This is a genomic window from Marinobacter sp. (genome assembly GCF_048266785.1).
In the GTDB taxonomy this organism is placed as follows: domain Bacteria; phylum Pseudomonadota; class Gammaproteobacteria; order Pseudomonadales; family Oleiphilaceae; genus Marinobacter.
In genome coordinates, this window is record NZ_JBLWYX010000008.1 from 56,788 (window position 1) to 113,274 (window position 56,487).

52 protein-coding genes, 1 other RNA gene and 1 pseudogene (2 of these 54 cut by a window edge) are annotated in these 56,487 nt (G+C 55.2%); 16 read left to right on the plus strand and 38 right to left on the minus strand.

The window, feature by feature from the left end:
- Window positions 1–627, minus strand: partial view of an efflux RND transporter periplasmic adaptor subunit gene (locus ACN0V1_RS12600; RefSeq protein ID WP_417545326.1) — the 5' portion only. It extends 489 nt beyond the left edge of the window; only the first 627 of its 1,116 coding nucleotides appear in the window; the start codon lies at window positions 625–627; its stop codon lies off the left edge, out of view.
- Between the two features lie 253 nt (window positions 628–880).
- Here ACN0V1_RS12600 and ACN0V1_RS12605 point away from each other — a divergent pair, with 253 nt between their 5' ends.
- Window positions 881–1,378 (plus strand): molecular chaperone DnaJ, encoded by a 498-nt coding sequence (locus ACN0V1_RS12605; protein ID WP_417545327.1) that lies wholly within the window; start codon window positions 881–883, stop codon window positions 1,376–1,378.
- Between the two features lie 3 nt (window positions 1,379–1,381).
- On the opposite strand, the gene ACN0V1_RS12610 is transcribed toward ACN0V1_RS12605, so the two are convergent.
- A complete protein-coding gene (locus tag ACN0V1_RS12610; protein ID WP_417545328.1) occupies window positions 1,382–2,170 on the minus strand; it encodes a secretin in 789 nt (262 codons plus the stop codon).
- Window positions 2,171–2,533: 363 nt separating this feature from the next.
- Here ACN0V1_RS12610 and ACN0V1_RS12615 point away from each other — a divergent pair, with 363 nt between their 5' ends.
- A complete protein-coding gene (locus ACN0V1_RS12615; protein ID WP_417545329.1) occupies window positions 2,534–3,586 on the plus strand; it encodes a 3-deoxy-7-phosphoheptulonate synthase in 1,053 nt (350 codons plus the stop codon).
- Here the strand turns inward: ACN0V1_RS12615 and ACN0V1_RS12620 are convergent.
- Window positions 3,531–4,202, minus strand: coding sequence for a LysE family transporter (locus ACN0V1_RS12620; protein ID WP_417545330.1), 672 nt, complete (start codon window positions 4,200–4,202; stop codon window positions 3,531–3,533). The two genes, ACN0V1_RS12615 and ACN0V1_RS12620, sit on opposite strands and share 56 nt — an antisense overlap.
- A 238-nt stretch (window positions 4,203–4,440) precedes the next feature.
- On the opposite strand from ACN0V1_RS12620, the gene ACN0V1_RS12625 reads away from it, so the two are divergent.
- Window positions 4,441–5,883, plus strand: coding sequence for a dihydrolipoyl dehydrogenase (locus ACN0V1_RS12625; protein ID WP_417545331.1), 1,443 nt, complete (start codon window positions 4,441–4,443; stop codon window positions 5,881–5,883).
- Between the two features lie 121 nt (window positions 5,884–6,004).
- The gene (locus ACN0V1_RS12630) at window positions 6,005–6,478 is read left to right on the plus strand and encodes a Dps family protein (protein ID WP_417545332.1); all 474 of its coding nucleotides are present in this window, start codon (window positions 6,005–6,007) and stop codon (window positions 6,476–6,478) included.
- Window positions 6,479–6,543: 65 nt separating this feature from the next.
- Here the strand turns inward: ACN0V1_RS12630 and ACN0V1_RS12635 are convergent, their stop codons facing one another.
- From ACN0V1_RS12635 to ACN0V1_RS12660, 6 genes are all read right to left on the minus strand, one after another.
- Window positions 6,544–7,668 (minus strand): NAD(P)/FAD-dependent oxidoreductase, encoded by a 1,125-nt coding sequence (locus ACN0V1_RS12635; protein WP_417545333.1) that lies wholly within the window; start codon window positions 7,666–7,668, stop codon window positions 6,544–6,546.
- A gap of 11 nt (window positions 7,669–7,679) precedes the next feature.
- On the minus strand, window positions 7,680–9,005 hold the full coding sequence (locus ACN0V1_RS12640) for a class I SAM-dependent methyltransferase (RefSeq protein WP_417545334.1): 1,326 nt from the start codon (window positions 9,003–9,005) through the stop codon (window positions 7,680–7,682).
- A gap of 241 nt (window positions 9,006–9,246) precedes the next feature.
- Complete coding sequence (locus ACN0V1_RS12645; RefSeq protein WP_417545335.1) at window positions 9,247–10,542, minus strand: TRAP transporter large permease; 1,296 nt, start codon at window positions 10,540–10,542, stop codon at window positions 9,247–9,249.
- Window positions 10,539–11,084 (minus strand): TRAP transporter small permease subunit, encoded by a 546-nt coding sequence (locus tag ACN0V1_RS12650; RefSeq protein ID WP_417545336.1) that lies wholly within the window; start codon window positions 11,082–11,084, stop codon window positions 10,539–10,541. Before ACN0V1_RS12650 ends, ACN0V1_RS12645 begins: the two co-directional genes overlap by 4 nt.
- Window positions 11,085–11,185: 101 nt before the next feature.
- On the minus strand, window positions 11,186–12,262 hold the full coding sequence (locus ACN0V1_RS12655; RefSeq protein ID WP_417545337.1) for a TRAP transporter substrate-binding protein: 1,077 nt from the start codon (window positions 12,260–12,262) through the stop codon (window positions 11,186–11,188).
- A gap of 185 nt (window positions 12,263–12,447) precedes the next feature.
- Window positions 12,448–13,515 carry an acyltransferase family protein gene (locus tag ACN0V1_RS12660; protein WP_417545338.1) on the minus strand — a complete coding sequence of 356 codons (1,068 nt, stop codon included), beginning with the start codon at window positions 13,513–13,515 and terminating at the stop codon, window positions 12,448–12,450.
- A gap of 128 nt (window positions 13,516–13,643) precedes the next feature.
- On the opposite strand from ACN0V1_RS12660, the gene ACN0V1_RS12665 reads away from it, so the two are divergent.
- Window positions 13,644–14,711, plus strand: a complete 1,068-nt coding sequence (locus ACN0V1_RS12665) for a beta-N-acetylglucosaminidase domain-containing protein (protein WP_417545339.1) — start codon at window positions 13,644–13,646, stop codon at window positions 14,709–14,711.
- Window positions 14,712–14,747: 36 nt separating this feature from the next.
- On the opposite strand, the gene ACN0V1_RS12670 is transcribed toward ACN0V1_RS12665, so the two are convergent.
- A complete protein-coding gene (locus ACN0V1_RS12670) occupies window positions 14,748–15,458 on the minus strand; it encodes an SIMPL domain-containing protein (RefSeq protein ID WP_417545340.1) in 711 nt (236 codons plus the stop codon).
- Window positions 15,455–16,411: a ChaN family lipoprotein gene (locus tag ACN0V1_RS12675; protein WP_417545341.1), complete on the minus strand. Its 957-nt coding sequence runs from the start codon at window positions 16,409–16,411 to the stop codon at window positions 15,455–15,457. Before ACN0V1_RS12675 ends, ACN0V1_RS12670 begins: the two co-directional genes overlap by 4 nt.
- Before the next feature lie 125 nt (window positions 16,412–16,536).
- On the opposite strand from ACN0V1_RS12675, the gene dauA reads away from it, so the two are divergent.
- Window positions 16,537–18,306: a C4-dicarboxylic acid transporter DauA gene (gene dauA, locus ACN0V1_RS12680; RefSeq protein ID WP_417545342.1), complete on the plus strand. Its 1,770-nt coding sequence runs from the start codon at window positions 16,537–16,539 to the stop codon at window positions 18,304–18,306.
- Between the two features lie 14 nt (window positions 18,307–18,320).
- The gene (locus tag ACN0V1_RS12685) at window positions 18,321–20,267 is read left to right on the plus strand and encodes a CASTOR/POLLUX-related putative ion channel (protein ID WP_417545434.1); all 1,947 of its coding nucleotides are present in this window, start codon (window positions 18,321–18,323) and stop codon (window positions 20,265–20,267) included.
- Window positions 20,268–20,297: 30 nt separating this feature from the next.
- Here ACN0V1_RS12685 and ACN0V1_RS12690 read toward each other — a convergent pair.
- Window positions 20,298–20,743, minus strand: a pseudogene (locus ACN0V1_RS12690) (DUF1538 family protein).
- A gap of 282 nt (window positions 20,744–21,025) precedes the next feature.
- On the opposite strand from ACN0V1_RS12690, the gene ACN0V1_RS12695 reads away from it, so the two are divergent.
- The gene (locus tag ACN0V1_RS12695; RefSeq protein WP_417545343.1) at window positions 21,026–22,615 is read left to right on the plus strand and encodes an isocitrate lyase; all 1,590 of its coding nucleotides are present in this window, start codon (window positions 21,026–21,028) and stop codon (window positions 22,613–22,615) included.
- A gap of 337 nt (window positions 22,616–22,952) precedes the next feature.
- Window positions 22,953–24,293 carry a transporter gene (locus ACN0V1_RS12700; RefSeq protein ID WP_417545344.1) on the plus strand — a complete coding sequence of 447 codons (1,341 nt, stop codon included), beginning with the start codon at window positions 22,953–22,955 and terminating at the stop codon, window positions 24,291–24,293.
- A gap of 81 nt (window positions 24,294–24,374) precedes the next feature.
- On the opposite strand, the gene ACN0V1_RS12705 is transcribed toward ACN0V1_RS12700, so the two are convergent.
- The 4 genes from ACN0V1_RS12705 to ACN0V1_RS12720 all read right to left on the minus strand — a co-directional run bounded on the left by ACN0V1_RS12705 (window position 24,375) and on the right by ACN0V1_RS12720 (window position 28,087).
- The gene (locus ACN0V1_RS12705) at window positions 24,375–25,151 is read right to left on the minus strand and encodes a hypothetical protein (RefSeq protein WP_417545345.1); all 777 of its coding nucleotides are present in this window, start codon (window positions 25,149–25,151) and stop codon (window positions 24,375–24,377) included.
- The gene (locus tag ACN0V1_RS12710; protein ID WP_417545346.1) at window positions 25,148–25,855 is read right to left on the minus strand and encodes a C39 family peptidase; all 708 of its coding nucleotides are present in this window, start codon (window positions 25,853–25,855) and stop codon (window positions 25,148–25,150) included. Before ACN0V1_RS12710 ends, ACN0V1_RS12705 begins: the two co-directional genes overlap by 4 nt.
- A gap of 95 nt (window positions 25,856–25,950) precedes the next feature.
- Window positions 25,951–26,319: a hypothetical protein gene (locus ACN0V1_RS12715; protein WP_417545347.1), complete on the minus strand. Its 369-nt coding sequence runs from the start codon at window positions 26,317–26,319 to the stop codon at window positions 25,951–25,953.
- Window positions 26,320–26,398: 79 nt separating this feature from the next.
- Window positions 26,399–28,087 carry a hypothetical protein gene (locus tag ACN0V1_RS12720; RefSeq protein ID WP_417545348.1) on the minus strand — a complete coding sequence of 563 codons (1,689 nt, stop codon included), beginning with the start codon at window positions 28,085–28,087 and terminating at the stop codon, window positions 26,399–26,401.
- Between the two features lie 1,210 nt (window positions 28,088–29,297).
- On the opposite strand from ACN0V1_RS12720, the gene ACN0V1_RS12725 reads away from it, so the two are divergent.
- Both ACN0V1_RS12725 and senA read left to right on the plus strand, forming a co-directional pair.
- Window positions 29,298–31,163, plus strand: a complete 1,866-nt coding sequence (locus ACN0V1_RS12725; protein ID WP_417545349.1) for an SLC13 family permease — start codon at window positions 29,298–29,300, stop codon at window positions 31,161–31,163.
- A gap of 34 nt (window positions 31,164–31,197) precedes the next feature.
- The gene (senA, locus tag ACN0V1_RS12730; RefSeq protein WP_417545350.1) at window positions 31,198–32,565 is read left to right on the plus strand and encodes a selenoneine synthase SenA; all 1,368 of its coding nucleotides are present in this window, start codon (window positions 31,198–31,200) and stop codon (window positions 32,563–32,565) included.
- 2 nt (window positions 32,566–32,567) lie between these two features.
- Here senA and ACN0V1_RS12735 read toward each other — a convergent pair whose 3' ends face one another.
- The 12 genes from ACN0V1_RS12735 to ACN0V1_RS12790 form a co-directional block, all read right to left on the minus strand.
- A complete protein-coding gene (locus tag ACN0V1_RS12735) occupies window positions 32,568–34,148 on the minus strand; it encodes a cation:proton antiporter (RefSeq protein WP_417545351.1) in 1,581 nt (526 codons plus the stop codon).
- Between the two features lie 101 nt (window positions 34,149–34,249).
- Window positions 34,250–34,570 (minus strand): alpha/beta fold hydrolase, encoded by a 321-nt coding sequence (locus ACN0V1_RS12740; RefSeq protein ID WP_417545352.1) that lies wholly within the window; start codon window positions 34,568–34,570, stop codon window positions 34,250–34,252.
- A gap of 45 nt (window positions 34,571–34,615) precedes the next feature.
- On the minus strand, window positions 34,616–35,902 hold the full coding sequence (gene purD / locus ACN0V1_RS12745) for a phosphoribosylamine--glycine ligase (RefSeq protein ID WP_417545353.1): 1,287 nt from the start codon (window positions 35,900–35,902) through the stop codon (window positions 34,616–34,618).
- 34 nt (window positions 35,903–35,936) lie between these two features.
- Window positions 35,937–37,517: a bifunctional phosphoribosylaminoimidazolecarboxamide formyltransferase/IMP cyclohydrolase gene (purH, locus tag ACN0V1_RS12750; protein WP_417545354.1), complete on the minus strand. Its 1,581-nt coding sequence runs from the start codon at window positions 37,515–37,517 to the stop codon at window positions 35,937–35,939.
- An 85-nt stretch (window positions 37,518–37,602) separates the two neighbouring features.
- Window positions 37,603–37,920, minus strand: coding sequence for a DNA-binding transcriptional regulator Fis (gene fis, locus ACN0V1_RS12755; RefSeq protein ID WP_291946442.1), 318 nt, complete (start codon window positions 37,918–37,920; stop codon window positions 37,603–37,605).
- Window positions 37,917–38,915 carry a tRNA dihydrouridine synthase DusB gene (gene dusB, locus ACN0V1_RS12760; RefSeq protein ID WP_417545355.1) on the minus strand — a complete coding sequence of 333 codons (999 nt, stop codon included), beginning with the start codon at window positions 38,913–38,915 and terminating at the stop codon, window positions 37,917–37,919. Before dusB ends, fis begins: the two co-directional genes overlap by 4 nt.
- Before the next feature lie 224 nt (window positions 38,916–39,139).
- Window positions 39,140–40,438, minus strand: a complete 1,299-nt coding sequence (locus ACN0V1_RS12765) for a DUF3426 domain-containing protein (protein WP_417545356.1) — start codon at window positions 40,436–40,438, stop codon at window positions 39,140–39,142.
- 62 nt (window positions 40,439–40,500) lie between these two features.
- Window positions 40,501–41,397: a 50S ribosomal protein L11 methyltransferase gene (gene prmA, locus ACN0V1_RS12770; protein WP_417545357.1), complete on the minus strand. Its 897-nt coding sequence runs from the start codon at window positions 41,395–41,397 to the stop codon at window positions 40,501–40,503.
- A 28-nt stretch (window positions 41,398–41,425) separates the two neighbouring features.
- On the minus strand, window positions 41,426–42,772 hold the full coding sequence (accC, locus tag ACN0V1_RS12775) for an acetyl-CoA carboxylase biotin carboxylase subunit (protein ID WP_339779643.1): 1,347 nt from the start codon (window positions 42,770–42,772) through the stop codon (window positions 41,426–41,428).
- Window positions 42,773–42,790: 18 nt separating this feature from the next.
- A complete protein-coding gene (gene accB, locus ACN0V1_RS12780; protein ID WP_339779641.1) occupies window positions 42,791–43,252 on the minus strand; it encodes an acetyl-CoA carboxylase biotin carboxyl carrier protein in 462 nt (153 codons plus the stop codon).
- Between the two features lie 27 nt (window positions 43,253–43,279).
- Entirely contained in the window at window positions 43,280–43,720 is a 441-nt protein-coding gene (aroQ, locus tag ACN0V1_RS12785) for a type II 3-dehydroquinate dehydratase (protein ID WP_417545358.1), read from the minus strand.
- A gap of 263 nt (window positions 43,721–43,983) precedes the next feature.
- Window positions 43,984–45,597: a diguanylate cyclase gene (locus ACN0V1_RS12790; protein WP_417545359.1), complete on the minus strand. Its 1,614-nt coding sequence runs from the start codon at window positions 45,595–45,597 to the stop codon at window positions 43,984–43,986.
- A gap of 220 nt (window positions 45,598–45,817) precedes the next feature.
- Here ACN0V1_RS12790 and ACN0V1_RS12795 point away from each other — a divergent pair, with 220 nt between their 5' ends.
- Entirely contained in the window at window positions 45,818–46,870 is a 1,053-nt protein-coding gene (locus ACN0V1_RS12795; protein ID WP_417545360.1) for a DUF2333 family protein, read from the plus strand.
- Window positions 46,871–46,942: 72 nt separating this feature from the next.
- Here ACN0V1_RS12795 and ppa read toward each other — a convergent pair whose 3' ends face one another.
- The 3 genes from ppa to rpiA form a co-directional block, all read right to left on the minus strand.
- Complete coding sequence (ppa, locus tag ACN0V1_RS12800) at window positions 46,943–47,470, minus strand: inorganic diphosphatase (protein WP_417545361.1); 528 nt, start codon at window positions 47,468–47,470, stop codon at window positions 46,943–46,945.
- Window positions 47,471–47,734: 264 nt separating this feature from the next.
- Window positions 47,735–48,874 (minus strand): acyl-CoA dehydrogenase family protein, encoded by a 1,140-nt coding sequence (locus ACN0V1_RS12805; RefSeq protein WP_417545362.1) that lies wholly within the window; start codon window positions 48,872–48,874, stop codon window positions 47,735–47,737.
- A gap of 22 nt (window positions 48,875–48,896) precedes the next feature.
- On the minus strand, window positions 48,897–49,577 hold the full coding sequence (gene rpiA / locus ACN0V1_RS12810) for a ribose-5-phosphate isomerase RpiA (RefSeq protein WP_417545363.1): 681 nt from the start codon (window positions 49,575–49,577) through the stop codon (window positions 48,897–48,899).
- A gap of 135 nt (window positions 49,578–49,712) precedes the next feature.
- Between rpiA and ilvA the strand changes: the two genes are divergently transcribed.
- Entirely contained in the window at window positions 49,713–51,248 is a 1,536-nt protein-coding gene (gene ilvA / locus ACN0V1_RS12815; RefSeq protein WP_417545364.1) for a threonine ammonia-lyase, biosynthetic, read from the plus strand.
- 209 nt (window positions 51,249–51,457) lie between these two features.
- Window positions 51,458–51,631 (plus strand): hypothetical protein, encoded by a 174-nt coding sequence (locus ACN0V1_RS12820; RefSeq protein ID WP_417545365.1) that lies wholly within the window; start codon window positions 51,458–51,460, stop codon window positions 51,629–51,631.
- Window positions 51,632–51,644: 13 nt separating this feature from the next.
- Here the strand turns inward: ACN0V1_RS12820 and ACN0V1_RS12825 are convergent, their stop codons facing one another.
- From ACN0V1_RS12825 to ACN0V1_RS12850, 6 genes are all read right to left on the minus strand, one after another.
- Window positions 51,645–52,277: a 5-formyltetrahydrofolate cyclo-ligase gene (locus tag ACN0V1_RS12825; RefSeq protein WP_417545366.1), complete on the minus strand. Its 633-nt coding sequence runs from the start codon at window positions 52,275–52,277 to the stop codon at window positions 51,645–51,647.
- Between the two features lie 4 nt (window positions 52,278–52,281).
- Window positions 52,282–52,461: non-coding RNA, 6S RNA (gene ssrS / locus ACN0V1_RS12830), on the minus strand.
- A gap of 60 nt (window positions 52,462–52,521) precedes the next feature.
- Window positions 52,522–52,818, minus strand: coding sequence for a cell division protein ZapA (locus ACN0V1_RS12835; protein ID WP_417545367.1), 297 nt, complete (start codon window positions 52,816–52,818; stop codon window positions 52,522–52,524).
- Window positions 52,818–53,024 (minus strand): TIGR02449 family protein, encoded by a 207-nt coding sequence (locus ACN0V1_RS12840; RefSeq protein WP_417545368.1) that lies wholly within the window; start codon window positions 53,022–53,024, stop codon window positions 52,818–52,820. Before ACN0V1_RS12840 ends, ACN0V1_RS12835 begins: the two co-directional genes overlap by 1 nt.
- 124 nt (window positions 53,025–53,148) lie before the next feature.
- Window positions 53,149–54,423, minus strand: coding sequence for an ABC transporter permease (locus ACN0V1_RS12845; RefSeq protein ID WP_417545369.1), 1,275 nt, complete (start codon window positions 54,421–54,423; stop codon window positions 53,149–53,151).
- Entirely contained in the window at window positions 54,420–55,136 is a 717-nt protein-coding gene (locus ACN0V1_RS12850; protein ID WP_417545370.1) for an ABC transporter ATP-binding protein, read from the minus strand. Before ACN0V1_RS12850 ends, ACN0V1_RS12845 begins: the two co-directional genes overlap by 4 nt.
- Window positions 55,137–55,223: 87 nt before the next feature.
- Here ACN0V1_RS12850 and ACN0V1_RS12855 point away from each other — a divergent pair, with 87 nt between their 5' ends.
- Window positions 55,224–55,742 (plus strand): DUF3299 domain-containing protein, encoded by a 519-nt coding sequence (locus ACN0V1_RS12855; RefSeq protein ID WP_417545371.1) that lies wholly within the window; start codon window positions 55,224–55,226, stop codon window positions 55,740–55,742.
- 2 nt (window positions 55,743–55,744) lie between these two features.
- Here the strand turns inward: ACN0V1_RS12855 and ACN0V1_RS12860 are convergent, their stop codons facing one another.
- On the minus strand, window positions 55,745–56,287 hold the full coding sequence (locus ACN0V1_RS12860; RefSeq protein ID WP_417545372.1) for a ZrgA family zinc uptake protein: 543 nt from the start codon (window positions 56,285–56,287) through the stop codon (window positions 55,745–55,747).
- Window positions 56,288–56,425: 138 nt separating this feature from the next.
- On the opposite strand from ACN0V1_RS12860, the gene ACN0V1_RS12865 reads away from it, so the two are divergent.
- Window positions 56,426–56,487, plus strand: the start of a protein-coding gene (locus ACN0V1_RS12865) for a UPF0149 family protein (protein WP_417545373.1). 538 nt of this gene lie beyond the right edge of the window; the window shows 62 of its 600 coding nt (coding positions 1–62); its start codon is at window positions 56,426–56,428; the stop codon falls past the right edge of the window.

A 56,487-nucleotide genomic window follows, 5' to 3' on the forward strand; every position in this document is an offset into this window, starting at 1 on the left:
CTCGGACAGGGTGTAGTCCACATAAATCGGGTTGAGCATGTTGATTTCAACAATCGGCGTGCCTGTGGCAATGTATTCCCCCTGATCCACCATGCGAATCCCGAGGGTGCCATCGAACGGTGCGCGGATCACTTTCTTGCTAAGCTGAGCGTCTGCTTCATTAACGCGGGCACGTGCGGCGTCGAAATTCGCCTTGGATTCGTCGTATTGGGACTGGGAAACAGCTCGCCGTGGCAGCAGGTCAGAGATACGTTTGAACTCTTGTTCAGCCAGGTGGGCCTCTGCTCGGCGCGTGCGTACAGCGGCTTCATCAATGTCGGTATTAAGGCGAATGAGGATGTCACCCTGCTTGACGAGGTCACCGGATTCGAAGTTAATGTTTTCAATAACGCCAGGAACCTCGTTGGCGACCTCAATGCCGTTGATGGCCTTGATGCTACCCACAGCTTTTATGGAAGGTGTCCAGCTCTCAGTGCGAGCTTCGGTTGCGGATATTTGTGCAGGCGGCTGGGGTTGGGACATTTGTTCTTCCATTTGTCCGAACTGGTAAAACTTGTAGCCAAAGATGCCACCAAGCACCACGCCAAGGAAGATGATTGCGATCAGGAAGCGGGAAGCAGTGCGCATAGTTCAGGTCCTGGAAATCTCTGTCTGGTCCGGGGTTTGCATCGAGTAGTGAAGAAACAGGCTTGCTGTGTTTCCTCGCCGGGGCGGTGCATAACAACAGACTGTATGGATGCGGAAATTATTGATCAACGACAAAGCATAGCATCCTACAAAATTCAGGGTGCAGTTGTCACCGGTTTGTAGGTACTTGTCGCTGGCATTATCGCCAGTTCAGATGCCAGAATTACGATCTTACCTTACTAAAGGATCAACCATGCACTGGATATTGGGAATCGCGTTGACGGTCGCCGTCTTTGTGGTTCTGAAGCAATGGGGCGGATTGTCAGCAAAAAGAAAGAAGGCCGCAACCTGGAAAGTCGTTCTTGTTGTTGGTGGTGCCTTGCTGGTGTTTATGGTCCTGACCGGCCGCGTGCACGTGCTGACAGCGGCTGTGGCGGCACTGATTCCGCTGTTGCGCAGGCTGCCAGAGATTGCCCGGTTTGTGCCTGGGCTGAAGGGCTTTTTTTCTGGTACGGAGGGTGCCAGCCCGGATGGATCAGGCCAGCAGCAACACGGTCAGGTGCACAGCAATGATATGTCTGAGCGCGAGGCCTGCGAGATTCTGGGCGTGACGACAGCGTGTTCCCGGGAAGACATTGTTATGGCTCACCGCCGCCTGATGCAAAAAATGCATCCAGATAGAGGCGGGAGCGATTATCTTGCTGCAAAGATTAACGAGGCCAAAAGCGTATTGCTGCGCAACAGAGCGTGAGCTTCAGTGAATAACGTCGACCTTCACTTCGAAACTCCGGTTGTCTGACCGGCTACTGTTAACGCTGTAGGCGATACCAGACTGCCTGCTGGTGGACTGGGTTGATGTGCTGCCCAGAGACACCCATTGGCCGGGCTCTACCCGGCGAATGGTCACCACCGCTTGGGTTTCATAGCCTTCCAGTTCTGCAGGGTCTGCATCAAAAGACACAATGTTCAACTCCACAGCCCGGTCTGAAATCACCTGCGGGGTGACCACAAACCCACTGCGTGTTTCCACGTGCTCAAAGATGGCTGCAGGGTTTCTGCCTCCGCGCACCGCGAAAGGCAATGTCCGCACCTGGCCGGATGTAATATGAGCGGACTGACCATCCATAACCAACAGGCTTCGCTCCTGTGAGCCACCGGTGCTCGTGACCCTGCGCTCCACGGTTACGCCGAGTTCGTTTCGTGTTGTTGTAATGCCGCCGCCGGAACGTTTGCCGCCGATATCCTTCTGAGACCTGACAGTTATCCGTAGCTGAGCCGGTGCTACGTCCAGAGTTTCAACCAGGGTGCCGATTTCATCCAGCAATTGTTGGTTGCCGCGAACGACGAGCTGTTGCCCGCGGGCGGTGACAGATACTGGCTCGCCCTGATAAAGCTCGCGCACCTGAACGGCCACATCGGCACCGGGTCGATTGTTGAGCTGGTAAGCCCGGGACTCAGCGTGTGCAGAACCCGTGGCGGCGGTGAGTGCCAACACGAGGATGAACAGGAGCAGGGAACGGTAAGGCTGTCGATTCAGTGTCATTTCTGGATCCCATTGTCCCGAAAAGTCCGGTTAGTTTGCTAAAAGTCCGGTTTACGGGTTGCCAAGTTGAAAACCCGGGGGGTATATTGATAAGCATGAAGACGACACAAGCGATCTGTCAATTGAATGTTCTGCAAGCTTTCGGCCAAAAGCCGGTGGCGGCAGTCGCTGCTGTGTTTTTTTGGTGGCTTGGTTATGGCTTTTATTTTAGCCAGTCCCAGGGCCGCCCATAACATCTTCACCAAACGAATAACGAGGATGGCAGCCCGGGGAAAACCAGGCTGCCGTCGGACTCAGAAAGCCCCGACTGGTAGCCCAGCCGGGGCTTTTTAGATTCTGACGCAGGGAAACGGGAACACAGATATGAACATGCCTTTGAAAACAGCCGGAGAGAGCCAGATTCGGAGTGCCGCTGCAACGCACAGGCAGGAAACGGCACTGCCAACGCCGTCTGAATTGCGACAGTGCTTGCCAGTCGACGAACCGCTTGCCCGGCAGGTGGACAGGCACCGGCAAGCGATCCGGAACCTTCTGCACGGCTCGGATGATCGCACTTTGATTGTGGTCGGGCCCTGCTCAATTCATGACGAGGTAGCCGCGCTGGAGTATGGCGAAAAACTCAAGGCACTGGCAGAGGAAGTCAGTGACCGTTTTCTGATTGTCATGCGCGCTTACCTAGAAAAGCCGAGAACCACGATAGGCTGGAAGGGTTTGCTATACGATCCAGAGCGCACAGGAACCGGCGATCTTAACGAAGGCTTGCTGCGCTCACGTCGTTTGCTCCTGAATCTCGCCGAGATGGGGCTACCTCTGGCCACAGAAGCTTTGAGCCCTTTCGCTATGGATTATCTCGGTGACCTGGTGAGCTGGACTGCGATTGGAGCCCGCACAACCGAGTCCCAGATCCACCGTGAAATGGTCAGCGGCTTGCCCATGCCGGCCGGGTTCAAAAATGGCACCGACGGCGGGATCAGCGTTGCGATTAATGCCATGAAGTCGGGAGCGCACCCGCATCATCATCTGGGCGTTTCCAGCAATGGCGCACCGGTTATGGTCAGCACCCGCGGCAATCCGGACACTCATCTTGTGCTACGTGGTGGCCGGGACCTTACCAATTACGACGAGCTGAGCATTCAGCACGCTACGCATAGCCTGTCTGGTTCAGGGTTGTGCGCTGCAATCATGGTAGATTGCAGTCACGATAACGCCTGCAAGCAGGCGGAACGGCAGATCGATGTGGCGCGTGAAGTCATGCGGCAGAAGCGGGCGGGTAGCGCTGGTATTCGTGGTTTGATGCTGGAAAGCTTCCTGGAAGCTGGCCGACAGGACGACGGCGATGACCTGCGGTACGGCTGCTCTATTACCGACCCGTGCCTGGGCTGGGATCAGACAGAGGCTCTGCTCCGCTCACTGTAGAGAGCAGGAGATGGCCTGCTAACAGTAGCAACGCCCCGCCCATCAGTCGATCGAGCCAGTGGCCGAAGCGGTTAAAACCTCTGCGCACGGCGGGCAGGGTGAAAAACACGGCAACCAAAGTGAACCAGAGCCCTGTCGCCAGCGCCATATAAGCGCCGTAGCCGGCCTGGATGGCCACGGGTGTACCCGGGCTGATCACTACCGAAAACAGCGAAACAAAGAACAGTGTAGCCTTCGGGTTAAGAGCATTGGTCAAAAAGCCCAGCCGCAGGGCGGCGAAGCCCGACTGCAGGGTGCCTGTTTTGGTATCCACATAAACGCCAGCTGCCCGGGCTCTCAGGCACTGCACAGCGATCCACGTAAGGTACAGGGCGCCGGTAATCTTGAGTATGGTGAACAGCAGAATGGACTGCTGGATAATCAGACCAATGCCCAGCAGTGAATAGCTCACGTGCACCAGAATGCCTGCGCCAATACCGAATGCTGTGAGCAGTGCGTTTTTCCGACTCTGACACAGTGCCTGCCGGAGCATCACCGCAAAGTCTGGCCCCGGGCTGGCAACCGCCAGAAGGTGTATCAATGCCACAGTGAGAAATTCCGGCCAGTAACTGTTCATATGCACGTTTCTCTTTATTCTTTGTATTTGGGCTTGGTTGTATCGTGTTTAGGTGTAAAGGCCTATGGATAAGAACTCAGAGATTGTCAGAATCTTTGTAAGCCTGTCAGCATAAATCCAACCGCCGGTTTTTTCGCGTACCACATTAAACAATTCCGGCCTCTATACTGGCATATACAGGATTTATCGATTCACCAAGGTTCCCGGCTCTCGGGAATATCGCTCTGGAGACTGTTTTATGGATAAGCGAGAAGTTGATGTAGCCATTATCGGTGCAGGGACGGCAGGAATGGTAGCCTATAATCGTGTGCGAAAAGTCACAGATAAGGTCGTGCTGATTGAAGGCGACCATTACGGTACTACGTGTGCGAGAGTGGGCTGTATGCCAAGCAAACTTCTGCTTGCAGCAGCAGACAGCGCCTGGCAGGTGGCACAGGCAGACCTGTTCGGAGTGTCTGCGGGCAAGATTTCAGTGGACGGTAAGCGAGTCATGGCACGAGTGCGCTCGGAGCGTGACCGGTTTGTCGCTTCGGTTGTTCGCTCGGTGGAAGAGTTTCCCGAAGAGCACCGGATCAAAGGCCATGCCCGCTTCGCCGGCCCCAGTCACCTCATTATCGACAACGAAACTGAGATCCGCGCCCAGCGGATTATTATCGCAACCGGTTCCCGCCCTAATATTCCCGGCTTTCTGAAAGAAGCGAAAGACCGCTTGGTGGTGAATGACGATATATTTGAATGGCAGGATCTGCCGGCGTCGGTAGTGGTTTTCGGACCGGGTGTGATCGGGCTGGAGCTGGGGCAGGCACTCAGCCGTCTTGGTGTTCGCGTAAGAATGTTCGGAGTGGGAGGCGCCGTTGGGCCGATCCAGGACGACAGTATTCGCGAATATGCACTCAAGCGCTTTAACGAAGAGTTTCCGTTGGACCCGGATGGCGACGTAAAGCGGGTTGAGCGAGTGGATGGTGGGGTGGCTGTTACCTTTATCGACGGCAGCGCCGGAGAAAAAACCGAAACATTCGAGTACCTGCTCGCGGCCACCGGGCGCCGGCCCAACGTGGACAACCTGGATATCCAGAATGCCGATATTGAGCTGGATGAAAAAGGCCTGCCTTTGTTCGACCCACACACGTTGCGCTGCGGCCAGACCCATATTTTTATTGCCGGTGATGCCAACAACAATTTGCCGCTGTTGCACGAAGCCGCAGACGAAGGACGGATTGCCGGGAATAATGCGGCGTCTTACCCGGACGTTCGCGTGGGCCTGAGGAGCACGCCCCTTGCAGTTGTGTTTACTGACCCCCAAATAGCCAGTGTGGGTTTGACTATTGATGAGGTGGATAAGCGCTGTGGCGGCCGCTTCGCAGTAGGCGAGGTATCGTTTGAGGATCAGGGCCGTAGCCGGGTGATTGGCAAAAACAGCGGCTTGCTTCGGGTATACGGCGAGCATGGTAGCGGGCTGTTCATGGGTGCCGAGATGTTTGGCCCGGCAGCCGAGCACATAGCCCACCTGTTGGCCTGGTCAGCGCAACGTCGGTTGACGGTCAGTGAAATGCTGGAAATGCCGTTTTATCATCCGGTAATTGAAGAGGGCGTGAGAACGGCACTGAGAGACCTGAACCGAAACCTCAACATAGGGCCGGTTCCCGAGGGTGACTGCACCGACTGTGGCCCTGGCGTATAGGCTTTTCGCCGGAGATTGATCCGCGCTATGACAGGCATGGGAAAACCCAACTTCACGGATACCCGGGGCCTTCGTTATATTGGCTCCAGTTTGGAACTTACAGCCACGAAGGAGGCATACAATGAGTAAGAATTTTATTGGTCTGGATAAGGAAAAAACCGTAGAACTGGCCGATTCTCTTAACGATTTGCTGTCTAACTATCAGATTTTTTACATGAACGTGCGCGGTTATCACTGGAACATCAAGGGCGATAATTTCTTTGAGCTTCATGTGAAATTTGAGGAGTTGTACGACGACCTGCTGCTCAAGATTGATGAAATTGCAGAGCGTGTTCTTACCTTGGGGCACCGCCCTTCGCATGCTTACAGCACTTACATTGAGCGCTCGGAAATCCCTGAGCAGAAAGACGTTGCTGATGGCAAAACAGCCATGAACAACATAGTCGACAGTTTTGCCAAGTTGATTGGCAAGCAGCGGGACTTGCTGCGCCTTGCCGGCGATGCGAGTGATGAGGGTACCGTTGCGCTGATGAGCGATTACATATCCCAGCAGGAAAAAACGGTCTGGATGTATCGCAGTTACCTGGGCCACTAAGCCCTGAAATGTTTATCGGGCGGCCAATTGGCCGCCCTTATTATATCTGAACAAAATGCTGTGCATTAGGTACCTGCTGCCAGAACCGGTACCTCCTGATGCAGAAACCACTTTTCAGTCACCACTTTGCGCGTGAACCAGTGGGACCGCATCAAGGTGCTCGCCAGTGGCATTCTGATCCAGTCCGGTATCTGAAAATTTTCCTCTGTTACGGATCCGCGATGGCCAAATCGCTCCGCTATGGCGTCACCGTATACTTGCAGGGAGGTGGCAGAAAAATCCGCTGCCTGCCGGATCACATCAGCAGCCAGCAAAGCCGATTCAATAGCCGGGCGAATACCTTCTCCGCTTTTGGTATAGGCAAGCCCCGCAGCATCACCAATCAGCAACAGGCCATCGTCTACCAGCGGTCGCCCTGCGTGATCGTAGAGCAAATAGGCATGACCTTTAAAGCGATCGGGCAGATCCTCAGGAATGCGACCGGTGGACTTCATAGTTGCCACAAAGTCCTGTAAATGCGTGCTCAGCTTTTGGTTGTCTTCCCGCCCAAGGCCAACGTTCAGGTAGTTGCCCTTGCGAAAGACCCAGGCATAGCCTTTGAGATCCCGACAAAACCAAAGCTCCGGCGTGTCTCCGCGGGCTTTGCAGGCTCTTGCCTGCTCGTGAGTCATTTCGAACTCTACCTCTTTGGCAGCCACAATGGTTTCATGACCTCCCGGGCCATCGCCAATCTGCCTGGCTACCGGGCAGAAATGGCCACCGGCGCCGACCAGAAAGGGCGCTGACCAGGTATCGTTAACCAGCCAGTTACCGTCTTTCCGTGTGATGTTTTTGACCGGAATGCCGAGTTGCCTGGGGGTGTTTGTGCGGCCCAGCAGGAAGTCATCAAACTCACAGCGCCGGATGCCATAGCTGACCACGCTACCGTGATTATTTTCAACCGCTGCTTGCCCCATCATTCCAATCCGGAAGCGCCTTATGGGTTGAAGGGTGCGGCCATTTCCGTAGTCTGTGAGATCAATCTTCAAGGTTTCCATAACGCTGGGCGTAACCCAGCCTGCACAGGTCTTATCTCGGGGAAAAGTCTGTTTATCGATCAGTAGCGCGCGTTTTCCGCTGCCTTCAAGGGCCTTTGCCAGGGTGGATCCTGCCGGGCCGGCCCCAACGATAATCAGATCGTAAGCTTCCATGTGCAGTAACCTCAGGTGTCGTCGGGCGCGGCGGGAAAGTTGTAGAGATCCTGCCGGGTCGCAGGCAACTGGTTGTTATCGCCGTGGGTAAACACAACCTGGAAAAGCTGCAGTGACCCCGCCCGGAAGGCGGCAATGGAACCAGCAAGATACATGCGCCAAGCTCGGGTAAAGTGCTCGTCGTACATGGTAGAGACTGCCGCTTCCGCTGCATTAAAGCGCTCCATCCAGGCGCTCAGGGTGCGGGCGTAATGGAGCCGGAGATTTTCCACGTCGATAACGGAAAAATCGCCGTGCTCACACAGCGCCATGATTTCTCCAATGCTGGGTGGATAAGCCCCGGGGAATATGCGCTTCTCAATCCAGGCGTTCATCAGCATGGGTCGGTTGCGGCCAATACTGTGAATGAGCGCAATGCCATGCGGATTCAGTGAGCGCTTGATCAGCTGTGACAGCGCGAGGTAATTCTCCTTCCCTACATGCTCCAGCATACCAACCGAGACGAACGCATCGTATTGGCCCTGAATGTTGCGGTAATCGTCCTCAATATAGTCAACCAGGGTATCCAGACCCTGGTTACGGGCTTGCTCGCGGGCGTAAGTGACCTGTTCACGGGAAATATTATAGGCGTGGACCTTTACTCCGTAATTTCGTGCCATGTAACGCGCCAGCCCGCCCCAGCCGCATCCCGCTTCAACCACCGTCATGCCGGGTTCAAGCCGGAGCTTTCTGCACACGTGCTCCAGCTTTGCCAGTTGAGCCTGCTCCAGGCTCAAATCCGGCCGTTCGTAATAGGCGCAGGTGTACTGCATTTCGGCTTGGTCGAGCCAGAGCCGATAGAAATCGTTGCCCAGATCATAATGGTGATGAATGTTTTCCTGTGCTTCCGACGGACCTGTGGAGCGGGGAGCGTGGTTTCGCCAAAGGGCTTCAAGCCATCGTGGCCATTTCTGACGGGCGTGATGAATGGCCCGGTAGAGCGCTTCCATCAGATCGGGCAGATCGCCCTCGATACCCAGGCGACCGGCGCTGTAAAGGTCGCCAAAGGCCAGGTTGGGGTTGGTGACCAGCGTGTAAAGAGCTTTTGGATCAGTGAGGTGCAGGGTAAACCGGGCCGGCTGCTCATGGGGCTCAATCACGTCGTTGTTCCATAGCCGGAAACGAATTGGGGGAGACCCTGCCATGCGCACCAGCTTGGCAACCAGCCAGCGTTCATAGGTATGAGGCGCCCGGCCTACATGAGTGTCCTGCAAGGGCAGGTTCAGGATATGAGATTTGTTGGACTGCACATCAAGCCCGGTGCGCTTGATACTTTTCCGGGCGCTTTTTTGATTCACGGATTCTGCTCCCTTTTTTTACCCTGACATTGCTGTCGAGGCTGGCGTCTGCACGCCAAGGCTGGTCCCGAATACCCGTCTGAGAACTGCCGGTTATCTGTTCAGTATAGAAACTGTTCTGTTTTTGTCAGGTATGTCGGATATCGACGTGAATCAGGTATCGAAAAAGTGCGAAGAAAAGCGGGGTAGAGGAGGGGGAGGAAGACTGCAGCCGGGTCAGGCGACCCGGCTGCAGAACAGCTTAGTAAGAGGAACTCATACCAAACCACTCAGGGAATATCACAATCAGCGCCAGTACGAGTACCTGCAGGAGGATGAAAGGCAATACCCCCTTGTAAATGTCCACCGTTCGCACCTCCGGTGGCGCGACCCCTTTGAGGTAGAACAAAGAGAACCCGAAAGGCGGTGTGAGGAAGCTGGTTTGCAGGTTCATGGCGATAAGAATGGCAAACCAGAGCATGTTGATGCCCAGAGCTTCGGCCACCGGTGCCAGAATAGGCACGATGATGAAAGAGATTTCCACAAAGTCGATGAAGAAGCCCAGTATCATAATCACCAGCATGGCGAGGATAATAAAGCCCCATTTTTCGCCAGGTAACGCCAGCATCCACTCTTCCAGCAGGTAGTCGCCACCGGTGTAGCTGAAGACCATTGAAAAGGCGGTTGCACCGATCAGGATGGCAAACACCATAGCGGTTACTTTGACGGTATCTTTCGACGCTTCCCAAACCATCTGGAATGAGAATTGACGGTAGATGATGGCCAGAACAATAGCGCCGATGCCACCCAGTGCTGAGGATTCTGTGGGTGTCGCAATGCCAGTAAAGATCGAGCCAAGCACAATCACGATCAACGCCAGCGGTGGAATGATCGCCCACAGCGCATTCATGATTTCCTTTTTGCGGGAAATGCTGCTGTCTTCCGGCATGGCCGGAGCGGTCTCGGGCTTGAAGCGGGTCATGATCAGGATATAGGCAATATAGAGCCCGATAAGAACCACGCCCGGCCCGACGGCAGCCTTGAACAGATCACCTACCGGAAGGCCCAGAACGTCGCCCAGAATAATCAGAATGATCGAGGGAGGAACGATCTGCCCCAGCGTGCCTGCAGCGCAGATGGTGCCCGTTGCCAGGCGCTTGTCATACTTGTGGGCAAGCATGACAGGCAGAGAGATCAGGCCCATGGCAACCACACTTGCGCCCACTACACCGGTGGAGGCCGCAAGCAGGGCGCCTACGAGAATGGTAGAGATAGCCAGGCCGCCGGGCAGGCCACCAAAAAGACGGCCCATGGAGGTCAGAAGCTGCTCGGCGAGACGAGTACGTTGCAGAATGACGCCCATGAAAATAAACAGTGGTACCGCCATCAGAACGGTATTCTGCATAACACTCATGATGCGATACGGCATGAAGGCGAACAGATCCATGCCTTCTGCAAATACGCCAAAGAACAATGCAACGCCGCCAAAAGTAAAGGCGACAGGAAAGCCCAGCATCAGCATGAAAAGGGCGGCGAGGAACATAATCATGCCGATCATGCGAGGCCTCCCCCGCTGTTCTCTCCTTCATACTGTTTTTCACCAGACATGACGCGCAGGGCGAAAGTGGCCATATTGAGGCCCGCGATGGCGATAAAAAAGGCAGTGACCGGAATGACGGCTTTAATAAGCCAGCGATGGGGCAGGCCGCCCGGGTCACCACTGCCTTCACCCATGCTGTAGGAGTCGAGCGCGAAATCGTAACCGTAAATGCCAATCAGATAGGCAAACGGCACCACAAACAGCAGGGCGCCTGCCAGGTTTATCCACGCCTTGGCCTTGTTGCTCCAGCGCGTGTAAAACACGTCAACCCGAACATGGCCGTCCGTACGCAGTGCGTAGGGGATACCAAGCAGGAAGACTATCGAATACAGATGCCATTCCATCTCCTGCATACCGATGGAGACTTCGTTGAACGCGTAACGGGCAACAACGTCGTAAAAAACGTTACCGGCCATCAGCAGCATTGCGACACAGGCAACCCAGCCGCAGAGATAGGACAGACGGGCGAGGCCATCATCCAGCTTTATAATCCACTGCATTCACATTCCTCCACCAGATGGTTTGGCGATTCTGCTATTGCTATAAACAACAAAACCGGGATCGCTCTCAGAGCGATCCCGGCTCCATTAAAGCCTGTATCTTACTCGACTGTGCCCATAGTGTTCAGGTATGCGCGTTCAGAAATTTCAGTATAGGCGCGACTCTGTGCGAGGTAGTCTTCTTGTGACTTCACAATCCGGGCCGCCTGTTCGTTGCTTTCAGAGGCTTCTTTCAGAAGCTTTTTGTTGGCATCGTACATGGCCTGGAAGATATCCTGGGGGAACTGCTTGATCTGCACGTTCGGATATTCTTTCTTGATGTTGGCCCAGGCTTCCGCATTGGCGTGCTGTGACATTACCAGCATATCGTAGGACGCGGTGCGCATGGCAACGCGCATGATTTCCTGCAGATCAGCCGGCAGCTTTTCCCAAACCTTCTTGTTCACCAGAAACTGAAGCTCTGTAGCAGGCTCGTGCCATCCGGTGTAGTAATAGTCTGCGATCTGCTGGAAGCCAAGACGAAGATCCAGAGCCGGACCTACCCACTCAACAGCATCAATGGTGTTGCGCTCAAGCGCCGTGTAAAGCTCGCCTGGAGCGATGTTGGTAGGACTCACGCCCACTTCGGCAAAGACTTCGCCGGCGAAGCCCGGAATGCGCATTTTCAGGCCCTGGAGGTCGTCCAGCGATTTGATTTCCTCGCGGAACCAGCCGCCCATCTGAACGCCGGTGTTGCCGCCGGGGAACGACAGCATATTGTGTGGAGCATACACTTCCTGCATCAGCTCCATGCCGCCGCCATGATAAAACCAGGCGTACTGTTCGATGGCGTTCATGCCAAACGGCATGCTGGTGAAGAACAGGGTTTCGGGAACCTTGCCTTTCCAGTAGTAGGACGCGGAGTGGCCCATGTCGTACTGGCCGGCCTTGACCATATCAAACACGCCCAAAGGAGCCTTGTGCTTGTTGGAAGAATCTATGCGGATTTTCAGGCGTCCATTAGACATTTTTTCGACGGATTTGGCGAAGTTCTTGGTGGTATCACCAAAAATCGGAAAGTTCGGCCCCCAGGTCTCTGCCAGCTTTAGGGTAAAAGTGTCCTGAGCCAGTGCCTGCGTAGAGGCGAAGGATGCTGCTACGGCGAGTACCGCTGCAGAAAGAACGGAACGGATCTTCATTGCTCTTGTATCCTTTTGTCATTTTTATGGGTCGAGCGTACGTTCCATGAGGAACGCCATGCAACTGGTTCACATTATCAATTATTTTTAGTCAGCGAAACGAAAAAACGTACCAGATACGACATAGGTCGTAGGCCGTGTCAGAGTTTGTTCATGCCGCTCGAGCGTTAGCAGCGTTATACAGGTCAAGTCTGGTCGATAGATTTCGTTGTTGCCAAGGGTGTCTGAGCGGTCTCAGTCCGGCTGCGCCAGCTTCGGAACCCTCGCAGCGCCGGTTTTTCAATGCTGTAATGAATCAGCGAGGACAGCAAAAACGCAGTGCCGACCGCGAAGCTGACGCCCAGCCACCCCGGCAGGCCTGCGTTATAGCTCCAGGTAATCACGCCATAGCCAATGTTCTGATGCACCAGGTACAGGCTGTATGAAAGGCTGCCCAGCCACAGCATGGGTCGGTTTGCTAGCCAGTTCAGTTGCCCGGCAACAGCCAGAGAAAATACCGTAAAGCAGCCTAGAACGAACAGGCTGTAAGGAAGTTTGTATGCAAAAAGACCGTGACAGACAGCGAGCGTCAGCAGAACTGTGTCACCTACCGACGGACGACCATATCGGTAGATCCTGAAAATCAGCATGCCGCCGATAAACAGAGGGGCGTATTTCACAAACATCAGGTCCTTGACCAAAAATTCCAGGCCGTCTGGAATCTGCTGCCACCAGATTACTCCGGCATAGCTCATCAGCACCCAGGCCCAGAGGGCTATTCGTAACCGTGACCAGTCGCGCAGGCTGTAGAACAACAGCGCCATCCAGCTGTAAAAGGTAACCTCTATCACCAGGCTCCAGTAAGCGCCGTCTACATGTTCAGCGCCAAGGTATTCATGCAGCAGTGTGGCGTTTAATAAGGCGGTTTCAAGGCTGACTGCACGGCTTTCAGGGCCGAGAAGGTGTACAGAAATGAAGGTAAACAAAATGCCGGCCCAGAGCGCCGGGAGCAGTCGCACACCTCGCGCCAGCCCAAACCAGGCGGCATTGCGGGTACGTTCAAGGGTCATGAAAATGACAAAGCCGCTGAGAATGAAAAACAGGTGCACCCCATAGCGACCGAACAACAGCGTGTCTGTCAGCAGTTGCGGTATTTCGAATGAATGGCCGAAGAGTTTGTCGTAATAGGGGAGGTAATGAAAAAGCACGACCCCGAGAGCTGCGAGGCCTCGCAATGCATCAAGACTGCCTAGCCGGGCCAGGGAAGGGTTCATAGCAGTTTCCGTCGATATTTTGCATATAGTAGCCTGCTTTGACAGTCGGCAATACGGATGGGATATACCATTTGCTTGCCGCAGGTATACCATGTGGTAATACACCGGGCTGCCACAGGGAGGGCGCTATGAGCACAACGCTGGGGATTATCGAGGGCTTTTACGGACCAGTATGGAACTGGCAGGAGCGGCAGCAATTGGTGCGTACACTGGCGCCCCATGGCTACGGCTTCTATCTTTACGCGCCCAAAGCCGATGTCTTTCTGCGCCGGCGTTGGCAGGAGCCCTACCCGCCGGAAATGGCATCAGAACTGGCGGAGTTCGGTCGGTTTTGCCGTTTGCAGGGCCTGCGTTTTGGCATCGGGCTGAGCCCTTTCGAGATTTTTAACCGCTTTGATGATGCCGCCCGTTCTGCGCTTGCCACGAAGATTGAGCTGCTTGATCGCATCGGGATTGATGAGCTGGCCATTCTGTTTGACGACATGCGTGCCGATACCCCTGCGCTAGCGGAAACCCAGGCGGAGATCATGCACTGGATCCGCGAGCGCACCCAGGCCCGTTATCTTTCAATCTGCCCAAGTTACTATTCTGACGATCCGGTGCTGGATCGGGTATTTGGCGAGCGTCCCGTGGCTTACCTGGAAACACTTGGCCGCCTGCTCGATCATGATATTCAGGTATTCTGGACGGGCGAGGAAGTCTGTTCCAGAGAGGTCTCTCCAGGCCACCTCAAGCGCGTGGGCGAGCGGCTCGGGCGCAAGCCTGTGCTTTGGGATAACTACCCGGTGAACGACGGTGATCGCATGTCCCGGCATTTGCACTTGCGTGGGTTTACCGGTCGCCCGGCGGCTAACGCAGCCTATCTGTCTGGCCATGGCATCAACCCGGCGCTGCAGCCAACATTGACCTCAATTCCTGCAATAACGCTGGCTGAGTCTTATCGCCAAGGCCCGGAATACCAGTATGGGCAGGCGTTCCACCACGCCGCGAAAGAAGTTCTCGGGAGGGAGTTGGCAGACCAGCTCCACGCAGATCTGCTGGTGTTGCAGGATGCAGGCCTGGGGCGTATCAGCGAGGAAAAACGGCAAAGCCTGATGCGTACCTACGATGCTTATGATCACCCGGCAGCCAGCGAAATCCTGCGCTGGCTGGTGGGGGAGTATCAGGTAACCGACGAGATGGTGCAGACCCAGTAGGCGGGTGCTCTCTATAGGTTGTTACCTTAAGGGCTATTACCTTAAATAATACTCAACGGTTGAAACCACCCGCACGGTCTTCACCGGGTGTTGTTGCTGGGACACTCCCGGTGCCTGGTCCCGGGCAAGTATCTGGAACACACCCTGATTGGCCCGGCGCAGATCGCCCAGCCCGGTTTTCGCATCCTTGGCAAACTGGCTTGCGGCTTCGCGTGCGGAGGCCGTGGCTTCGGCAATCATGCCGGGCTTGATGTCATTCAGACCGTTAAACAGGTAGGTAGGGCCGCCCGGACCATAATCGGAGGAGAGCACTACGCCGGAATCAACCAGCTCGCTTACACCCTGCGCCGCCTGGCGGATTCTTTCAATATCTTCGCTGCGTACCATCAAGGTCTGGCTGATGATGAATTTCTGCTCGCTATTGTTGTCCTGGTAGGGGTTGGCGCGGGTGTCGGTAACGTCCAGTCGCTGAAGCTCGACCGCACTGTCGCTGATAGCCTGCAGCTTCAGGAACGCCATGATGGCATTGCGGCTGTTGCGGGCTTTTTCCTGAGCCTCGCCGAGGCTGGCTCCGGTGGCTACAAAGCGAATCGGCCAGATGGCCAGGTCGGCACCCACTTCCCGTTCCGCCACGCCTTTCACAGTTACGTAGCGATCACCGGTGCGCAGATCGGTCAGGCCGTCACTGATTAGTGAGGCTGAAATAATGGCGCTGAAACCCAGAATAAGGGCAACAATGACTTTCATGGAGAATCTCCCTGGCAGGTATCTTCAGTGGGGCGTCGGAATCTTGCGGACATCGCCTTGTGTTCGCGTTCTTCATCAAGGAACTCTTCCGGCAGGGGCTGAATGAAGTAGAGAAAGTCGCCTTTGTTGCGGTTTTCAGATAATGGCGCGCGCTCTTCATCCGATGGCCACACTACCGGTGAAATAACCGCAACTGAAACCTCCGGCGCCCGTTGCCTGAGCATGGCAACCGTGCCGAGGTGCTCTTCACTGTGGAACGTACCCGTGGTGTGGATAATCTGGTGGCCGCGATGCGCGTCACGGGCAGCGAGTATTCGACTTGCCATGGTGTTATCCCGTAGCAGTTGAGCTTTATAGGTGTTGTTCATGCGCTCGCGCATGGCGTCATCCGCCGCGCCGTGGCTGCTGGAAATAGCGACCGTGAACTTTTCACGGTAGGCCGGAGTGCCCATAAACGCATTGTCCGGCAACTGCGCCTGGTCAGCGGCAGGCAGCCTTTCCAGATAATCCGGCCCCTTCTGACCGACGCATCGCACGATGGCTGCGGGCGCGTTGGCTGCTATTACCGGAAGACCATGCTGGCGGGCAAATTCCACTAGCGGGCGATAGGAAGCGCGGTAGTTGTCCCAGGCGCTGCTGTCTTCAATCATTTCGGTTTCGCCGGTTTTACCGCTCAGGTAGGCATCAATGGCGGGTTGATTGTCGAAAGTGAACTGCTCCATGGACAGAACTTGCAGCGGTTGCTGGCGGTAGAGCGCGGCCTGGATCCGCGATTGCAGCAGATGGGCAGCCTGGTGGCCGTGATATTCACCAATCACGACCACATCGGTCGAAGCGATGCGTTGAACAAGCGATTCCACGCTCAGCTCGGTGCTGTTTTCGGCATCAATCAGGCGCGCTTCATAGAGGGTTTGTGGTCTGGCCGCGGTGCTGCTGTCGCTGGAATGAATCATGGTTGCACACCCGGAAAGGTTGCTAATTAATAAAGCAAGCACGGCAATGAACAACTTTTTCATGGCAAAATTATATATGATGTACGGCCTCGCTACTTGTAAGTATTCCTAGACACGAGGCCATTATGTCCCATCGCGCCCACCTTTTCTCGTTGCGGATTGCCCACGCTTTCCGTGAAGCCTGCATTGATCAGCCCTACAACAGCCGCCGCTTCCTGCGGGATCTCATGGCGGGCGTTACGGTTGGTATTATTGCAATACCGCTGGCTATGGCCTTGGCGATTGCAAGCGGTGTGGCGCCCCAGTACGGCCTGTACACGGCATTTATCGCTGGCTTTATTATCGCTCTGACCGGCGGGAGCCGCTTCAGTGTTTCCGGACCCACTGCGGCTTTTGTTGTAATTCTATATCCCATAGCCCAGAGCTATGGCCTCGGAGGCCTTTTGCTGGCCACTCTGATGTCCGGCGTTCTGCTGATTATCATGGCGCTCATGCGGCTGGGCCGCTTTATCGAATACATTCCGGAATCGGTCACCCTCGGGTTTACCGGCGGTATTGCGGTGGTTATCGCTACTCTGCAGGTAAAAGATTTTTTTGGCTTGTCTGTTGAGACCATGCCAGAGCATTACTGGGACAAGTTGGCCGTGCTGGCACAGAGTTTTCCCGCGCTGGATACAATGAGCGCGCTGGTTGCTGTGGTTACGCTTGCGGTCATGCTGACCTGGCCGCGCCTGAAAACGCCGGTGCCGCCACATCTTCCGGCAGTCGTGATTGGTAGCCTGCTGGCTATCTGGCTCAACGCCAATGGCGCTGGGGTGGAGACCATAGGATCAAGGTTCAGCTATCTGCTGCCGGGTGGTGGCACAGGTGCGGGTATTCCGCCGTTTCTTCCCGAGTTTGCCTGGCCCTGGCAGCAGGCGGATGCCAGTGGTGAGGCCATCGGGATTTCCTGGAGTATGGTGCGCGAACTCTTACCGGCTGCTTTCGCCATCGCCATGCTTGGCGCTATCGAATCTCTGCTCTGTGCCGTGGTGCTTGATGGCATGACTGGAAAACGCCACAGCGCCAACAGCGAACTGATGGGGCAGGGGATCGGTAACATTGTGGTGCCCTTTTTCGGGGGCATTACGGCCACAGCCGCCATAGCCCGGTCTGCTGCAAACTACCGTGCCGGTGCGGAATCGCCAGTTGCAGCCATGATTCATGCCGTAGTGGTTCTGCTTGCGCTGGTATCACTGGCCGGCGTTTTGGCCTACCTGCCCATGCCAGCGATGGCGGCTTTGCTGATCATGGTGGCCTGGAACATGAGCGAAGCGCCTAAAGCGGTCCACCTGCTCAAGACCGCGCCGCGCAGTGATGTGCTGGTTTTTCTGACCTGCTTTTCCCTGACCGTGGCTCTGGACATGGTGATTGCCATTACCACCGGCGTTCTGTTGGCCGCCGTGTTGTTCATGCGTGAAATGGCCGAGATGACCAAAGTCACCGATATCACCGCCGGCAAACGGGTCAGCGAAGAAAATCTGCCGGCGGGCTGGCGAGTGTTCAAAATCAACGGTCCGATGTTTTTTGCGGCCGCCGACCGGATTTTTGGTGAACTTGCGACGCTGTCCCGAAACGTTGACGGGTTCATTCTGTATATGGACGGCGTTACCGTGCTCGATGCTGGCGGCCTGTCGTCGCTTAATAAACTGATTGCTACTTGCCAGAGCGACGGCACCCGTATTGTTATTGCAGATCTGCAGTCCCAGCCTCAGCGTACGCTGGCGCGTGGCGGCCTGGGGCCGATTGAAGGGGTGCTGCAGTTTACGCCGTCACTGCGGGAAGCTCTGGCGTTGCCTTTGTCATCCCTGGCTCCGCAGAGCTCAATACTTTCAGCGCCCACCGGATCAAACTGATGAAAAAACCCGCCATTCTGCCTTTTCGCGTAGTTGATCGTGTGAAGTTTATTGTTGAGCGCCAGCTGGTAAAAGGCGCCGGGTTCCAGCTGCTGGTGGTAGGTGTTTTTATCGGCCTGATTTCACTCATCGGTGGCCTGCTGGTGGTGCCTCAGGGTGGTGAATTTGATGATCCCGGGTCTGCTGTCTGGTGGGCGTTTCTGCGTCTGACGGATCCCGGCTATCTGGGTGATGATGTGGGCACCTGGCAGCGCTTTGTCTCAACGCTCCTGACCATCAGCGGTTATGTGGTGTTTATGGGCACACTGGTGGCCATTCTTACCCGCTGGTTGATTGCCAAAATGGCGGAACTTGAGCGGGGGCTGACGCCCGTCACCCTGAAAAAACATGTGGTTGTGCTGGGTTGGACCAGTCAGACGCTGCCACTGCTTTCCGAACTGCTGGGCTCACCCGGCCGTATGCGCCGATTTCTGGAAAAACACGACACCCAGAGATTAAACCTGGTGGTGTTGTCGGAAGAGGCATCGGCGAAACAGGTCCATGAGCTCCGCAATGAACCTGGCATTGGGCGCCGCGCCCGGCAGATTATCTTGCGCTCCGGTTCCGCCATTCAACCGGATGCCTTGCACCGGGTCGCCTGTCTTGATGCAGCGGCGGTGATTGTGCCCAGTGCGTTATACGAAGCGGGAAGCTTGATAACCTCGGATGTGGAAACCGTTAAAGCCCTGCTGTCGATCGTGGCTCAGGCCAGGCAATACCAGGCGTCTTTGCCCTTTGTGGTCGCCGAGATCCAGGATATCCGTAAGCTTCCAGTGGTTGAACGGGCCTACCCAGGGCCTGTTGAAGTGATTGCCGGCAACGCGACTATCAGTCGTTTGATGGTGCAGAACGTGCTGCATCCGGGATTGTCTGAGGTCTATAACGAATTGCTGGCCGCTGATGAGGGCAGCGAGATCTTCGTGCGCGGTGGAGAAACTGCTGAGGGTCTGACCTTGGGAGAACTCGCGACCCAAAGACCTCATGCGATCGTTCTCGGCTTACTTCACCCTGTCGCCGGCAGTGGCTGGAAAGTAAATTTGCTGGCCCCGACAGACACCATCGTTCGCCACGAAGATCGGGTGGTTTTGCTTGCCAGCGATTACCTCCACACTGGGGCAGATCCGAAAGCGGAGCCGCTGAAAGGGGTTGATCGAGGGAGCGTGCAGGCGTCAGAGCGCAAGGCGCAAGGCACTAATCGAGTACTGGTGCTGGGCTGGAATCGCCGGATACCCAGTTTGTCGGCTGAATTTTGTAGTTACGGCGGTCGCAATTTTGAGCTGGACATGGTGTCTGCCCTGCCGTTGGAAGAGCGGCAGCGGGAGATTGCCCGGTACGGCGTTGATCTGGAAAAGATTAACGGCCGCTTACTGGACGCCGATTACATGGTGGAAGACGACCTCAGAAAACTGGACCCTGCCAGCTATGATAGCGTCATTCTGTTGAGCAGCGATCGTATCGGTTCCGGTGAAGAAGCCGATGCCCGCGCCATGGTGGGTTACCTGCAACTGGAAGAAATTCTGTCTGAGTCACTGCACAGGCCGCAGGTGATCATGGAGCTGAGCGATCCCGCTAACCGGCACCTGCTTTATGGCCACAAGAGCGAAATGCTGATTAGCCCGATGATTCTGAGCCACGTTTTGGCGCAGGTCGCCCTGCGCCGGGAGCTGCGGGTGGTGCTGGACGAGCTGTTCACTGTGGACGGAGCCGAAATCCAGTTCCGCGATCCTCAAGATTACCCGCTGCCGGCCAGTGCCGATTTCCAGTTGCTGGAGAAGATCGTCGCCGAGAGGGGAGAGATTGCGTTGGGTGTGTTCCGGGCGGCTGCCAATGAGCGGGGCAGGCATCTGCAGATGAATCCGGAAAGAAAGCAATTTCTGGGGCTGCAAACCGAAGACCGGATTGTGGTTTTATCGCCAAGTTGAGGGGCGTCAGTTGCCGGTGTAACGTGAAGCCTAGTCAACGTGCTCCAGCGGCACCGTGACATCTGATGTGGTGACCCCGCCGGAATCGTAAGCCAGGCCGACAATTTCCTCCGGGGCAAACCAGGTCACCACAACCACCGTGATGTAGCCAATAATCATGAACCAGTGTCGTGGGTAGCCAAAGATGGTACGGAAAACCCCCATGGCAAAGCCGAATGAGAGCAGGATGGGTACCGACCCTCGTTTGGCAAACTGGTGGACAGGCTTTTGCCCATAGGAAAAATGGATAACTCAATACCCTGCAGGAACAGGGCAACACCCACGGCGACAATCAACAGGCCAATGGCCATGCTCAGGGTGTTATCCGGCGTTTGGTGCAGGACAACAAACTGGAAGAACACAACAACGACGACAATCGGGAACAGGTTTTTCAGTGTGTGTAGTAGTGAGTGGCCGAAAGCGCGGAAATAGTACACTGACTACCCCTGTAATCCGTGGATTTTGGGCCCATAAGCTTGGTCAAGTGGCTGAATCATAGCATGTTGCAGGGTACATGAAATGACCGGGCTCAATGGTGGGGCAGGGCGCAAGTCCGGGAGTTTTTGGTATTCATAAGAAAAATGCCGAAAATACATAATATAAATTTCAATTATAAATCGGAAGCTACTAGAGTATTCGACATCGCAGGCAAACCATGTCGCGCTTTGCCCGGAATTCAGTCACCAGAACACGCCGTTAACATACAAAGGATCGAGACCATGCCTTACGCTAAAGACGTCGATACCATTGCTTCCATCCTGAAGCAAAACCCGACCTGGAACGCTATCAACCCCAAGCATGCTGCACGCATGCGCGCCCAGAACAAATTCAAGACCGGTCTGGATGTCGCCAAGTACACGGCGAAAATCATGCGTGAAGACATGGCGAACTACGATAAAGACACGTCGCAGTACACCCAGTCCCTGGGTTGCTGGCACGGCTTTATTGGCCAGCAGAAGATGATTGCGATCAAGAAGCACTTCGGTTCCACCAAACGCCGTTACCTGTACCTGTCTGGCTGGATGGTTGCTGCCCTGCGTTCCGAGTTCGGTCCGCTGCCTGACCAGTCCATGCACGAGAAGACAGCTGTTTCCGGGCTGATCGAAGAGCTGTACACCTTCCTGCGCCAAGCTGATGCATGGGAACTGAACCACCTGTTCCGCGATCTGGATGCCGCTGAAAAAGCTGGCGACGATGCCAAAGCAGCGGAACTGATCAAGCAGATCGACAACCACGAAACTCACGTTGTGCCGATCATTGCCGACATTGATGCCGGTTTTGGTAACGACGAAGCGACCTACCTGCTGGCCAAGCAGATGATCGAAGCCGGTGCTTGCTGCATCCAGATCGAGAACCAGGTTTCTGACGAAAAGCAGTGTGGCCACCAGGACGGTAAAGTAACCGTTCCTCACGCCGACTTTCTGTCCAAGATCAACGCTGTACGTCTGGCGTTCCTTGAGCTGGGTGTTGACGACGGCGTTATTGTTGCCCGTACTGACTCACTGGGTGCTGGCCTGACCAAGCAAATCGCGGTAACCAACGAGCCGGGCGACCTGGGTGACCAGTACAACAGCTTTATCGATGGTGACGTCATCGAAAACGCTGCAGACATCAACAACGGCGACGTTGTGATCAAGCAGGGCGGCAAACTGGTTAAGCCCAAGCGTCTGGCATCTGGCCTGTTCCAGTTCAAGGAAGGCTCTGGTGAAGACCGTGTTGTTCTGGACTGTATCACCAGCCTGCAGAACGGCGCTGACATGCTGTGGATTGAAACCGAGAAGCCGCATGTTGGCCAGATCGCTGCGATGGTAAACCGCATCAAGGAAGTTGTTCCCGATGCCAAGCTGGTTTACAACAACAGCCCATCTTTCAACTGGACCCTGAACTTCCGTCAGCAGGTATTCGACGCAATGAAGGAAGAAGGCAAGGACGTTTCTGCCTACGACCGCGCCAAGCTGATGAGTCAAGAGTACGACAGCACTGAGCTGGGCAAGCTGGCCGACGAGTGGACAGCTAATTTCCAGCGTGACGCTGCCCGTGAAGCAGGTGTATTCCACCACCTGATCACTCTGCCGACTTATCATACTGCGGCACTGTCTACTGACAACCTGGCCAAAGGCTACTTCGGCGAAGAAGGCATGCTGGCTTACGTTAAAGGCGTACAGCGTGAAGAGATCCGTCAGGGTATCGCCACCGTTAAGCACCAGGATATGGCCGGCTCTAACATCGGTGACGACCATAAGGAATTCTTCGCAGGTGATGCTGCGCTGAAAGCCGGTGGTGGAGACAACACGATGAACCAGTTCTAAGCGAACGGCTTACTGTGTTCCTACTCTCGGGCCTGTTCCGAGGGTAAAAACCCCGCAGCTGGAAATAGCTGGCGGGGTTTTTGTTTTTTTACCAGACTGTCTCGTTCCTGAAACAGTCCCTGCCTCCGCGTAAAAGATAGATAAGAAGAACTTATATAATCATAACGCCAAGCCCTAAGATGGAAAGGCGGCGCTTTTGAGGCTGTTTTCCTACAAATATTTCCAATAATTAATACCACCAACTAGTATTAGTTGAGGCTGACATGCTCTCTGGCAGGTTGTTTTTTGTATGGACTGCGGTTCCTGCGCTAGGTCAACATTAAATGGAGTTTTAACAATGCCCTGTATACCCAAAGCCAAGCTTTATAGTTCCATACTCATCGCCGCCTGGGCAGCTGGCCCGGTTGCCGCTAATACCATCGATGATAAAATAAAACGCCTGGAACAAAGCCTGAATAACCAGCAGGCACACATTGTTGAACAGGAGAGGAAACTTAACTCCCAGGCCACTATTATTTCCGAGCAAAAGAAAGCGCTGGATAAGCAGCGCCAGGATCTGGACCAGCTACAACATGAAATATTACTGGACAGTCGCGGCCGCGGCCGCGCCGATAGCGACCGGGCCCCGCAACCAGCACCGGCAAGCCTGGCCCCTGCCAAGACCCAGCAACCAACACCAGCAGGCCAGACTCCTGCCCAGGCCCAGCAACCAGCACCCGTAGGCAAGGCTCCGGTCAATACCCAGCAAAGCAAACCTCAGGTCGAATCACTGGCAGATATCGGCGGTGTATTAACACCCAAGGGCAAATTGGTTCTCGAACCCTCAGTGCAATACACCCACTCCGACGTCAATCGGTTAACCTTTCGCGGTATTGAAATTCTCAGCTCCTTGGGGATTGGTCTTCTCGAGGCGGTGGATGCCGACCGGGACACGGTGATCGCATCCCTCACAGGACGCCTGGGATTAACCAATCGCCTGGAACTGGAACTCAAGGTACCTTATGTGTACCGCAATGATGAGGAGACAGTTGCGATTCCTCAGGTGGAAGAGACGAATATTTCAGACAGTCTGTACGGTGACGGTATGGGAGATATTGAAATTGCCCTGCATTACCAGCTCAACAACGGTCTGGACGGCTGGCCGTTTTTTATCGCCAACGCCCGAGTAAAACTAAACAATGGCGAAGGTCCGTTTGATATTCCCAGAACCTCCGAAGGTATTGGTACGGAACTGGCAACCGGCAGTGGCTTTTATTCCTTCGAACCCAGTATTACCGCGCTGTTTCCTTCGGCACCGGCAGTATTTTTCTCAAACCTCGGTTATCTGATAAATTTTGAAGAAGATATTGATAAGACTTTTGGCGAGCAAACCATTGGCAAGGTCAAGCCAGGTGATGCCGTGCGCTTCAGCTTTGGCATGGCCTATTCAGTCAATGAGCGGGCAGCATTTACGCTCGGTTTCAAGACCGACTTTATTCAGGAATCAGATACCGAAGTTAACGGCGTCACGCTGAACAGCTCTAATCTGACGATCGGCTCCATGTTGATGGGCTACTCCTACCAGTTGACCAATGACGTCGGCATTAACCTCAACCTGGAATTAGGCGTTACTGACGATGCGCCCGATATGTTAGTGACCTTTCGGGTACCCTTCACGGTCGGCTCCCTGTGGCGCTAAATAAAATACAAACAGCCCGCTCTTGGGGCGGGCTGTTTGTAAGCAGACGAATCAAGGTTCTATAGACGCCCTGATGGGCATCTACCGTTTACTAAACATCCCTCCGGCTAATTTACTCAATGCGGCCGCTTTGGCTGCATTACCAGCGCTCTTGGCATGTTCAACTTCGATCTTGACATTGAGCTTGTGACTGGCCTTCACACTTGAAGCGTTGCTGATTATCGCGCTGATAGCAGCATCCTGCGTCAGCTTATGAAGCGCCGCAGTAAATCCCTTACTATTGTTGATCACCACACCACTATAACCGTTGGAATTATTGATACCGTCCAGCGAGATATCCATAGGTGCAAGGTCAGACACCGAAACGCCGGTGTCAGGGCCAACCAGCACCGCAGTGGTGGCATCTGTCGTTGACACAGCTGAAGTTGTTCTCTCCGAATTGCCTGTTGAAGTGGTGGCACCTGCAACATTGGAATTGCTGGCTTCCATGATGCCGGTATCATTCAGCACCGCCAGATTACTCAGCATCTGTGAGACGACTTCGGCCCCCCCAGAGGTAATGTTGAAGACCGTATCCAGCTGAATGCTGTCAATCACCGTGCTGAGTGTGGCGCCGAACTTCATGTCCAGACCCGCAAAGGTAAAGCCACCGCGCATCTCGCCCATTTCATCAAGGTTAATAACATTCACGCCCGCATAGGCGTCGCGCAGCACAACCGCCGCCGGAAGAGGTGATTGACTCAATATGTGCCCCCCCTGTATTTCGGCAGCTAATGGTTGCGTGACCAAAATCAGCGAGCTACACATCAGACACGCTGGAAGGCTTTTGTTTGCGTACCTTAAAGTTTTCATGGTCATTTACCTAGCTCGTTGCGGCCAGGCAGACTCAGCAGCATTGGCCCAATACCCGCTCGGCTTATTCCCTGCTCAAGAGGGGATTGGGGGCGAATACGCCAATCTCTGTCACTGTTGAAATTCTCTCTGGCAATATTGACATGCGATCTGGCACCCAGAATGGAGCCATTCCAGATTGATTCAAAATGTGCGCGCGGAACAACAACCGATCCTACCGCCGGGTCGGCAACCAGCACATGATTTTCATCTACCCCTTTGACTACCACAAAATGCAGGTAGCCCTGGGTATTAATTAATGTAATCCCCGGCATCCCGATTTTTATCAGCCTGTCCAGGCTCATTTTAAACCCGTCTGAACGAAACCCCCGGTTATCCAGGTAGCGTTTCATATCCAGCATGGAGAAGCCGTCTGCTTGAATTTTTGCGCGATTACCTACTTTGATCATCGCTTGAAAAACGTCTTCTTCATCAGTAGGCATGTTGTAATGATAAGTCAGCAAGGTAGCAACGGCGGCCGAACCGCAACTGAAATCGTATTTCTGCTGTATTACTGAATCCCAGCGCATTTCCTGCAGACTTTTTGTGTGTAAGTTAAAAGCACCAAAAGGACTGGAAATATTGACCGCCCCCGCCGTCGCCATCACGGGCGCTAGTGCTGCAACCATGGTAGCGACTGTAAACATGAGTGTGCTAAACACAAGTTTCATTTAACGTCCCCGTTGTTTACTTGCCACTGCCATCATCCTTGACGCCTTAGGCTATGATCAGGCCTCATAAAGATCACCTGTTCTTTATGAATCTCTTATTCAGCCACGTAGATACTGATACCTACCGCCGAATTAACCGCGTTATTGTGTCCAGTAAAAATATTAAACAGACCTACACCTTCGAAATTGTCCAGTGCATGTTGCTCAATGGTTATTGCGCCTGTGGTCATGGTATTGGCATTAAAGGAACTGTTACTGACTGACGCATCCAGCTCCTGAATACTTTGCACATTGGTCAAGCTATCCCGACCGCTCAAGCTGGCAAGTTCGTTTGCGCCCATCGCTTCCAGGGACGATTCCTCCCAGGATTCGATCTGCGTCTCGGCCGTCACAGGCCCGGTAATGAGGCTGGAAAAAGCCAGCACAAAAAACACGCTGACCAATCTGGTAATTAATTTGTCCATGACCCTTTACTCCTTCTGTTTCAGCAGTGAGGGACCAATCAGGCTGGCGGGTCAAAGACCCGCCAGCCTGATTTCCTGGTTACTGAGTACCACCACCACCAGTAGTACCGATGTTAACGTTGCTATGAGCAGCTACGTTGGTTGCGGACAGCTGGGAGTTATACATGCCGGTTGACAGGTTCATATTGGCAATACCGCCAAATACGCCTGAACCCACAGTCATAGTGGCCGAGCCTGTTGCTATGCTACCGCCAGTTCCGGCACCGCCAGCAGCGCCAGCTCCGCCATTACCACCGGCGCCACCTGCACCGCCAGTAGCATTTACAGCCCCACCGGAACCGGCTAAGGCATCAGCTGTGCCGCCAGCGCCGCCAGTGCCGCCGTTACCATCGGCTGTGCCGCCATTACCGTCAGCTGTGCCGCCATTACCATCGGCGTTACCACCTGTGGCAGTACCCGCTAGACCATCGGCTGTACCGGATGTAGCGCTACCCCCGTTACCATCGGCTGTGCCGCCAGTGCCTCCGTTACCGTCGGCTGTACCACCAGAGCCAGCAACTCCGTCAGCTGTGCCGCCAGTGCCGCCAGTGCCATCCGCCATACCGCCAGTGCCTGTGCCAGCTGTACCACCATCACCACCACTACCGTCCTGGGTAGTCGCGTGATTGTTGGTTTGGGTAGCAGTTCCTGCAGGAGGAATGTCGTTGGCATTACTTTGTGGGTTGTTGTTGCTGTTGCCACCAGAGGCGTAGCCGCCATTGGCATCACCGCCGTAGCCATCGGCATTTCCACCGGAACCATCGGCATCACCAGCACTACCACCCGCACCATTGGAATTACCACCGGCACCGCCGTTGCCATTGGCATTGCCACCGTTACCGCCGTTGCCATTGGCGTCGGCATAACCGCTAGCGCCACCGTTGCCATTGGCGTTGGCATTACCACCGGCACCGCCGTTGCCGTTGGCATTACCGCCATTGCCATCAGCATTACCGCCATTGCCATCAGCATCGCCACCATGACCGCCGCTACCACCGTTGGCATCGCCACCATAGGATGTGCCGTTAGCGTTTCCGCCGTTAGCGCCGGTGGAAGCATCACCGCCGTATCCACCATAACCGCCAGTACCACCGTAAACACTGATGCTGTTACCGGTTACATTGGATTCCAAAGTCTGGTAAGCAATGACTTCGGTCACCTCGTTGAAGGACTCACTCCAGGCGCTGGCGCTACCACCCGCCCCTGCTGTGCCTCCAAAGCCTTCTGCACCATAGGCACTGCCTGAAGCAGTTGCATTGCCGCTACCGTTACCGCCATCGGCCATGCCACCGTCGGAGGAACCAGCACCGCCACCACCGCCAGCACCGCCAGCGCCATTGGCGTCGCCACCCGCACCGCCAGCACCGCCAGCACCGCCAGCACCGCCACCACCAAGACCGCTGGTAGTGTTACCGCTGCTACCGCCAGAACTTGAACCAGCAATCCCGCCATCGCCGTTGGCGTCGCCACCATAACCGCCATCGCCACTGCCACCATTAGCGTTACTGGTGTTAGCGCTGCTGCCATTGGCGTTTACATTGGCATCGTTAGTGCCACCGTAGCCATCGGCATCACCGCCAGTGCCACCGTTAGCAGTAGCGGTAGAATTCACCGTGTTTTCTTGACTTTCTCCGAAGTTGAATTTGTTGATCGGGTTGGCATTGACGTTGGAGACAGCCAGTACCAGACCCACTAGCGTGGACCCTGCAAATACTAAAGATTTATTCATTGTCCTTCTCCCTAAGATATCCTGCCAGACCAAAATCATCTGATTTTTTCATCTAGCTAGCTAGCGTGAACAATGTGATCCCTTTTGTTCTACTGCGCACATTGCCCGATGTTGCATCTATTGATACGTTAAATGACGCAACAAACGAAGCAACACTAAGTATTACGCATATTGCGTGCCCAAATAATTAAACTACCTATTATTAGGGGCTTGTAAGATTTCCAGAGATGCTCACCTACAGGCAATGTAAAAAATGATGACGGACATATTGACGTATATCTCCATAAAATAGTTGCACGCGACTGATTTACAGGCGCTTTACCTTTCAGCGACACTTGCAGGCTTCATCTGGAAAAAAAATCGACATGTAGTATTAAGTGAAAGTACCTTTATCTTCGGCGCTACTTTTTAACGCCAAGCATATCAGCCCGAATGTTTCATAAACCGTCCGGATAAGCACTCAATTCCGCAGTCGAAGCGCCCGCCTGGGCCGGACATGAGAACGGCTCTTATCAAGAGGTTCATCGTCACCTCCGGGGCCGCCAAACCAGCCCCTTGAATCGCTTACTATTTGAGCAATGCCGACGCCCATGCGTGCGCAAGCCTTTCGAGGCCAGGATTGAGATGAGCGCCGGCGGCGGCTCAGCCGGTGTTTGGCGAGGCGGGCGTTGTGGCAGCGGGTATCGTGCAACTGGGGGGGCGAAGTCGGATGACAAGGCTCTGCCCTCAAAATCAGCCCGTACGGTAAAGCCGGCAGGGCTTTGGCTGATCCGGGCCAAACCGCTTTTGAAGCTATTCCGGTTATTTTGATGATAAGTTTGTGATCTTGCCACTGACAACCAAACAAGCGGTCTCCTTCCCATCATGGCAAACCTCCACTGGGTGGTGCCTCGGAAATAGGACTGCCAGTCGTTAAGAATTGCGTTGATTAACCGGTTACGGCAAATGCGCTGGCACACTGCCCTGCGTGACCCGCTATGACATGCTAAATTCAGCCATGAATATTGTTTATATTCTTCTTATGCAGGCATATTTTGTGACATGAAGAATATAGGTAAGACTATACGGGCAGTTGCGAAATACGGATTTTGTGTATGAAGTAAAACTATAAAGCTGGCTGACATTTCCATGGAATCTGTCATTGCCCCGGAGTGCCTGACCACGAGGCTTTGTTATATTCTGTTATCCACCCAGTAACAGGAGATCGCCCTTGAGTATGGAGCAAGGCATTGTATTTGCGGTGCTCGGAATCACCCTCGCCATGTTTGTATGGAACCGCCTGCGTTTTGATGTGGTGGCCATGCTTGCCCTGCTGGCCGTCGCCATTACAGGGCTGGTGCCAACCGAAGAGTTGTTTGCCGGCTTTGGTCATCCAGCCGTGATCACCGTGGCTGCCGTTCTGGTAATCAGCCAGGGGCTGGTGAATGGCGGCGTGGTGGACAACATCGCGCGCCTGTTGGGGAAAATTGGCCACCGGCCTACGCTTCAGGTGCTCACGTTGACCAGCGTGGTAGCTCTTTGCTCCGGCTTTATCAACAACGTGGGTGCGCTGGCGTTACTGATGCCGGTAGCAATCTGGATGTCCCGGGAAGCGGGGCGCTCGCCTTCAACGCTGTTGATGCCCCTGGCCTTTGGGTCTCTGCTTGGTGGCACTATGACTCTAATAGGCACGCCACCCAATATCATTATTGCCTCCTATCGAGAAGGCGGCACCTTTGGGCTGTTCGATTTTGCTCCGGTCGGCGTAGCAATTACGCTTGCTGGCATAGCCTTCATTACGCTGGTCGGCTGGCGTTTAACGCCTCGCCGGGAACAGAATTCGGCTGATGCGAAGCTGTTCAGTGTTGGCGAATATCTGACGGAACTTCGCCTGCCAAAAGACTCAGTCCATGCAGGCGCCACGTTGCACAGCCTTCTGGCAGCAGCGGGAGACGAAGCGGACATTGTTGTCCTTGCCCTAATTCGCGACGAGAAGTTACAGGCTGTTCCTTCTACCTATAAAATTCTGCGTGAGGGGGATGTGCTGCTGGTTGAAGCCGATACCTCCAGCTTGCAGGTGTTTCTCGACAAAACGAAGCTTGAGCTGGCCCATCAGGCTGTCGAAGATGAAGAAACAGACAAAAATGAAAACAGCGAAGAACAAAGCGTTAGTGACACCCGCGACGGAGATGGCAAGAGCAACGACAAGTACGACGAAGATGCCTCCGTCCGGATAGCAAAAGGCGAGCTGCATCTGGTGGAAGCCGTTATTGCTCCAGAATCTTCTCTGGTAGGGCAGACGGCTAACCGGCTGAAGTTACGGGAACGCAACCAGCTGAACATTGTTGCCGTGGCACGGCTGGGTTACCGGCTAAAGCAGCGGCTTGGCGATATAAGGTTCAATGCTGGCGATATATTGCTGGTTCAGGGCTTTGAAGATTCTCTGAGCGGAACCCTGGCAGAGCTTGGCTGTCTGCCGCTGGCGGAGCGAGGGTTGAGGCTGGGCTCTAGCCGAAATACTGCAATGGCATCCGGCATCTTTCTGGCCAGTATTGCGGTCATTGTTACAGGCCTGCTCTCGGCCCCCGTTGCTCTGGTGGCCGGGGCTGTTGCCATGGTACTCGTAAACCTTATGTCTGCGGCGGAGGCCTACAAAGCAATTGACTGGTCGGTGATCGTTTTGCTGGCGGCCATGATACCGGTTGGCCAGGCCATGGAAACCACCGGTGGCGCTGCTCTGATAGCCTCACAGATGCTGGTGTTGGGTGAGAACCTGTCAGTTGCTTCGGTGCTGGTAATGGTGCTGGTGGGCACAGCGCTGTTGTCCAACGTAGTAAATAATGCAGCCGCTGCCATTGTGGTCGCGCCTATTGCCCTGAGCCTGGCCAGCGAACTGCAGGTCCCCTCCGATGCGGTGTTGATGGCGGTTGCGGTTGGCGCCTCCTGCGCTTTCATGACACCCATTGGTCATCAATCGAACGCCCTGGTTATGGAGCCCGGAGGCTACGAATTTGGCGATTACTGGCGTCTGGGCTTACCCCTGACGGCAATCGTCACGCTCGTCGCCGTGCCTGTGATTATGCTGGTCTGGACCTGATAGTATTAAAACGAGCCAAACTTGAGGAATCGTGATGGAGATGGAGTTCATGCAGAAAGCTGAGTTACTGGCAGAGCTTGCTCTAACGCGGCAGCGCACGCGTGAGCTCATTACATCGCTGGATAATCAGCAACTGGAAGTTCCCTATCACCCGGGCGTCAATCCGCCGCTCTGGGAAATGGGGCATGCGGCTTTTTTCTATGAAGTGTTCGTTTTCAACCTTCTTGATGGTGATGTCAGTTTCGATCCAGCCATGGACGAGCTCTGGGATTCGTTTCACATCGACCATAAGGATCGCTGGCGCCGTGATCTGTTTCCCGGACTTGAAAGCACTCTGGCCTATTTCGATCACGTTTACGACAAGATGGCGGAGCGCATTGAGCGAAGGCCACTGAGCGATCGCGAACTGTACCTTTGTCGCTACGCCATATTTCATCAGAACATGCACATAGAATCGCTGGTGTGGTGCCGTCAGACTGTTGGTTATGCGCCACCCCCCGGGGCAAACTTTTCACGCCCCGCCGCCAATTCTTCAAACGAGCCCCTGAAACAGGATGCGGTTGTGCCCGCGGGTAGCTGGCTGATAGGCATGCCAGGCGACTCGCCGCAGTACGCGACTGCCGACTTTGCATTCGACAGTGAAAAACCCCGGCACGAAGTAAGCCTGGATGAGTTTGTGATTGCCCGCTGCCTGGTCAGCAATCAGGAGTTTATGGCCTTCGTAGAGGATGGCGGTTACCGAAAACCTGAGCTGTGGTCTTTTGGTGGCCAGAAGTGGTTGGGAACAGAAACAGACATAGCGCTGGTGCACGGGGAAGTAGAGCCCATACTGATGGCGCCAAGGCAGCCGCTATATTGGCGCAAGCATGATGGCCAGTGGCAAGAACGATTATTCGATCAATGGCTGCCATTGAATCCCGATGCACCGGTGACCCATGTCAGCTATTGGGAAGCAGAAGCCTACTGCCGTTGGGCGGGGCGGCGTTTACCTACAGAGCAAGAGTGGGAAGTGGCGGCGCTCGGTAACCGACCAGGTGAGCCGTTCCAGAGGTATCCCTGGGGTAACGAGCAGCCAGGACCTGTTCACGCAGATATGAACGCCAGCGGCATGGCGCAGAACCCGGTAGCCGATTACCCGGCGGGTGATAGCCCTTTTGGCTGTCGGCAGATGGTTGGCACAGTATGGGAGTGGACCAGCAGTCAGTTTTTTCCTTATGACGGCTTTCGCATAGATATGTATCCGTTCATGTCCACGCTTCAGTTTGGTGATCACAAGGTCAGTCGTGGGGGCAGCTGCGCCACGTCGTCCAGCCTGATTCGTGGCACTTATCGCCAGGCCTATCTGCCCCAAAGAAATGACGTTTACACCGGGTTCCGAACCTGTGCTTTGCCCGGTGGCTGAGTTCAGCTGGCTTTTTCTGAAGCCAGTGCCGGTATTGCCGGAATCCTGTCGAGAAGGTGGCTAGCCAGCGCTACGCCGGTTTCGCTCATGGTCAGGTAAGCATCGTCGGCACCCGCTTCACGAATGCGCTCGGCTTCATCGGCGTACATGGTGTGGGCGACGATGTAGCCGGTAAAGCCCAGTTTTCGCAGCATTCTTGCTGCGATCAGTTTCCCCTCTATATCGCTCATGGCAAGAATAACCGCTTCCACGGATGGCATGTGGAGCGCTTCCCAGAAGGTGTTGTCTTCGGCATCAGCATAGACAACGTTGCGTCCTTGGGCCTGGTGTCGTGCCACCTTGGGGAGGTCAGAATCCAGTGCCATCAGCCTTGCTTCTGAGGTTTGCAGCCAATCATATGCCGCCGTGCCGGTTCGCCCCATTCCCATCACCAGAACGCGGGTATCGCCAAGGGAAACGGGTAGCTCATCGGGGTGCCGCCGGTGACTTTCGAAGCGCACAAGACGATTGCTCAAACGCTCATACAGTGGGTGTGCGATCCGGTTTAACGGCGCGGAAATCAGAAAAGACAGCGCGACAGTGATTGCCAGAGGCACCAGCCACTCGGGCAGCGCAATGCTGGCAACAATCAGCCCGAACTCACTATAATTGGTGAGCGCCAGCGAGGTCAGAAAACCGCTGCGGGCGCGCAGGCGGAACAGCAGCATCAGGAAGAAGAACAGAATCCCCTTGAGGGGCAGCACCAGCGCAGCCACCACGGCAAAGGCGATGGCATTGGTATCGGGCAGGCCACCTATGCCAATCTGCAAAAAAAAACCAACCAGAAAGATTTCCTTCACGCTCCACAGAGATTTTGCCAGCTCCTGGCTGCGGGGGTGGTTAGCAAGAATGGCGCCGAAGATCAGGGCACCCAGTTCCGAACTGAGCCCGACCGCTTCAAAACCCATGCCGCCAATAACCAGCGCCAGCAACATGCCCAGCAGAACCAGCAATTCGTCATGGCCACTGGCATCCAGCAGCTTGTACAGCAGTGGCCGTAGCAGTGGCAGGCCGAACACAATCAGTGCCCACTGCGAAGGCGTCTGGCCGGCTGCCAGGCTCATAACAAGCAGTGCAATCAGGTCCTGAATGATCAGGATGCCAATGGATACCCGCCCGTGGAAGGCCCTGAGCTCGCGCTTGTTTTCCAGCACCTTTGCGGCCAGCACAGTAGACGAGAATGACAGGGCAACGGCCAGCATAAAGGCCACGTACCAGGTGATATCCAATAGCAGGTAAAAACCGGGCGTAAACACCAGGCAGGTGATGCCAAAGTGCAACAGGCTGCCGCCGATCACTTCGGGGCTGATAATCGATCTCAGCTTGAGCTTCAGGCCCACGGTAAAAAGCATGAGCAGAACGCCCAAGTGCGCGATGTGGGCGAGTGCCGCTGTAGGTTCTGGATAGATAGGGATGGATGGGGTGGACGCAATAGCGCTGAGAACGAAACCTGCGCCCAGGTAACCGATTAACGGCGGCAAGCCAATGGCTTTGATCAGTAGGCCGAGAGCAAACGCCAAAGAAATCCAGATAGCTTCAGGCATGAGAGATTCTTTCAGGGGTAGCGGATCGGATTCCTGTCAAGGCTACCTTGTTTTATCTGACCGTTGAAGTCGATAACAACAGAACTTCGTTTAAGTGCATCTTACCCGGCTTTTGACGTGAGGGTTTTGGCAAACTCAAAAAACAGACGGGCTGATTCTTCCGGTGCCTCAATCATCGGTGCGTGGCCAATCCCTTCCAGTATCTCCAGCCGTGCGCCGGGAATCGCCTCCAGAAAGGCTTCTCCGTTACGATAGTCCAGAATGCGGTCTTCTTTACCCAAGATGATGAGTACCGGGTCTTCAATGCGTTTAATGGTGTCGCCATTGTTGGTTTCGGAGTTCCGCAGGTACGCAATGTCCAGCTCGCCCAGGGTAATGTTGTCCGCTTCAAGGCCCGCGGCGAATGCGCTTACATTACCCAATAAAAAAGCCCGGTCATTGGCCGGGCTTTAGTTTGAAGTGCGTCGTTACGATTTTTCCCGGGCAATGGCGCGGTATGCAATGTCGTTGCGATAAAATGCGCCATCCCAGCTTATTTTTTCTGCGAGTTTATAAGCCCGCTGCTGGGCTTCAGTCACGGTGTTGCCCAATGCGGTTGCACAGAGTACCCGGCCGCCACTGGTGACCACTTGGCTATCGCTGAGGGCGGTTCCTGCGTGGAATGCCTTCTCGCCCTCGGTCTCGGTTTCCGGCAGACCGAAAATAGCATCGCCTTTGTTATAGCTGCCGGGATAGCCTCCCGCTGCCAGAACAATACCTACGGCGGCGCGTTCGTCCCAGTCGGAACTGCACTGGTCCAGCTTGGCGTCGATGGCGGCTTGGCAGAGTTCAACAATGTCGGACTTCATACGCAGCAGGATGGGCTGGGTTTCCGGATCGCCAAAGCGGCAGTTGAACTCGATAACCTTGGGTGCTCCGGCAGTATCAATCATCAGGCCCGCATACAGGAATCCCTTGTAGGGATGGCCTTCGGCTGCCATGCCGCGCACCGTTGGGTAAATAACCTCATCCATGATGCGCTTGTGCACTTCAGCGGTTACCACAGGGGCAGGAGAGTATGCTCCCATGCCACCGGTGTTCGGGCCGGTATCGTCGTCGCCTACGCGCTTGTGATCTTGAGAGGTGGCCATTGGCAACACATGCTCACCATCCACCATCACAATAAAGCTGGCTTCTTCGCCTTCCAGAAACTCCTCAACAACGACACGGCTGCCGGCGTCGCCAAAAGCGTTGCCTGCCAGCATGTCGCGGACGGCATTCTCGGCCTCTTCAAGGGTCATGGCCACGATGACGCCTTTGCCGGCGGCAAGGCCGTCTGCCTTGACGACAATGGGTGCACCCTGTTCACGGACATAAGACAGAGCTTTATCTACATCTGTGAAGTTGCCGTAGGCAGCAGAGGGGATCTTCTGGCGAGCAAGGAAATCCTTGGTGAACGCCTTGGAGCCTTCCAGTTGCGCCGCACCGGCGCTGGGGCCGAATACGCGCAGGCCGCGTTCTTCAAAGAGATCCACAATGCCCGCCACCAAAGGTGCTTCGGGGCCAACGATGGTAAGGCCGACGTTGTTCTCAGCGGCAAATTTCGCCAAGCCTTCAAGATCCAGCACGTCAATGTTGACGTTTTCGACACCCGGCTCGCGGGCAGTGCCGGCGTTGCCAGGTGCCACGAAAACCGTATCCGCATCCGGAGACTGGGCCGCCTTCCAGGCCAGTGCGTGTTCACGCCCGCCACTGCCGATTACCAGAATGTTCATATCTCACTACCCTATACGTTTACAAAGTGTCGTATCAGTGCCGGAAATGGCGCATGCCGGTGAATACCATGGCAATGCCGTGTTCGTTGGCGGCGTCGATCACTTCCTGATCCCGCATGGAGCCACCAGGTTGAATCACGGCAGTAATGCCGGCTTCGGCGGCTGCATCAATGCCATCCCGGAACGGGAAGAAGGCATCAGAGGCCATAACCGAGCCTTTCACTTCCAGGTTTTCATCGGCGGCTTTGATGCCGGCAATGCGGGCGCTGTAAACGCGGCTCATCTGGCCCGCGCCGACACCAATCGTGCGGCCTGCCCGTGCATAAACGATGGCGTTGGATTTTACGTATTTCGCCACTTCCCAGGCAAACAGCATGTCGTTAAGTTCCTGCTCGCTTGGCTGGCGGCTAGTCACGACTTTTACATCTGCCATGGCGACCATGCCCAGGTCACGATCCTGAACCAGAAGACCGCCGGTTACGCGCTTGTAGTCCATGGTCTGGACGCGATCACTGCCGAGTTCGCCGCAAGCCAGCAAACGTACATTCTTCTTGGCAGCGACCAACTCTACCGCCTCAGGTGCAATGCTGGGGGCAATAATAACTTCAACAAACTGGCGCTCAATGATGGCCTTGGCGGTTGCAGCATCCAGCTCCCGGTTGAAGGCAATGATGCCGCCAAAGGCCGAGGTGGGGTCGGTGGCAAAGGCCAGGTCATAGGCCTGGAGAATATCGACACCAATCGCCACGCCGCAGGGGTTAGCGTGTTTGACGATAACGCAGGCGGGATCCGCGAAGGGCTTCACGCATTCCAGAGCAGCGTCTGTGTCTGCCACGTTGTTGTAAGACAGCGCCTTACCCTGCAGTTGTTTTGCTGTAGCAACACAGGCTTCTTTCGGGTTGCGCTCAGCGTAAAAAGCCGCGCGCTGGTGCGGGTTTTCACCGTAACGCATGTCCTGCACCTTGATGAACTGGCTGTTAAAGGTGCGTGGGAAATCGGCGTTGTCGTTATCGGCTGTGCGGCCACCCAGGTAGTTGGCGATGGCGCCGTCATAACCTGCGGTGTGCTCGAATGCTTTTACCGCCAGATCGAAACGGGTGCTATGGCTCAACTGGCCATCGTTATCATCCAGTTCTTTCAGAACCCGAGCGTAATCCGATGCGCTGACCACAATGGCCACATCGTTGTGATTCTTGGCCGCGGCGCGAACCATGGTTGGGCCGCCGATATCAATGTTTTCAATAGCGGTAGCCAGGTCGCAGTCGGGGTTGGCAACGGTGGACTCGAACGGATACAGGTTCACCACAACCATATCAATCGGGCTGATGCCGTGCTCGCCCATAATGGTGTCGTCGGTGCCACGGCGGCCCAGAATGCCGCCGTGGATTTTCGGATGCAGGGTTTTTACCCGGCCGTCCATCATCTCAGGGAATCCGGTGTAGTCAGAAACTTCGGTAACCGGAACGCTGTTTTCTTGCAGGAGGCGAAAGGTGCCCCCGGTGGAGAGCAGTTCGATACCGCGGCCGGTTAGGGCGCGCCCGAACTCAACGATGCCGGATTTATCACTGACACTGATCAGTGCGCGACGGACGGGGGTATTAGCCTGGTTTGCCATGGGGTCACATTCTTCACTTGGGGTGAACGAACGAGGGCCTCGCGAAGGGTATCCGGGAGGCCCTCATCAAGTCAGGGTGTCTCGATTATAGCAGGCCGTACTGCTTCAGTTTCTTGCGCAGGGTTCCGCGGTTCAGACCGAGCATCGTGGATGCCTTGGTCTGGTTGTTGCGGGTGTACTTCATTACCTGCTCCAGCAGCGGTGCTTCTACCTCGGAAAGTACCAGTTGGTACACTTCGGTAACGGGGGCTCCGTCAAGCTGCGTGAAGTAGTTTTTCAGGGCCACTTCAACGTTATCGCGCAGGGTAACGGTGTTGCCGCTGCTGTTCACCGTTTGCAGTTGGTGAATATCATCGTTGGCCGGGGCGTTCAGGGTGTTGTTTGCCAAAGTCTCAGCGTTCATGCTGCGAATACCTCTCCATTTCGTAAGCCTGAAAAATACTGTCGGATACTGTCTTTCTGCTCCAACGCTTCGTTGAATGTATTGAAGCGGTTGCGGAACTGTTTGCCGGGGTCGTGGGACTGCAGATACCAGCCCACGTGTTTTCTGGCAATGCGCACACCCATGAGCTCTCCGTAGAAGCTGTGCAGGGCGTCCAGATGTTCACTTAAAATGTGTTCCACTTCGTTCAGTGGGGGCGCTGGCAGGTGCTGGCCAGTTTCAAGGAAATGCAGTATTTCCCGGAAAATCCATGGGCTGCCCTGCGCAGCCCGGCCGATGAGCAGGCCATCGGCGCCGGTATGCTTCAGAACCCAGCGGGCTTTCTCGGGTGATGTAATGTCACCGTTGGCGAAAACCGGAATGCTGACGCTGGATTTCACCTCAGCGATGGTGTCGTACTCTGCATCGCCGTTGTACTTGTCGGCGCGGGTGCGGCCGTGAATCGCCAGCGCCTGAATGCCGCTATCTTCTGCCATACGCGCAATGGCCAGTGCATTGCGATTGTCCTGATCCCAGCCGGTTCGCATTTTCAGCGTAACGGGGATATCAACTGCGCTGACGACTGCTTCCAGTATGTCCCTGACCAGCCTTTCATCTTTCATCAGCGCTGAGCCGGCTGCCTTGTTGCACACCTTTTTGGCCGGGCACCCCATATTGATGTCGATAATCTGGGCGCCAGACTCTGCGTTCAGCCGAGCCGCATTGGCCAGCATTTCCGGATCACCGCCGGCAATCTGTACGGATCTCGGTTCTGGCTCCCCGGTATGATCCATACGCGTTCTGGACTTGCGCGTGTGCCAGAGTTTGCTGTCTGCGATCACCATTTCAGACACCGCCAAGCCGGCGCCCATTCTGCGGCAAAGCTGCCGGAAGGGGCGGTCTGTTACACCCGCCATGGGCGCAACAATCAGCGGATTGGGCAGGGTGTACGGCCCGATTTTTGCCATTGGCAACATGGTCTGAATCCGAGTCACAGCAGATTGAGCATAAGTCGGAATGGGACGGTTGTTTAATAAATAACCGATGCCAGTTCCGAAGGGCGCTAATGATACCGCCGGGGGGGCTGTGATTGAAGGGGCAGGGGGGCGAAAAAACTGATTATTTTTCGCTCTTTCTGGTTGACTTTTGTTCGACTAGGTGGCGACTGGCGTGCCCGCCAGGTCATCATCGGCAAGCAATCTCACGGCGCGTAGGGTCGGAAGCTGATATTGTAGTTCACGGCATCACGGCCAGGGTCACGAATGCTTATCGCAATGCGAACCGGTGTTTGCACTGGCATGATATCGAGCTCTTCACCTTCGCCCGCAAGGTATTCCGAGGGTGTGAAAACGCTCTGGGCAACCACGTCGCCATTCAGGTTGGAAAAGGTCAGGGCAATGGCGGGGAAAGGTTGCTGAAAGTCCGCCCGATTGACAATGACCGCATCTACAATCAGTTGGCTGCGGTTTTCCGGGTCGGTGCGAACCACTAACTTGCGGCTCTGGATGGCATCAACGTTGATCAGTGGCTTCAGTTCACAGCCAATCAGCTCGCAGCCTTTTTCATAAAACGGGCGAAGTTCCGGGATTGCAGAAAGCCGGTCAAACTGGAACCAGGTTACTTGTGCAATCAGAACGCCCACAAGGCCAAGCACAACCAGTGACCAGACCAAAGTGCGCAGCCAGCTTTTATTGCTGCCACCTACCGATACAGGGTCATGCCTGAGGTTGCCAAACTGAGCACCTGCTGTGAAGGGTTCATCCTGTTGCGGGTTTTCATGTTCTGACGCAACGCCATGATCGCTGGCAAAGGACTCAAATGCAGGATCGGGTGGTTCATTAACGTAAAAGTCTGATGCTTCTTCCCGGAGGTGCTCTTTGGGGAGTTCTCCGCCGCTGGCAGCTGCTGAGTCCGCAGATTCAGGAGAAGGCTTTTGTCGCAGCTGTGGTTCTGGCTCTGGCTTTTTCTGTGGCTTTTCCGTCTCAGCTTCCGGAGTGGTTTTCGCAGGTGCAGTGTCTTCCTGAAGAATCGCTTCGGCCCAGCTCTCATCGACGTTTTCGGCGAGATCTTCGTCACCTGCATGATCCCGTGTGGACGAATCCCGGTCGTCAAAGCCGCGAAAGCTGTCACTCAGTTCATCATCAGAAAAGGTCAGCCGGGTGCCGGCATAACGGCCTTCTTCGGCGTCTTCCTCCGGATTGTCAGCGAAGATGAAGTTTTCGTCTGTTATGTCGCTTGTAAAACCAGTGGCAGAGCGCTCGGGCGAGGGATGGCCTGATGGCGCTGGTGGGGAAGCCTCTGCTGGCGCTTGACTACTCGCCTCAGAGCCTGCTCCTGAGGCCTTGCCTGCAGCGATTGCCACCTGGTGCTCGACCGCATTGAAGACATCCATGCAGTGTCCACAGCGCACTTTGCCTTTGGCAATACCAAGTTGTTCGTCGGTAACCCGGAACCGGGTAAAACATTTTGGGCACTGGGTCTGCAGACTACTCTGGGTCATGCTTCGTTCCTGAAAGCGACTGAACTACGAGTATGGGAGTTTAGTTGGTAAAACACCCTTCGTCATCTGTAGTTACGCTGTCCTGTGAGGCGTATCCACTCTTCACGCTGTTCCGGCTCATCCATAATAAACCAGGGTTCATAGGCGGCCATCACCTCGCGGGCCTGGTTCGACAGGATGCCTGAAAGCACCAGGTCGCCCCCGGGCTTTGTCAGTGCTGCCAGGTGTGCTGCCAAGCCGATCAGAGGCTGCGCCAGAATGTTCGCCAGCATCACATCGGAGCTGGTATCGGGCTCATTTTCCGGAAGATAAAGATCCAACCTGGCTTCGTCAACGCCGTTACGGCGAGCGTTTTCCCGGCTGGCTTCCAGTGCTTGATGGTCGGTGTCGACACCAACAACATGGTTTGCACCCAGAAGCAGTGCCGCCAAACCCAATATTCCCGAGCCACAGCCGTAATCGGTAACTTGTTTGCCTGTTACATCCTGCCCGTCCAGCCACTCAAGGCAAAGGGCAGTGGTCGGGTGCGTTCCCGTCCCGAAGGCGAGGCCGGGGTCGAGCATAAGGTTGGCGGCATCAGGGTCCGGTGCCTCACGCCAGCTGGGCACAATCCACAAGCGCTTGCCGAACTGCAGTGGGTGAAAGTCGTCCATGCAGGCTCGTTCCCAGTCCTTGTCTTCAACCAGAGTAACGTCAATCTCTGCGAGGGATTGCTGAGTTTGCTGATGCCAGGCGTTGCGCACATCCGTGCACAGTTGTTCAATATCCTGGCCTGATTGAAAGAGCCCGGTCACAGTGGTCTGGCTCCACAAGGGGGTGGTGCCGTGATCGGGTTCGTAGAGTGGCTGATCTGCAGCATCTTCCATGGAGACGGCGTCAGCGCCCATCTCCATGAGCAGATCCTCAAGCTGATCCGCCGTATCGGGATCAGCCGGGATCTGAAGTTGTATCCAGGGCATAGGTCTTCCTGCAATGTGATGCAGGAGGTTAGTCCCGCATCAGCTTCTCAAGGTAGTGGATCGTGAAGTCTACCGTTTTAAAGCCACCATCGCGCACCAGTTTCCGATGCAGAGGCTGATTGGTTTTAATACCATCGACCAATAGCTCGTCCAGGGCGTTCTTCATACGCCTGCGGGCTATCTGGCGATCGTCGCCCCAGGTGATCAGCTTGGCGATCAGTGAGTCATAAAACGGTGGAACTGTATAGCCGCTGTAGAGGTGCGAATCCACCCGCACGCCATAACCACCGGGAGCATGAAAGTGCTTCACTTTGCCGGGGCTGGGTACAAAGGTGTTGGGGTCTTCCGCGTTGATGCGGCACTCCATCGCGTGGCCTGTGATCTTTATATCGTCCTGCTTGTACTGAAGTGGCAGACCGCTGGCGATGCGCAACTGTTCACGAACAATATCAACACCGGTAACCATTTCAGAGACCGGGTGTTCTACCTGCACGCGAGTGTTCATCTCGATGAAAAAGAACTCGCCATCCTGATACAGGAACTCAAAGGTGCCGGCGCCAACATAGCCGATTTCCTTACAGGCATCCACGCAGGCTTTGAGTGTGCGCTCGCGGGATTCCGCGTTGATGTTCGGCGCTGGTGCTTCTTCGATCACTTTCTGGTTGCGGCGCTGCATGGAACAGTCGCGGTCACCCAGATGGATGCAGTTGCCGTGCATGTCGGCCAGAATCTGAACTTCCACGTGGCGCGGGGTTTCCAGAAACTTTTCCAGATAAACCGTGGGGTCGCCAAAGGCATTCCGGGCCTCGGTCTGAGTGATCTGAACTGCCTTGAGCAGCGCAGCTTCGGAGTGAACCACTTGCATGCCACGGCCGCCACCGCCGGAGGCTGCCTTGATCATAACCGGGTAGCCGATTCGGCGAGCAACTTGCAGGGTACGCTCGTCATCGTCTGTCAGCGGGCCGTCTGAACCCGGAACAGTGGGAACTCCGGCGCGAATCATCGCGTTAATAGCCGAAACCTTGTTGCCCATCAGGCGAATGGTTTCTGCTCGGGGCCCGATGAAGCGGAAGCCGCTTTTTTCGACCTGTTCAGCGAAGTCGGCATTCTCGGCAAGAAAGCCGTAGCCCGGGTGGATGCCCACAGAGTCCGTCACTTCAGCCGCGCTGATAATGGCCGGAATATTGAGGTAGCTTTCCAACGGGCTGTTGGGGCCGATACAGACGGATTCATCGGCCAGACGCACGTGCATCAGATCGCGGTCAACCTTTGAATGAACCGCTACGGTTTTGATGCCGAGCTCTTTGCAGGCACGCAAGATCCGGAGGGCTATTTCACCCCGGTTTGCGATCAGAACTTTTTCTAACATGGCCATGAGTAGCTATCACCGGGTTCAGGAAATGATTAACAGCGGCTGGTCAAACTCTACGGGCTGACCGTTATCAACCAGAATTTCTGTGATCGTACCGCTCTTGTCGGCCTCAATCTGGTTCATCATTTTCATGGCCTCTACAATGCAGACAACCTCGCCGGCTTTGACCTGCTGGCCGATTTCTGCAAAAGAATCAGCCGCGGGGGAAGGCGCCCGGTAAAAAGTTCCGACCATGGGAGAGCGCAGCGCGTGCCCGCTGTGCACAGTCTGTTGTGCGTTGTCTTCCTGAACTGGCCTTGGGGTTTCCGGCGCCGGAGCATGCTGGGGCTGCGGTGGCGCGTAGTGGCTGATGTACTGGCCGCCGGAAGCCTGTTCACGACGACGTGAGATGCGAACAGAATCATCGCCCTCGTGAATCTCAAGCTCTTCGACGTCAGACTCCTCAAGCAGTTCGATCAGTTTCTTGACTTTGCGAATATCCATAGTTGGTCCAGTCCCGTGTTGTCAGGTCTATCGGTGAGTTCGTTGCATGGCAGCCTGAAGGGCGAGTTCATATCCCTGGCTACCCAGTCCGCAGATAACGCCTTCGGCGATATCGGAAAAATAGGAGTGATGGCGGAACGCTTCCCGCGCATGCACGTTTGAAAGATGCACTTCTATAAATGGAATCCCTGAGGCCAGTATGGCATCCCGTAAAGCAATGCTGGTGTGGGTAAAAGCGGCAGGATTGATAATGATGAAATCCACACCTTCTGCGCGGGCCTCGTGAATGCGCTCGATCAGTTCGTATTCAGCGTTCGACTGAAGATGCAGCAAGTGGTGTCCGTTATCTGCCGCCCTATTCCGCAACCGATCATCAATGTCTGCCAGAGTCTCGTGGCCATAAACCTCCGGCTCGCGGGTTCCGAGCATGTTCAGGTTGGGGCCATGGAGCACGAGAATTGTCGACATGGATGTGTTTGCCTTTGTGTCTTTTAAACAGGATCGCCGAATTTAACGGCATGTTCCACCAATAGTGTGTGCTTTTAATCTTCAGATCAACATTTTTTAACAATCATCCCTGTTGACCCCGATGGCACAAAAAGCACTTGAAAGCCGAACCGGGATCCATCTAATGATAGCAATCATTGTCGTGAACGGTAGGGATGACTTCTATACGACGATGGTTTCATACGGGCGGCCTGTCAGAGTCGCCCGATCCGTTACTTCGCCATTCAATTATCGGCAAGCGTAACGCAGTTGCGGTTATGTTCCTTGGAGGTATAGAGCGCGCGATCGGCACGCTCGCACAGGTTCTGGGACGACTCGTTATTCCAGGCGGCTATGCCGCAACTGAAGGTAACGTTGAACTCCCTGTCACCTGCGGGCTGTTGGAGCTCCGAGAAGCGCTCGCGGATTTCGTTGAGAACATTGCGGGCATCACTGGGGCGGGTATTGGGAAGGATAATCGCGAACTCCTCACCGCCATAACGGCCGATGTGGTCAGTTTTTCGTAGACGCTGCTTGAGAAACATCGAGAGGCTTCGAAGAACACGGTCGCCAATGGGGTGCCCGAAGGTATCGTTCACCCGTTTAAAATAGTCGATATCGATCATGGCAAAGCACAGCGGCTGGTTCTTCTGTCGTGCACGGCCGATTTCCTGATCCAATAGATGCAGCGTGTGAGTGTGGTTGTAGAGACCTGTGAGACTGTCACGGATCATCAGGGCCAGCAGGGAACGCGCGCGTCGGCCACGGTTATGGAGCGTTGCAATAAGGTGCTTTGGGTCAATGGGTTTGGTCAGAAAGTCATCGCCGCCCAGGCTCATAGCGTGCAACTGCTTGGTGACGTCGTCTTCGGCTGAGAGGTAAATAATGGGCACGCTGTGAAGCCGGTCCTGCTGGCGGATTACCCGGGCAATCTCCATGCCGGTGCAGCCTGGCATGTACATGTCGAGGATGATGATTTCCGGGGAAAACATGTCCAGCGCATCAATGATTTCCATGGGGTCGGTAATGATGTGTGCGGTCATTCCCGCGCGCTTCAGAACTGTTTCCATGAATTTTGCCTGTGCTCTGGAGTCGTCCAGAACAAGTACCCGATAGGGTTCAACGCTGTTGCTGTGGGTATAGGTTTCGATTTTCTCGATAAGTTGGCCAGGATCAACTGCCGGATAAAAAAACTCTTCACCGCCGCAGCGGGAGGCCCGCAGACGGGTCTGAATGGTGCCGTCTTCGTCGCTCATGAAAATAATCGGGATGGGCGTGTCGTGCCGCTCCTGCAAATGTTCAATCGTGGCGATGCCCGCATTCGGGCTGCCGCCAAAATTCACATCCATCAGTATGGTTTCGGGCTTGTGGAGAGCACAGGCCTCCGTCAGTTCCCCGGCAGAATCAAAAGCAGATGCGCGGAAGCCGAAAAACTCAAGCTGGCGAATTAACCGGTTTGCCATATCGGCGCTCGCAAGCGCGATGTAAACCGGTGTGCGCCGGAACTGGTGGGGGGCTTCGGTACAGCTTTGATCCGTTCGCCGCAGAGTGCTGCCTGCAAGCGCGTCGATAGCATCCAGAAGCTTTCGCTCAGTGGTGTCATTCAGAGGCGTATCGGCTGGCCAGCCTCGGATGATCTCGAGAATCGTTTTACCTGTTTCGACATGACCTGCCATTTCGAACCGCTGTGCGTAGCGCACTAATTTATCGGAGGCAGATCGTAGCTCTTCGCGATGGGCTGTAAATGAACCCTTATTCGTGTGAATTTTCTGCCAGGTGTCCAGTACAACCCGTGCCTGGGTTGTTACGCGGCGTGCAAAATGTTGCCTGAGTTTTTCTTTCTGGCTTGCGTCGCTCATTGTGCTCCGGTCTGTCACTTTTTTGTGTGCCGTCCTTTGCGGTGTGGACGATTTTCCCAACCTTAGTATGTTTCCGGAGTCTATAGTGTTTTGAGTTGTCGGCGTAGGTTGCACTGTGTAACTGTTTGTCACTTCGGCGGTGTATATAGAGGACACCATAGGTTAGGATCGGTATAGATCGTTTGCACCGCCAATTAACAGACAAGGGGCTCAACGTAATATGCCAGGCAAAATCAGACAGTATTTCAGAGACAAGAAGGATGGTGCTCAGGATTACGCTGGCAACAACGGCGTGATCGGCAAATTTCTAGCGGTTATTCTGCTCGTCTATCTGTTAGTGGCCGTGGTGATGGGGATGTACTGGAGCGGTGAGCCAGAGTCGTTCTCCGTGCGCGAACATACCCGGGCAGTCGCCAATGATATGCAGAGGGAGCCCATAACCGGTTTTGCCACTACTGTAACAATGATCCGTATAGCGGAAACCCTTCTGGACAAGCCAGGCGGTTACATTACCAACGATATTTTCCCGCCGGGCCTGTGGCTGGATAACATGCCCAACTGGGAATACGGTGTGCTGGTGCAGTTACGAGACCTGTCCCGCGCCATGCGCAGAGACATCAGCCGCTCCCAGAGCCAGTCCGCAGAAGATCCGGATCTGATCATCGCCGAGCCGCAATTCCACTTTGACAGTGCAAGCTGGGCCATTCCATCAACAGAAGCGGAGTACCGCCGGGGTATTACTGCCTTGAAGCGTTACCTCGACCGTCTTTCCAGTCCGGAGCAAGCCAACGCCCAGTTCTTTGCCAGAGCCGACAACCTGAGTAACTGGCTGGGTGATTTGGAGACGCGCCTGGGCAGCCTTTCGCGCACCCTTGGCGAGAGTGTTGGCAAAGCATCGGTATCCGAAGCCGTGGCCAACGTTGATTCAGACAATCCGCTGACCGAAGAGGTTGGTGGTGGCGATATACAAACCGAATGGACCAAGATTGATGATGTGTTCTATGAAGCCCGGGGCAGCTCCTGGGCGTTGCTGCACATTTTCCGCGCGATTGAAGTGGATTTCCGCAAGGTGCTTCAGGATAAGAATGCTATTTCCAGCGTCAAACAGGTGATCATTGAGCTTGAAGGTGCTCAGGGCGAAATGTGGAGCCCGGTTATTCTGAACGGCAGCGGGTTTGGTGTTCTGGCGAACCATTCACTGACAATGGCGGCCTATCTGTCCCGCGCCAATGCGGCGATCAGCGACATGAGAGATTTGCTATCGCGGGGCTGAGGGTTCCTGCGCAGGCATAAAAAAACCGGGCCGCTATGAGATGGCCCGGTTTTTTATTTTCTGACGATCGATTCAGCCTTTGTAGGCGTTGATCGACTCAACGATAGCTTTCCTGGCAGCGTCAGCATTGTCCCAGCCCTGCACCTTCACCCACTTGCCCGGCTCAAGAGTTTTATAGTTTTCAAAAAAGTGTCGGATCTGATCACGCAGCAGCGCCGGCAGATCTTCGACTTCCTTCACATCCTGGTAGGCGTTGGTCAGCTTGGTATGGGGCACAGCGACCAGCTTGGCGTCACCGCCGGCTTCGTCTTCCATGTTCAGGACGCCTACCGGGCGGCAGCGGATCACTGAGCCGGCCTGAAGCGGGTAGGGGGTCACAACCAGAACGTCCAATGGGTCGCCGTCATCAGCCAGAGTGTGGGGAATAAAACCGTAGTTTGCCGGGTAGAACATAGGGGTTGCCATGAAACGATCTACCAGCAGGGCGCCCATGTCCTTGTCCAGCTCGTACTTGACCGGAGAGCTGTTGGCCGGAATTTCGATGGCAACGTAGATATCTTCAGGCGGGTTTTTGCCAACGGGGATGTTGTCGAATTGCATGTGAGATCCTTCCTGATTATGTGAGGTTCGTTTAACTGTGCTTGAAAAGTGAGCGCAATTATACGGGACTCTACAATCATTCGAAACTAAACCTTGGTCTGCGGGTTTTGCTTTTTGTGCAAGCTGCCCTCTGTAAGCCTTGCCCGAAAAACGCCCGTGAATACTCCCGTGAAGGGCGCGGTCGCGCCATCCTTGGCGCTCCACGTTTTCGGGCAAGGCTTACAGAGGGTTGCGCGAGCTTCTGAATAAGGCTGTTTCCGAAGTCTACAGCCGAATCTGCTTGGCAATCAGTTCTTTCATGATTTCGGTGGTGCCGCCGCCAATTGACAGAATCTTGGTATCCCGATACAGCCGTTCCACCACGGATTCCCGCATGAAGCCCATACCACCGAACAGTTGCACAGCCTCCCGGGTGACATTTTCGCAGACATCCACAGAGAAGTTTTTGGCCATGGCGACTTGTTTGATCGGGTTTTTGCCGGCTTGCATCAGTGCGGCGCAGCGGTAGGTGTATTCCCGGGCCACGTCGATCCGGGTGGCCATGTCGACCAATTTGTGGCGGGTTACCTGAAAGCCGGTGACCGAACGGCCGAAGGCCTGGCGTTGTTTGGTATAGTCCATGGCGGCTTCGTAGGCCAGTTGGGCCGTCATGTAGGCCATGATAGACAAGCTCAGGCGTTCGGCCAGGAAGTTGCTCATGATAGCGATAAAGCCGGCGTTTTCGGCGCCGATCAGGCGGTCAGCGGGTACTTGGCAGTCTTCGAAGAAGAGCTCGGCTGTGTCGCTGGCCCACCAGCCCATTTTGCGCAGTTTGTTGCCATTGGAAAAGCCGGGTGTGCCGCGGTCGATCAGCAGCAGGCTGATGCCGGCGTGGCCTTCGCCGCCGGTGCGCACGGCTACGGTGAAGTGGTCGGCCCGGGTGCCGCTGGTGATGAAGGTCTTGCTGCCGTTCACGATGTAGTGATCACCGTCCTTCACAGCACGGGTTTTCAGGCTGGCCACGTCAGATCCGCCGCCGGGCTCAGTGACTGCGAGGGCCGCAATTTTTTCGCCGCGCAGTACTGGAGGCACGATCTGTTCACGGATTTCTTTTTTTGCCCACTTGGCGACTGGGGGCAAGCCGATATCCAGAGAGCCTAAGCTGGCGACAAATCCGCCAGAGGTGGAGCGCATTAATTCTTCGGAAACCGCCACCTTCAGGAAGGTGTCTCCTTCACCGACGCCGCCCAAAGCTTCAGGAAAGCCAACGCCCAGAAGACCCGCATCCCCTGCTTTTTGGTAGATTTCTCGCGGAAACTCACCGGCTTCTTCCCATTCATCAATATGCGGCAGGACATGAGTTGTAATGAATTTGCGCGCACTCAAGCGTGCCTGTTCATGGGTATCGTTGAAGTAATCGGACACGGTGAAACACCCCTGTTCGGAATTAGAGGCCTTTGCGCGGAATACTCTCAACCCCGGTGCTGGTTCCGAGTAACAGCAGGTCCGCCGGGCGACGGGCGAACAGCCCGTTGGTGACCACGCCCACAATGTTGTTCAGCTTTTCTTCCACCTGGATCGGGCGGGAAATGTCCATGTTGTATATGTCCAGAATGATGTTGCCATTGTCGGTTGTGAAGCCGTCCCGATAAACAGGGTCGCCGCCTAACTTGACGATTTCACGGCCAACGTGGCTCCGTGCCATGGGAATAACCTCGACCGGCAGGGGGAAATCGCCCAGCACATCCACTTTCTTGGATTCGTCAGCTATGCAGATGAAGGTTCTGGCGACTTCCGCAACAATCTTCTCGCGGGTCAGCGCCCCACCACCGCCTTTGATCAACTCAAGGCGCTCGTTGGTTTCGTCGGCACCGTCCACGTAGAACTCCAGGTCGCCAACGCTGTTCAGGTCATAAACCGGAATGCCGTGGCTTTTCAGGCGCTCTGCCGTTGCTTCTGAACTTGCTACAGCGCCGTCAAACTCGGTTTTCAGATCCGCGAGCATGTCGATAAAGAAGTTGGCCGTGCTACCTGTGCCTACGCCGATAATAGTGTCGTGCTCCAAGCGAGGGGCAATGTAGTCCACGGCGGCTTTGGCAACGGTTTTCTTGAGTTCGTCCTGGGTCATCGGGCACTCCGGGTGAAAATCTTGTGAGTTCGACGCCATTATAGCGCTTAAGGACGTTGAGCTTATAGACGACCGTGGTGCAAACTTTCTACACTGTTCGTTTTCCCAGACCATCCATCAGCAACCGGAATCAACATGCCGCAACGCTACATCAAGAAGATTCTCGATGCGCGCGTCTATGACGTGGCCATCGAAACACCCCTCACTGAAGCTCGCAGCCTGTCAAAACGCTTTGGCAACACCATTATGCTCAAGCGGGAAGACCTTCAGCCGGTGTTTTCCTTCAAGATTCGCGGCGCGTACAACCGGATTGTCCAGTTGTCAGAAGAGCAAAAGTCCAGGGGGGTTATCTGTGCCTCTGCCGGCAACCATGCTCAGGGTGTGGCGCTCGCGGCTAAAGAGCTGGGAATCAAGGCCGTCATAGTGATGCCGCAGACCACCCCGGAGATCAAGGTGCGCTCGGTGCGGGACCATGGCGCACGGGTTGTGCTCAAGGGTGATGCCTTTGATGAAGCCGCTGCTCACGCCCAGGGATTGGTTGAGAAGCATGGCTACACCTACATACCGCCGTACGACGATCCGGATGTTATCGCCGGGCAGGGCACGGTTGCCATGGAGATGCTGTGGCAGTTCAGCAAGCCTATCCACGCGGTGTTCATTTGTGTGGGCGGTGGCGGCCTGATCGCCGGCATGGCTGCGTACATCAAGTACCTGCGCCCCGAAATCAAGGTGATCGGCGTGGAGCCTGAAGACTCCAATTGTTTGCAGGCTGCCCTGAAAGCAGGCAAGCGCGTGATACTGGATGAAGTCGGCATCTTTGCCGACGGTGTAGCTGTAAAGCAGATCGGAAAATATCCCTGGGAGATCTGCAAAGACCACGTGGATGAGGTGATCACCGTTTCCACCGACGAAATCTGCGCAGCCATTAAGGATATCTTTGAAGATACGCGCTCAATCGCCGAGCCCGCAGGCGCGCTGGGCGTTGCCGGCATCAAGAAGTACATTGAGCGGGAAAAGATCGAGAACGAAAATCTGATCGCCACCCTGAGTGGTGCCAACATGAATTTTGATCGCCTGCGGTACATTTCCGAGCGCACGGAAATCGGCGAGAAGCGTGAGGCTATTCTCGCGGTGACCATTCCCGAGAAGCCGGGGGCTTTCAAGACCTTTATCAACGGCCTGCATAAACGCAACATCACCGAGTTTAACTACCGTTACGCAGACGCAGGCCAAGCGACCATTTTTGTGGGTGTTCAGGTGCAGGCCGGTGGCTTGGGTCGGGACGAACTGGTGCAGGATCTCCGTGAAACTGGCTACTCGGTTCTCGACCTCACAGACAGTGATATGGCCAAACAGCACATTCGCCACATGGTCGGTGGGCATGCGCCCACGATTACCAACGAGAAGGTATTCCAGTTTGAGTTTCCTGAACGCCCGGGAGCCTTGCTGAAATTCCTGATGTCGCTGGGAACGCGCTGGAATATTTCCATGTTCCATTACCGCAATCACGGTGCGGCATACAGCCGCGTATTGCTGGGTGCCCAGGTAGATGATGACGAAGTAAAAGATTTTGAAGCGATGCTTGAAAAAGTGGGCTTCCGTTATGAAAACATGACGGACAACGAAGCCTATCAACTGTTCCTGGGAGCCGGAAACGGTAAGCGGTCCTAGCCTGCAAGTACGGCCAACCCGGAAGTCCACTTCCGGGTTGGCCGTGCGATCAATTTATCCGAATGCGCGGCCAGTTTCTTACTGAACTTTAATCTGTCAAAAATTGTAAAAATCAGGATGCGTGTTAGTCTTTCGTCAAATTCTTGGAAACAAGAATAGCTAACTGATTTTCCGAAGAATTAACCTTATCTGGAACAGGAATACGCGTCATGGGTGGCAAGCCTGATATTATCCGGGCAATTGTGCTGATTTTTGCGGTCGGCCTTGTTATCACCGGTTTTACTTCGCTTCAGGCATCGGAAGACAAGCCGTCCGCAGCTGTAGTGAAAAGTTCTGTTGCCGCAGGCCCCATGCAGATGACCAAAACCCCGTTGACCCGATAAAACCTCCGCTGAATTATTTGACCCGATAAAGCTGCCTGTCTGTCACCACGCTGTGCAGCGGCACATCCCAAGGTTCTACCGGCAGTTTTTTTACCTTCTGGAAATCGTGTGCCAGGCCAATCAGTTTCGGCGCCAGCCTTGGTCGTTGGTGGCTGAACGCAAAAGTTCGATCATAGAACCCGCCTCCCATTCCCAGCCGTCCGCCATTTTCGTCAAACCCCACCAGTGGAAACAATACGGCGTCCAGCGCCCAGGCGGGTCGTCTGAGTGCGCTGCTAAATGCGGGTTCGGGAATGCCAAAGCGATTGGCTGTCAGTTCAACGCCATCGTAATAGGGGCTGAAAACCAGTTTGCCCGGATAAACGGGGTGCAGCACTGGCAGGTAAAAGTGAATACCTTTGCGACGAGCCATAGCCATGTATGGGTGCGGATCAATCTCGCCATCGTTGGGCAGATAGATGGCTACGTGTCTGGCTCTGTGTAAATCCGGATTCTTGATCAGGTTCAGAGCAAGAGAGGTCGAGGCTTGTTCCTGTTCCCGGGGCGATAGCATACGCCGCTGCTGACGCAATTGTTTGCGCAGTTCGTTGCGAGACAGGGAGGGTAAATCAGGTTCAGAGGGGTGTGAGTCGATAGTCTGGCTCAAAATAAAGCTTCCCGGGCTGCCGTTATCGGATGTAGCCCTTGAACCCAAAGTTCAAGGTCGGTGGCCGCTGTGACATATTAGGCTTTCCCCTCGCGGGGACGTGCTCACAATGCCCTAGAGTAGCCACCTGGGTAAAGCGCATCGGCTCGAGGACGAATCCGACCAGCGAACAGCCCAGGAAGTAGATTCATTATAGGGCCAGACCCGGGGCCGATTGCAACACCTATCGGGGAATCCCAAAAATTCAGTGGTTTGACTGTTCGCCGAGAGCGCTTTCCAGCTTGCTGTCCATGGCTTTGAGCAGAGTGCTGGTGGCATCGGACATGGTGTCCCGCTCAAGCAGTTCGTGGGTCATGTTCAGGGCTGCCATCACGGCAATGCGTTCCGTTCCGAATACTTTGCCGCCGGTGCGTATTTCGCGCATCTTGCTATCCAGATGCCTGGCGGCACGGATGAGGGCTTCCTGTTCTTCTGCCGGGCAGGCGACCAGGTACTCCTTATCCAGAATTTTCACCTCAACGGTGGTGGATTGCTTGGACATCAATGGTGCTCCAGCGCCCGAAGGCGGCCGATCATGGCTTCGATCTTGTTTTTGGCAAGATCATTTTTGTGCATAAGCTGGGCCCGTTCCCGGTTCCAGTCGTCCTGCAACTGCCTGAAGTTTGCGTTGCTCTGCTCCAGTTTTTGGCAGTGTTCGATCAGCTTGTCCAGCTTGTCCGCTAATGCTTGTACTTCGGACTGTTCCATGACGTGCCCAGCATAGGTTGAAGTTATTGCGACTAACTATAAGTGCGCGCGCCATAGCGGTCAATTTACAGGCGTGTCATGAGATGGCTGCCCACTGCTATTTGGCTCTCGGGTGAGACCTGGATCACGTCTCACCGGGGCTCCCAAAGCCTTGTGAACGGCTTTGGCGCCAGGCGCTGAATGCCGGAACCAGCGCCACCAGCAGGGCGGCCAGCGGCACGGATGTCAGTAGCCCCCATTCTTCAAGGTTCAACGGGCGCAATTGAATCTGAATTCCGTAATCCGTCAGCAGCCAGGGGCCGAGCATTGAAATCGCGAATGCGCTCAACCCAAGCGAAATCAGGCAGGCTACCACGGCAAGGGCCAGGCACTCGATAAGGTAGAGGCTTGCGATCAGGCCGGGAGACGCGCCTGTAGCGCGCAGAATCGCTATTTCGTAGGCTCGCTGGGTTTGCAGTGTTAGCAACACTGCGATTAGCCCGATCAGGCTGGTAATCACCACGAAACCGGTTATGCCGAGCAGTGCCTGTTCAAACTGGCTCATCAGCCGCCACAGTTCGCTCAGGGCAACGCCCGGCAAAATGGCAGAAAGCGGCTCACCGGTGTACTGATTAAGGTCGCGCTGTACGCGGAATGTCAGGATCTTACGATCCAGTCCGGCGAAAACGGCGGTAATCGCGTCGGGAGTGAATTTCCGGCCCTCGGCCTGCTCTGGCGTCAGTGTGCGGCCTGGTATGGCAACGCCCGACTCCCAGCCTACATGCATCGCTTCCATGCCCTGCAGGCTAATATAGACCGCCTGATCCACAGGGGTGCCCGTAGCTTCAAGGATGCCCGTTACCGTGAAGGGGGTGTCTTTGTGGTTCGAGAAGCTGGTGCGCCCGCCGCCATGGGAAAGTACGATTTCATCGTCAATGCTATGGTTCAGGGCCCTGGCCACGCCTGCTCCCAGCACCACGTCGAAAGCCCTGCTAAACCATTGGCCCTTTGCCAATGCCAGAGGTTGGCCCCGGCCAAACCGGAAATGCTCGCCAAAGCCTTTGTCTGTGCCTACAACCCGGAACCCTTTGTAACTGTCGCCCAGGGAAATGGGAATGAGCCAGTCAATGCGCGTGTCTTGTTTAAGCTCCTGAAAGGTCGACCATCGGATGTTGTTGGTGGCGTCACCAATATGAAACACCGTATACAGCAGCAAATTGAGCTGACCACTGCGGGCGCCGATGATCAGGTCGGTATCGCTGATGGTGCTGGTAAAGGATTGCTTCACTTCTGTGCGCAGGTATTGGATGCCGAGCAGCAAGGTGACGCTCAGGGTAAGGGTGAGGCACACCAGAGCCAAAACCTTGCGCCTGTGCCAGAGGCTTGCGGTTGCCAGTGATAATGCAAGATGAGCCTTCATGCCGGTACCTGCCCGAGTTCAAGCTGATGGTGAAAGTGCCGGGCCAGAGAGCGGTCGTGGCTGACAAACAGCACGGAGATGTTGCGTTCTCCAGCCATGGTCAGTAGAAGGTCGATGAAGCGGTCACGGTTGTTGCTGTCCAATGCGGATGTGGGCTCGTCTGCCAGAATAATCTCCGGGGCGCCGATCAGTGCCCGCGCAGCGGCAATGCGCTGCTGCTGGCCAATGCTGAGCCGGGTGACCTTGCGCTGCCAGTGGCTTTCAGGAATGGCGAGCGCCGTCAGTAGTTCGTGAGCTGCCGGCGTTGGCGTCCCGCCAGTGGCGGCCTTGCGACGTTGCGATAGCCTGCAGGGCAGGGTGACATTGGCCAAGGCTGTGAGGTAGGGCACCAGATTGAACTGCTGAAATATTACGCCGATGTGGTCCGCCCGGAAGCGGTCACGTTTGCCCGCACCAATCTGGTGGATGTCGGTGCCCAGCAACCTGATCGTGCCTGTCGCTGGCGGAAGCATTCCGGCCAGCAGGCTCAGGAAGGTGCTTTTGCCAGTGCCGCTTAAGCCGTGAAGGAAAAGATGTTCACCCCGGGGCAGGCTGAGGTCAGGGAACGCGAGCGGCGGATGTTGGCTGTCCCAGCAAAAGGTGAGATTTTTGACTTCGAGTGCTGGAGGCACATATTCAGAGCTATGCGCACTGGATTCTGACTGGCTGTTCATGTTGATCGTTATCTGCCCCGTGTATTATGTGTGGCTTATGTTCGCCGACGCGTGTCTGGCTGTTTGGCTTTCTGGAGAGCTTTGCTAATGTTCCAATCTTTACGTTGCCCTGCCGGGGCGCTGCTGCCAGCCCTGTTGGTTTTCTTGCTGAGCCTTCCCATGCCGGCTTACTCGGACCCGCGCGAAATCGACTGGCTGGAGTTGATGCCCGCCGAGGATCTGGCCCTGCTGGAAAATATGCCAGAACTGGAGCATGAGGGCGATGGCCCACTTTTGCTGCCGGACGAAATCATGACCGGCCGGGTTGTTCCTGAGATGGCGAATGTTGCAGGCCGTATCCCCGGATTTGTGGTGCCCCTCAAAACAACCAAAGACATGCGCATTCTGGAGTTTTTCCTGGTGCCTTATTACGGCGCCTGCATCCACGTGCCGCCACCGCCTCCCAACCAGATCATTCATATCAAATACAAGCAGGGGTTCAAGCTCGAAGCTCTGTACGACCCCGTCTGGATTGAGGGGACGTTGGTAATTGATCGCACGGAAACAGGCGTCGGTACATCTTCCTACTCCATGGTGGCGGAAGCGGTTGAGCCCTATGAGGAGTAGCCTCAGCGCCCGAACCTGAAAGAGCTCTCGCCTTGCTCCATGCGGGTTGCGCCCTGTTCATCCGGGCCGGCCCATGCAATATCGAGATGTTCGAGGGCTGGAAAGCGGGCGGTGAGTGGCGTTGTCAGAGAGGCTGATTTATTCAGCCCGGGGCAGGTCAGAATCTGGGTGACCGTTATATCGGCGTGCTGGTTCGGGTCGCCGTGACTGTGCCCGTCATGATCGTGGCCGCCTGCCACCTCATGTTGAATCGTGGTGGCCTGTATCTGACAGGTTGATTCCAGAGTGTTAACCAGTGGATTCTCTGCAAGCCAATTGGTAACGCGTTCTTCAATCTGGTGCTGCTCCGGCGTGTGCGGGTGGTGCTCGAACCCGAGCATATTTCCTGCTGGTGACATGAGCTGTATTTCAACCTGGCTCTCGGTGAATGCAAGCTGCATTTCAGCATGGCCGTGTTGGTGCGAGCCGGGGTTATCTGCGGCCATCATCCGCGTGCTGACAAGTGCCAAAGTAATGGATAGTGCGAGGAGTTTGTTTGAGAGCATGCCCGTGTCCATTGACGAGTACTGATATGTTATAACATATTGCTCTCTCGTTCCCTGAAAATCAACCAGTCAGTGTCTTGCAGGCGCCTGAATGCTAGGATAGAGCCCTAACTCAACAACACAGGATTGCCTTGGTTCATGTCAGAAACCGACACTGCCAGCGCGGCGCATGCCGCTGAATTTGAGCGCTGGGCTAATGT

What these genes read in the sequence shown, in the direction of transcription:
- ACN0V1_RS12620 (WP_417545330.1), bottom strand. Translation starts at nt 4,202, where the DNA reads ATGAACAGTTACTGGCCGGAATTTCTCACTGTGGCATTGATACACCTT.
- ACN0V1_RS12860 (WP_417545372.1), bottom strand. Translation starts at nt 56,287, where the DNA reads ATGCTCTCAAACAAACTCCTCGCACTATCCATTACTTTGGCACTTGTC.
- ACN0V1_RS12655 (WP_417545337.1), bottom strand. Translation starts at nt 12,262, where the DNA reads ATGAAGATCCGTTCCGTTCTTTCTGCAGCGGTACTCGCCGTAGCAGCA.
- ACN0V1_RS12705 (WP_417545345.1), bottom strand. Translation starts at nt 25,151, where the DNA reads ATGACCATGAAAACTTTAAGGTACGCAAACAAAAGCCTTCCAGCGTGT.
- prmA (WP_417545357.1), bottom strand. Translation starts at nt 41,397, where the DNA reads ATGCCCTGGATACAACTTCAGATCCCGGCTGATCCCGATACGGCGGAT.
- accC (WP_339779643.1), bottom strand. Translation starts at nt 42,772, where the DNA reads ATGGCCATGTTAGAAAAAGTTCTGATCGCAAACCGGGGTGAAATAGCC.
- dauA (WP_417545342.1), top strand. Translation starts at nt 16,537, where the DNA reads ATGTCCCATCGCGCCCACCTTTTCTCGTTGCGGATTGCCCACGCTTTC.
- ACN0V1_RS12635 (WP_417545333.1), bottom strand. Translation starts at nt 7,668, where the DNA reads ATGGAAGCTTACGATCTGATTATCGTTGGGGCCGGCCCGGCAGGATCC.
- ACN0V1_RS12675 (WP_417545341.1), bottom strand. Translation starts at nt 16,411, where the DNA reads ATGATTCATTCCAGCGACAGCAGCACCGCGGCCAGACCACAAACCCTC.
- ACN0V1_RS12715 (WP_417545347.1), bottom strand. Translation starts at nt 26,319, where the DNA reads ATGGACAAATTAATTACCAGATTGGTCAGCGTGTTTTTTGTGCTGGCT.
- ACN0V1_RS12625 (WP_417545331.1), top strand. Translation starts at nt 4,441, where the DNA reads ATGGATAAGCGAGAAGTTGATGTAGCCATTATCGGTGCAGGGACGGCA.
- ACN0V1_RS12670 (WP_417545340.1), bottom strand. Translation starts at nt 15,458, where the DNA reads ATGAAAGTCATTGTTGCCCTTATTCTGGGTTTCAGCGCCATTATTTCA.
- dusB (WP_417545355.1), bottom strand. Translation starts at nt 38,915, where the DNA reads ATGTTGCCAATGGCAAAAATCGGGCCGTACACCCTGCCCAATCCGCTG.
- ACN0V1_RS12650 (WP_417545336.1), bottom strand. Translation starts at nt 11,084, where the DNA reads ATGCAGTGGATTATAAAGCTGGATGATGGCCTCGCCCGTCTGTCCTAT.
- ACN0V1_RS12765 (WP_417545356.1), bottom strand. Translation starts at nt 40,438, where the DNA reads ATGACCCAGAGTAGTCTGCAGACCCAGTGCCCAAAATGTTTTACCCGG.
- aroQ (WP_417545358.1), bottom strand. Translation starts at nt 43,720, where the DNA reads ATGTCGACAATTCTCGTGCTCCATGGCCCCAACCTGAACATGCTCGGA.
- ACN0V1_RS12665 (WP_417545339.1), top strand. Translation starts at nt 13,644, where the DNA reads ATGAGCACAACGCTGGGGATTATCGAGGGCTTTTACGGACCAGTATGG.
- ACN0V1_RS12710 (WP_417545346.1), bottom strand. Translation starts at nt 25,855, where the DNA reads ATGAAACTTGTGTTTAGCACACTCATGTTTACAGTCGCTACCATGGTT.
- ACN0V1_RS12720 (WP_417545348.1), bottom strand. Translation starts at nt 28,087, where the DNA reads ATGAATAAATCTTTAGTATTTGCAGGGTCCACGCTAGTGGGTCTGGTA.
- ACN0V1_RS12700 (WP_417545344.1), top strand. Translation starts at nt 22,953, where the DNA reads ATGCCCTGTATACCCAAAGCCAAGCTTTATAGTTCCATACTCATCGCC.
- ACN0V1_RS12615 (WP_417545329.1), top strand. Translation starts at nt 2,534, where the DNA reads ATGAACATGCCTTTGAAAACAGCCGGAGAGAGCCAGATTCGGAGTGCC.
- ACN0V1_RS12735 (WP_417545351.1), bottom strand. Translation starts at nt 34,148, where the DNA reads ATGCCTGAAGCTATCTGGATTTCTTTGGCGTTTGCTCTCGGCCTACTG.
- ilvA (WP_417545364.1), top strand. Translation starts at nt 49,713, where the DNA reads ATGCCGCAACGCTACATCAAGAAGATTCTCGATGCGCGCGTCTATGAC.
- accB (WP_339779641.1), bottom strand. Translation starts at nt 43,252, where the DNA reads ATGGATATTCGCAAAGTCAAGAAACTGATCGAACTGCTTGAGGAGTCT.
- rpiA (WP_417545363.1), bottom strand. Translation starts at nt 49,577, where the DNA reads ATGACCCAGGACGAACTCAAGAAAACCGTTGCCAAAGCCGCCGTGGAC.
- ppa (WP_417545361.1), bottom strand. Translation starts at nt 47,470, where the DNA reads ATGCAATTCGACAACATCCCCGTTGGCAAAAACCCGCCTGAAGATATC.
- ACN0V1_RS12795 (WP_417545360.1), top strand. Translation starts at nt 45,818, where the DNA reads ATGCCAGGCAAAATCAGACAGTATTTCAGAGACAAGAAGGATGGTGCT.
- ACN0V1_RS12695 (WP_417545343.1), top strand. Translation starts at nt 21,026, where the DNA reads ATGCCTTACGCTAAAGACGTCGATACCATTGCTTCCATCCTGAAGCAA.
- ACN0V1_RS12855 (WP_417545371.1), top strand. Translation starts at nt 55,224, where the DNA reads ATGTTCCAATCTTTACGTTGCCCTGCCGGGGCGCTGCTGCCAGCCCTG.
- ACN0V1_RS12845 (WP_417545369.1), bottom strand. Translation starts at nt 54,423, where the DNA reads ATGAAGGCTCATCTTGCATTATCACTGGCAACCGCAAGCCTCTGGCAC.
- ACN0V1_RS12610 (WP_417545328.1), bottom strand. Translation starts at nt 2,170, where the DNA reads ATGACACTGAATCGACAGCCTTACCGTTCCCTGCTCCTGTTCATCCTC.
- fis (WP_291946442.1), bottom strand. Translation starts at nt 37,920, where the DNA reads ATGAACGCTGAGACTTTGGCAAACAACACCCTGAACGCCCCGGCCAAC.
- senA (WP_417545350.1), top strand. Translation starts at nt 31,198, where the DNA reads ATGGAGATGGAGTTCATGCAGAAAGCTGAGTTACTGGCAGAGCTTGCT.
- ACN0V1_RS12840 (WP_417545368.1), bottom strand. Translation starts at nt 53,024, where the DNA reads ATGGAACAGTCCGAAGTACAAGCATTAGCGGACAAGCTGGACAAGCTG.
- purD (WP_417545353.1), bottom strand. Translation starts at nt 35,902, where the DNA reads ATGAACATTCTGGTAATCGGCAGTGGCGGGCGTGAACACGCACTGGCC.
- ACN0V1_RS12630 (WP_417545332.1), top strand. Translation starts at nt 6,005, where the DNA reads ATGAGTAAGAATTTTATTGGTCTGGATAAGGAAAAAACCGTAGAACTG.
- purH (WP_417545354.1), bottom strand. Translation starts at nt 37,517, where the DNA reads ATGGCAAACCAGGCTAATACCCCCGTCCGTCGCGCACTGATCAGTGTC.
- ACN0V1_RS12645 (WP_417545335.1), bottom strand. Translation starts at nt 10,542, where the DNA reads ATGATCGGCATGATTATGTTCCTCGCCGCCCTTTTCATGCTGATGCTG.
- ACN0V1_RS12835 (WP_417545367.1), bottom strand. Translation starts at nt 52,818, where the DNA reads ATGTCCAAGCAATCCACCACCGTTGAGGTGAAAATTCTGGATAAGGAG.
- ACN0V1_RS12660 (WP_417545338.1), bottom strand. Translation starts at nt 13,515, where the DNA reads ATGAACCCTTCCCTGGCCCGGCTAGGCAGTCTTGATGCATTGCGAGGC.
- ACN0V1_RS12790 (WP_417545359.1), bottom strand. Translation starts at nt 45,597, where the DNA reads ATGAGCGACGCAAGCCAGAAAGAAAAACTCAGGCAACATTTTGCACGC.
- ACN0V1_RS12820 (WP_417545365.1), top strand. Translation starts at nt 51,458, where the DNA reads ATGGGTGGCAAGCCTGATATTATCCGGGCAATTGTGCTGATTTTTGCG.
- ACN0V1_RS12605 (WP_417545327.1), top strand. Translation starts at nt 881, where the DNA reads ATGCACTGGATATTGGGAATCGCGTTGACGGTCGCCGTCTTTGTGGTT.
- ACN0V1_RS12850 (WP_417545370.1), bottom strand. Translation starts at nt 55,136, where the DNA reads ATGAACAGCCAGTCAGAATCCAGTGCGCATAGCTCTGAATATGTGCCT.